Source organism: Frankia sp. CgMI4 (assembly GCF_001756285.1).
GTDB classification, from domain to species: domain Bacteria; phylum Actinomycetota; class Actinomycetes; order Frankiales; family Frankiaceae; genus Frankia; species Frankia casuarinae.
The window spans coordinates 57672-109029 of record NZ_MAQZ01000070.1; the positions used below are offsets into that span (position 1 = coordinate 57672).

At 70.1% G+C, this 51358-nt stretch carries 45 protein-coding genes, 3 tRNA genes and 2 pseudogenes (1 of these 50 running past the window's edge); 26 read left to right on the top strand and 24 right to left on the bottom strand.

All coding sequences use genetic code 11. The features are described 5' to 3' along the window. Both Manayef4_RS11885 and Manayef4_RS11890 read right to left on the bottom strand, forming a co-directional pair. A protein-coding gene (locus Manayef4_RS11885) for a hypothetical protein (RefSeq protein WP_254665607.1) crosses the window boundary here: on the bottom strand, positions 1–293 show its 5' portion. The gene continues 106 nt to the left of window position 1, outside the view; the window shows 293 of its 399 coding nt (coding positions 1–293); it begins with the start codon at positions 291–293; its stop codon lies beyond the left edge, outside the window. Positions 294–489: 196 nt separating this feature from the next. Further along, positions 490–1560 (bottom strand): hypothetical protein, encoded by a 1071-nt coding sequence (locus Manayef4_RS11890; protein ID WP_254665608.1) that lies wholly within the window; start codon positions 1558–1560, stop codon positions 490–492. Positions 1561–1769: 209 nt separating this feature from the next. Here Manayef4_RS11890 and Manayef4_RS11895 point away from each other — a divergent pair, with 209 nt between their 5' ends. Beyond that, positions 1770–2420 carry a UdgX family uracil-DNA binding protein gene (locus Manayef4_RS11895; RefSeq protein ID WP_070131634.1) on the top strand — a complete coding sequence of 217 codons (651 nt, stop codon included), beginning with the start codon at positions 1770–1772 and terminating at the stop codon, positions 2418–2420. A gap of 73 nt (positions 2421–2493) precedes the next feature. Here Manayef4_RS11895 and Manayef4_RS11900 read toward each other — a convergent pair whose 3' ends face one another. From Manayef4_RS11900 to Manayef4_RS11915, 4 genes are all read right to left on the bottom strand, one after another. After that, on the bottom strand, positions 2494–3228 hold the full coding sequence (locus Manayef4_RS11900) for a L,D-transpeptidase (protein WP_175443370.1): 735 nt from the start codon (positions 3226–3228) through the stop codon (positions 2494–2496). 20 nt (positions 3229–3248) lie between these two features. Further along, a complete protein-coding gene (locus Manayef4_RS11905) occupies positions 3249–4049 on the bottom strand; it encodes a hypothetical protein (protein WP_070131636.1) in 801 nt (266 codons plus the stop codon). Between the two features lie 924 nt (positions 4050–4973). Continuing rightward, positions 4974–5777, bottom strand: a complete 804-nt coding sequence (gene pdxH / locus Manayef4_RS11910) for a pyridoxamine 5'-phosphate oxidase (protein WP_070131667.1) — start codon at positions 5775–5777, stop codon at positions 4974–4976. A 116-nt stretch (positions 5778–5893) separates the two neighbouring features. Continuing rightward, positions 5894–6289, bottom strand: a complete 396-nt coding sequence (locus Manayef4_RS11915; RefSeq protein ID WP_070131637.1) for a toll/interleukin-1 receptor domain-containing protein — start codon at positions 6287–6289, stop codon at positions 5894–5896. 426 nt (positions 6290–6715) lie between these two features. Between Manayef4_RS11915 and Manayef4_RS11920 the strand changes: the two genes are divergently transcribed. Continuing rightward, a complete protein-coding gene (locus Manayef4_RS11920) occupies positions 6716–7825 on the top strand; it encodes a citrate synthase 2 (RefSeq protein WP_070131638.1) in 1110 nt (369 codons plus the stop codon). Then, positions 7818–8942, top strand: a complete 1125-nt coding sequence (gene serC / locus Manayef4_RS11925; protein ID WP_070131639.1) for a phosphoserine transaminase — start codon at positions 7818–7820, stop codon at positions 8940–8942. Before Manayef4_RS11920 ends, serC begins: the two co-directional genes overlap by 8 nt. Positions 8943–9045: 103 nt before the next feature. Here serC and Manayef4_RS11930 read toward each other — a convergent pair whose 3' ends face one another. From Manayef4_RS11930 to Manayef4_RS11940, 3 genes are all read right to left on the bottom strand, one after another. Further along, positions 9046–10413: a citrate synthase gene (locus Manayef4_RS11930; protein ID WP_070131640.1), complete on the bottom strand. Its 1368-nt coding sequence runs from the start codon at positions 10411–10413 to the stop codon at positions 9046–9048. Positions 10414–10650: 237 nt separating this feature from the next. After that, positions 10651–11370: a response regulator transcription factor gene (locus Manayef4_RS11935; RefSeq protein ID WP_011434560.1), complete on the bottom strand. Its 720-nt coding sequence runs from the start codon at positions 11368–11370 to the stop codon at positions 10651–10653. Continuing rightward, a complete protein-coding gene (locus Manayef4_RS11940) occupies positions 11361–13124 on the bottom strand; it encodes a histidine kinase (protein ID WP_070131641.1) in 1764 nt (587 codons plus the stop codon). The genes Manayef4_RS11935 and Manayef4_RS11940 overlap by 10 nt, the downstream gene beginning before the upstream one ends. Positions 13125–13484: 360 nt before the next feature. Between Manayef4_RS11940 and Manayef4_RS11945 the strand changes: the two genes are divergently transcribed. After that, positions 13485–13916: a MarR family transcriptional regulator gene (locus Manayef4_RS11945; RefSeq protein WP_011434562.1), complete on the top strand. Its 432-nt coding sequence runs from the start codon at positions 13485–13487 to the stop codon at positions 13914–13916. Between the two features lie 36 nt (positions 13917–13952). Here Manayef4_RS11945 and Manayef4_RS11950 read toward each other — a convergent pair whose 3' ends face one another. Further along, complete coding sequence (locus tag Manayef4_RS11950) at positions 13953–14966, bottom strand: Gfo/Idh/MocA family oxidoreductase (protein ID WP_070131642.1); 1014 nt, start codon at positions 14964–14966, stop codon at positions 13953–13955. Positions 14967–15173: 207 nt separating this feature from the next. Here Manayef4_RS11950 and Manayef4_RS11955 point away from each other — a divergent pair, with 207 nt between their 5' ends. Continuing rightward, entirely contained in the window at positions 15174–15839 is a 666-nt protein-coding gene (locus tag Manayef4_RS11955; RefSeq protein ID WP_049760797.1) for a 2'-5' RNA ligase family protein, read from the top strand. Here the strand turns inward: Manayef4_RS11955 and Manayef4_RS11960 are convergent. Then, the gene (locus Manayef4_RS11960) at positions 15806–16321 is read right to left on the bottom strand and encodes a winged helix-turn-helix domain-containing protein (RefSeq protein ID WP_070131643.1); all 516 of its coding nucleotides are present in this window, start codon (positions 16319–16321) and stop codon (positions 15806–15808) included. The genes Manayef4_RS11955 and Manayef4_RS11960 overlap by 34 nt on opposite strands. 357 nt (positions 16322–16678) lie before the next feature. Then, positions 16679–16759, bottom strand: coding sequence for a putative leader peptide (locus Manayef4_RS26675; RefSeq protein WP_349257442.1), 81 nt, complete (start codon positions 16757–16759; stop codon positions 16679–16681). A 206-nt stretch (positions 16760–16965) separates the two neighbouring features. Between Manayef4_RS26675 and Manayef4_RS11965 the strand changes: the two genes are divergently transcribed. Both Manayef4_RS11965 and Manayef4_RS11970 read left to right on the top strand, forming a co-directional pair. Then, a complete protein-coding gene (locus Manayef4_RS11965) occupies positions 16966–17880 on the top strand; it encodes a sulfotransferase (protein ID WP_070131644.1) in 915 nt (304 codons plus the stop codon). Positions 17881–17937: 57 nt separating this feature from the next. Beyond that, positions 17938–18276, top strand: coding sequence for a DUF2530 domain-containing protein (locus Manayef4_RS11970; RefSeq protein ID WP_011434567.1), 339 nt, complete (start codon positions 17938–17940; stop codon positions 18274–18276). 28 nt (positions 18277–18304) lie between these two features. Here the strand turns inward: Manayef4_RS11970 and Manayef4_RS11975 are convergent, their stop codons facing one another. Continuing rightward, positions 18305–21844 carry a molecular chaperone Hsp90 gene (locus Manayef4_RS11975; protein ID WP_070131668.1) on the bottom strand — a complete coding sequence of 1180 codons (3540 nt, stop codon included), beginning with the start codon at positions 21842–21844 and terminating at the stop codon, positions 18305–18307. 187 nt (positions 21845–22031) lie between these two features. On the opposite strand from Manayef4_RS11975, the gene Manayef4_RS11980 reads away from it, so the two are divergent. The 3 genes from Manayef4_RS11980 (at position 22032) to purM (ending at position 25842) form a co-directional block, all read left to right on the top strand. Next, complete coding sequence (locus tag Manayef4_RS11980; protein WP_070131645.1) at positions 22032–22844, top strand: sterol carrier family protein; 813 nt, start codon at positions 22032–22034, stop codon at positions 22842–22844. Between the two features lie 257 nt (positions 22845–23101). Beyond that, positions 23102–24736 carry an amidophosphoribosyltransferase gene (gene purF, locus Manayef4_RS11985; RefSeq protein WP_070131646.1) on the top strand — a complete coding sequence of 545 codons (1635 nt, stop codon included), beginning with the start codon at positions 23102–23104 and terminating at the stop codon, positions 24734–24736. Beyond that, complete coding sequence (purM, locus tag Manayef4_RS11990) at positions 24733–25842, top strand: phosphoribosylformylglycinamidine cyclo-ligase (RefSeq protein ID WP_070131647.1); 1110 nt, start codon at positions 24733–24735, stop codon at positions 25840–25842. The genes purF and purM overlap by 4 nt, the downstream gene beginning before the upstream one ends. A 305-nt stretch (positions 25843–26147) precedes the next feature. Here purM and Manayef4_RS11995 read toward each other — a convergent pair whose 3' ends face one another. Together Manayef4_RS11995 and Manayef4_RS12000 are read right to left on the bottom strand one after the other, a co-directional pair. Continuing rightward, complete coding sequence (locus tag Manayef4_RS11995) at positions 26148–26354, bottom strand: DUF3073 domain-containing protein (RefSeq protein ID WP_011434572.1); 207 nt, start codon at positions 26352–26354, stop codon at positions 26148–26150. Positions 26355–26718: 364 nt separating this feature from the next. Next, positions 26719–27789, bottom strand: coding sequence for a Glu/Leu/Phe/Val dehydrogenase dimerization domain-containing protein (locus Manayef4_RS12000; protein WP_070131648.1), 1071 nt, complete (start codon positions 27787–27789; stop codon positions 26719–26721). A gap of 260 nt (positions 27790–28049) precedes the next feature. Between Manayef4_RS12000 and Manayef4_RS12005 the strand changes: the two genes are divergently transcribed. The 4 genes from Manayef4_RS12005 to Manayef4_RS12020 all read left to right on the top strand — a co-directional run bounded on the left by Manayef4_RS12005 (position 28050) and on the right by Manayef4_RS12020 (position 30831). Continuing rightward, positions 28050–28880 carry a hypothetical protein gene (locus Manayef4_RS12005; RefSeq protein ID WP_070131649.1) on the top strand — a complete coding sequence of 277 codons (831 nt, stop codon included), beginning with the start codon at positions 28050–28052 and terminating at the stop codon, positions 28878–28880. A gap of 152 nt (positions 28881–29032) precedes the next feature. Next, positions 29033–29239, top strand: a complete 207-nt coding sequence (gene bldC, locus Manayef4_RS12010) for a developmental transcriptional regulator BldC (RefSeq protein ID WP_006540950.1) — start codon at positions 29033–29035, stop codon at positions 29237–29239. A 544-nt stretch (positions 29240–29783) separates the two neighbouring features. Beyond that, the gene (locus Manayef4_RS12015) at positions 29784–30536 is read left to right on the top strand and encodes a hypothetical protein (protein ID WP_070131669.1); all 753 of its coding nucleotides are present in this window, start codon (positions 29784–29786) and stop codon (positions 30534–30536) included. A 219-nt stretch (positions 30537–30755) separates the two neighbouring features. Further along, positions 30756–30831 (top strand) — tRNA-Glu (locus Manayef4_RS12020). Between the two features lie 53 nt (positions 30832–30884). Here the strand turns inward: Manayef4_RS12020 and Manayef4_RS12025 are convergent. Then, positions 30885–32249, bottom strand: a complete 1365-nt coding sequence (locus tag Manayef4_RS12025; RefSeq protein ID WP_070131650.1) for an IS5/IS1182 family transposase — start codon at positions 32247–32249, stop codon at positions 30885–30887. A 265-nt stretch (positions 32250–32514) separates the two neighbouring features. Here Manayef4_RS12025 and Manayef4_RS12030 point away from each other — a divergent pair, with 265 nt between their 5' ends. Both Manayef4_RS12030 and Manayef4_RS12035 read left to right on the top strand, forming a co-directional pair. Then, complete coding sequence (locus tag Manayef4_RS12030; protein ID WP_011434577.1) at positions 32515–32943, top strand: hypothetical protein; 429 nt, start codon at positions 32515–32517, stop codon at positions 32941–32943. Positions 32944–32983: 40 nt separating this feature from the next. Further along, positions 32984–33352, top strand: coding sequence for a nuclear transport factor 2 family protein (locus Manayef4_RS12035; protein WP_011434578.1), 369 nt, complete (start codon positions 32984–32986; stop codon positions 33350–33352). Positions 33353–33461: 109 nt separating this feature from the next. Here Manayef4_RS12035 and Manayef4_RS12040 read toward each other — a convergent pair whose 3' ends face one another. Then, positions 33462–34019 carry a hypothetical protein gene (locus Manayef4_RS12040; protein ID WP_023840621.1) on the bottom strand — a complete coding sequence of 186 codons (558 nt, stop codon included), beginning with the start codon at positions 34017–34019 and terminating at the stop codon, positions 33462–33464. 274 nt (positions 34020–34293) lie between these two features. On the opposite strand from Manayef4_RS12040, the gene Manayef4_RS12045 reads away from it, so the two are divergent. Beyond that, positions 34294–34974 (top strand): transposase, encoded by a 681-nt coding sequence (locus tag Manayef4_RS12045; RefSeq protein ID WP_254665610.1) that lies wholly within the window; start codon positions 34294–34296, stop codon positions 34972–34974. A 201-nt stretch (positions 34975–35175) separates the two neighbouring features. Beyond that, positions 35176–35949 (top strand): glycosyltransferase family 2 protein, encoded by a 774-nt coding sequence (locus tag Manayef4_RS12050; RefSeq protein WP_254665611.1) that lies wholly within the window; start codon positions 35176–35178, stop codon positions 35947–35949. 60 nt (positions 35950–36009) lie between these two features. Here Manayef4_RS12050 and Manayef4_RS12055 read toward each other — a convergent pair whose 3' ends face one another. The 3 genes from Manayef4_RS12055 to Manayef4_RS12065 all read right to left on the bottom strand — a co-directional run bounded on the left by Manayef4_RS12055 (position 36010) and on the right by Manayef4_RS12065 (position 39210). After that, positions 36010–37548: a hypothetical protein gene (locus Manayef4_RS12055; protein WP_070131652.1), complete on the bottom strand. Its 1539-nt coding sequence runs from the start codon at positions 37546–37548 to the stop codon at positions 36010–36012. A 241-nt stretch (positions 37549–37789) separates the two neighbouring features. Next, a complete protein-coding gene (locus Manayef4_RS12060; protein ID WP_070131653.1) occupies positions 37790–38773 on the bottom strand; it encodes an intradiol ring-cleavage dioxygenase in 984 nt (327 codons plus the stop codon). Between the two features lie 236 nt (positions 38774–39009). Further along, a complete protein-coding gene (locus tag Manayef4_RS12065) occupies positions 39010–39210 on the bottom strand; it encodes a hypothetical protein (protein WP_070131654.1) in 201 nt (66 codons plus the stop codon). A gap of 289 nt (positions 39211–39499) precedes the next feature. Here Manayef4_RS12065 and Manayef4_RS12070 point away from each other — a divergent pair, with 289 nt between their 5' ends. After that, on the top strand, positions 39500–40357 hold the full coding sequence (locus Manayef4_RS12070) for a hypothetical protein (protein ID WP_035911001.1): 858 nt from the start codon (positions 39500–39502) through the stop codon (positions 40355–40357). Then, a pseudogene (locus Manayef4_RS12075) lies at positions 40288–42114 on the top strand (UvrD-helicase domain-containing protein); the annotation flags it as partial. The gene Manayef4_RS12070 and the pseudogene Manayef4_RS12075, both read left to right, overlap by 70 nt. A gap of 34 nt (positions 42115–42148) precedes the next feature. Here the strand turns inward: Manayef4_RS12075 and Manayef4_RS25970 are convergent. The 3 genes from Manayef4_RS25970 to Manayef4_RS22940 form a co-directional block, all read right to left on the bottom strand. After that, positions 42149–42922, bottom strand: coding sequence for an RNA-guided endonuclease TnpB family protein (locus tag Manayef4_RS25970; RefSeq protein WP_011434586.1), 774 nt, complete (start codon positions 42920–42922; stop codon positions 42149–42151). A 52-nt stretch (positions 42923–42974) separates the two neighbouring features. Then, positions 42975–46754, bottom strand: coding sequence for a methionine synthase (gene metH, locus Manayef4_RS12085; protein WP_070131656.1), 3780 nt, complete (start codon positions 46752–46754; stop codon positions 42975–42977). Positions 46755–46963: 209 nt separating this feature from the next. After that, positions 46964–47311: an enoyl-CoA hydratase-related protein gene (locus Manayef4_RS22940; RefSeq protein ID WP_083282414.1), complete on the bottom strand. Its 348-nt coding sequence runs from the start codon at positions 47309–47311 to the stop codon at positions 46964–46966. 423 nt (positions 47312–47734) lie between these two features. On the opposite strand from Manayef4_RS22940, the gene Manayef4_RS12100 reads away from it, so the two are divergent. Together Manayef4_RS12100 and Manayef4_RS12105 are read left to right on the top strand one after the other, a co-directional pair. Next, positions 47735–47809: transfer RNA gene (locus Manayef4_RS12100), tRNA-Asp, on the top strand. A gap of 52 nt (positions 47810–47861) precedes the next feature. Beyond that, a tRNA-Phe gene (locus Manayef4_RS12105) sits at positions 47862–47938 on the top strand. A gap of 119 nt (positions 47939–48057) precedes the next feature. Here the strand turns inward: Manayef4_RS12105 and Manayef4_RS12110 are convergent. After that, positions 48058–49218 carry a site-specific integrase gene (locus Manayef4_RS12110; protein WP_070131658.1) on the bottom strand — a complete coding sequence of 387 codons (1161 nt, stop codon included), beginning with the start codon at positions 49216–49218 and terminating at the stop codon, positions 48058–48060. A gap of 207 nt (positions 49219–49425) precedes the next feature. Here Manayef4_RS12110 and Manayef4_RS12115 point away from each other — a divergent pair, with 207 nt between their 5' ends. The 4 genes and pseudogenes from Manayef4_RS12115 to Manayef4_RS12120 all read left to right on the top strand — a co-directional run bounded on the left by Manayef4_RS12115 (position 49426) and on the right by Manayef4_RS12120 (position 51118). Then, complete coding sequence (locus Manayef4_RS12115) at positions 49426–50373, top strand: ISAs1 family transposase (protein ID WP_254665612.1); 948 nt, start codon at positions 49426–49428, stop codon at positions 50371–50373. Beyond that, positions 50324–50509, top strand: a pseudogene (locus Manayef4_RS25975) (ISAs1 family transposase); the annotation flags it as partial. The gene Manayef4_RS12115 and the pseudogene Manayef4_RS25975, both read left to right, overlap by 50 nt. A gap of 30 nt (positions 50510–50539) precedes the next feature. Continuing rightward, positions 50540–50680 carry a hypothetical protein gene (locus Manayef4_RS25980; RefSeq protein WP_023840633.1) on the top strand — a complete coding sequence of 47 codons (141 nt, stop codon included), beginning with the start codon at positions 50540–50542 and terminating at the stop codon, positions 50678–50680. Between the two features lie 33 nt (positions 50681–50713). Continuing rightward, positions 50714–51118: a tyrosine-type recombinase/integrase gene (locus Manayef4_RS12120; RefSeq protein WP_256388619.1), complete on the top strand. Its 405-nt coding sequence runs from the start codon at positions 50714–50716 to the stop codon at positions 51116–51118. Positions 51119–51358 lie beyond the last annotated feature (240 nt).

The window sequence follows — 51358 nt, forward strand, 5'->3', positions numbered from 1 at the left end:
CAGCGGCCCGATGACCGTGCCTCCGTGTTCTCCGCGGCCGTGCGGTAACGGTCGAACGCCTCCTGGGCGCGGCTTTCCAGATCGTCCACGAGAGCGAGTGACTCGCGTACCCGCCGCTCCCCGGCGGGACCGGCGGCGAGCAGGTCCGACAGACAGTTGTCCACGGCACGCCGCGCCGCCAGCCAGCCGAGGAGCAGTCGGGAGCGCTSCATATCCGAGAGCTCGTCCACCGAGATGTCCCTCCGCTCGCCACTCGTGACGTTGATGAGGTTTCCGCCGTGAGGATCGGCCACATGCGGACCGATCCGGCGGGGTCCCCTGGCTGGGTCAGGTGTCCGGGTCAGGGCGATATGCGTGGTCGAGGTCAGTGACCGACTTTTACCGTCCGTCCTCTTCCAGAGTGCCCCACCTGGGGCCCGAACGCGCCGCAGTTCGCCGAACGCACATCCACCGGTCGACGCGACCGGGACGTGGGGGACGGACCACACGTTACGTGGGTCCCCCCGGAAGCGGTCGGTCGGCGGTCGGCGGGGGCTCGTCCACCGCGGACGGTGGAGGTCGTTCGGAGGAGCCGGTTTTGGACAGTGGTCCCTCACCCGGTGGCGGGATCGGGGGTCGGGGCGAGGCGACGGCCGGCGGTGGCAGCGGCTGTTTCGGCGCGTGTGCCGAGGAGTCTGTGTGTCCCGGGGAGTCTGTGTGCCTCGGGGAGTCTGTGTGCCTCGGGGAGTCTGTGTGTCCCGGGGAGTCTGCGTGTCCCCGGGAGGTGTGTGGGCTCGGGGGACCGGTGGGACCGGCGGGACCCGGGAAGCCGTGGGGTGTGGACGGGCGGTGAGAGACCGACGATACCTGGGGCACCGTGGTGGGGCGGCGAWCGTGCCACTTCGCCCGAGCCTCGGCGGCGGTGTCCTCGACATGATCGAGGATCTCCTCCCATCGGATCTGCATGGGTCGAATGAGGCCGCCTCCCACGCCGACGACGATCACACCGGTGAGGGAGGCCAGGATCGCCCAGAGGAGCGGTGTGGTGACCGACGTCGCGAGTYCCACCTCGTCCAACGCCGCCTTGCCGAAGGCGACTACGAGCACGGTGGCCACGATGTTGCCGGCCGCCCGTCCGTACGCGAGGTCGCGTAGTGCCTCCGTGACGAAGGTCCGGACGACCCGGCCGAGGCCGACCCCGATCATGATGACCAGCGTCGCGAGCAGGGTGTGGAGCAGCAGAGCGAGTAGATCGGTCACGGTGTCCTCGGCCGCGTTCGGTCCGAAGACCCCCAGCGCGATCCGCAGCACGCCGAGCAGGCCGATGCCCATGAGCACCCRCAGCCCGCCCGCACGCACGCTCGGGGCCGGCTGGTGCAGTAGCCGCGGCAGGCCGGCGCGATCGATGATCCGATCCAGGCCGGCGCGTTCGGTCAACCGGGTGACGAGGCGCGTACCCGCCCGAACCAACAGCCAACCGAGCAGACAGATCGCGAGGAAAAGGCCAATTTTCGGGGCTGTCGCGGCGATTTGCGACCAGGCGTCGGAGAAGCCCCGATCCCACTCCACGGCAAGCGTCACCCGTACAGCACAACAGCAAACGCTGTGTAGTTGAATGATGACACGCCGCTATTTTGTGGGGGTGGTCCCGTGGTTTGCCCCGACCGCCGGGGGCCAGATATCCGGCCCCGGCACCCCCGGCACCCCCGGCACCGGGTTCCCGGCACACCGGGTCTCCCAGGGCTCGTGCGGACGGGCGAGGGCCCGTCCGGTTGAATCGGTGGATGAGCATGCAGCCCGTACACATACCACCACGGGCGGACCTGCCGACCCTGGCGGCGGCCGCCGCCGACTGCCAGGGATGCGACCTCGCACAACTGCCCGGCACCCGCACGGTCTTCGGGGTCGGCCCCGCGCATAGCTGGCTCGCCCTCGTCGGCGAGCAGCCGGGCGACATCGAGGACCGGCGGGGTGTGCCGTTCGTGGGCCCCGCCGGCAAGCTGCTCGACCGGGCCCTCGGCGAGGTGGGACTCGACCGTGCCGAGGTGTACACGACGAACGCCGTCAAGCACTTCCGGTATCGCACCGGCAACGGTCCGCGGCGGATCYATCAGACCCCGGACCTGCGGCATGTCACCGCGTGTCGTCCCTGGCTATCCGCGGAGCTCAACCTCGTTCGGCCGGCGATCGTCGTGATCCTGGGGGCTACGGCCGGCATGTCGCTGCTCGGACCGTCGTTCCGGGTGACGAAGATGCGTGGCCGGCTGCTCCCCGGGCCGGCAGGCTCCGGGGCTCAGCTGCTCGCCACGCTGCATCCCAGTGCGGTGCTACGGGCGGATCCTGCCCGCCGTGACGAGGTCTACGCCGGCTTCGTCAACGATCTGCGGATCGCCGTGGCGGCCCGTCCCACCATGGACCCGTCCGCCTCGGTGGACGCATAGTCCGTCCGGGCCCCGGCGATCCTCCACCGGGAAGGGCCTCGTTACCGATCTTCGTCTAGGTGACGATCTTCGTCTAGGCGACGATGTCGATCGGCGTGCCGAGGGGAAYGGTCTGGGCGAGTCTGGTGATCGCGTCGTTGCTCAGGCGGATGCATCCGTGGCTGACGTCCTTGCCGATGAGCTTTGGTTCGTTCGTCCCGTGCACGCCGATGACCGGCTTGTGGCCGCCGAACGAGCTGAGTGATGTCGAGAAGCCGTTGAGCCCGAAGGCATACGGCCCGTACGGACCGTTCGGATCACGCGGCTTGAGCAGCTCCATGAGATAGAAACGCCCGCCCGGCGTCGGGGTGTCGGCGGTGCCGATCCCCACCGGCTCCTCGGCGATCTGCGTCCCGTTGCTGAACACCTGGAGTCGGTGCCTGCTGCGGGAGACAACCAGCCGGTACGGCGTCTCGGACGCGGTGACCTGGTCCGCCTTCAACCATCCGGTGCTGCCGTTCGGCTGCACCGGCAGCAGTACCTGCCACCATCCCGACAGCTTGGCCTGGACGAGGAAGACCCGCTTGACGCCGTTCTCATTCGGACTGGCCAGAGTGGAGGAGGGTTGGGTGTCGGTCGGGGCGCTGTAGACGTCGACGCTGGCACCCACGGCCGTGACCACGGTGCTCTTTCCCTGGCCGAGTCCGGCGGCGGCGGCGAGCTGGTTGCGCACCTGCGGGGAGAGATCGGTGGATGCGTTCCTGGCGCCGTCGCCGCAGCCGGTCAGCACGACGCCACCCAGGATGGCCGCGAGGGCGCCCGCGGCCATCCTGGGACCAGGTCCGGAGCTCATCGCGTGTAGTGCGGATCGGCCGGGACGGCGCTTGTGGCGGCGGGCACCGCGACGGGTAGCGGAGCGGGCGGTGCGAGCGGCGGCGGGGCCGATCCGCCCGTGCAGTTGGAGACACCGACCGTCGGCACGGTCACGAGCAGAACCTTGGTCTTGGCGTCCCAGGGGGAGCCGATTACCGCGAGTGCCTTCGAGGGGAGGTCAACGGTCTGCTTCGGCCCGATGTCCAGAATCCCGCCGTGCAGGCTGGTGTCGAACCAGCCGAATCCAAAGGCCTTGTCCGCGGTGTTCTTCAGTTTCCAGGAGGGGACGGAGCCGTCGCAGGTGAAGGTGAGGAACAACGGGTTGACGTCCATGTCGTCGATGCTGTTGATCTGCTTGTCCAGCGGGACCTTGAAGGGCAGCAGGTCGAGGAAACCATCGAGTGTCGGCTTGCCGGTGCCGTTGGTCGGGGTCGCGGAGGACGCCGCGCTCGCCGTCGCGTCCAGAATCAGAGCCGCGGCGTCGGTGGGCGTGGCGCTCGGCGTGGCGCTCGGATCGAGGCTCGCAGTGGCGGTCGGGCCGGCCGACCCGGTCGGCTTGCCCGCCGAGTCCAGGCCGRCCAACGGCCCTGTCTTCGGGGTCGCCGTCGGGGTGTCGGAGACGAGGGGGGACGGACTCGACTGGGTGACGGCGGCCGTGGCCGTCGCGATGGCGGTGGGCGACGGTTCCGGAGTTTCGGCGAGCGCCGGGGAGGCCAGTGCGATGGTCGCCATGCCGAGAACGCCGGCCACCGCGGCACGCATTCTGGTGATACGCATAAATCCGTCTCCTCGACGTGTGCCGAGCACGTTGATTGCGGGCAGGAGCGATTGCAGCCAAGAAGGTAGCAACGCGCCGTTCGTCCCCGGCGGGCCGGGTCCGGCGTAGCGGAACTGTTGGGTCGAAGAGGGACGGAGGACGGGCGCGACCCCTTTGTCGATCATGGAGTTCTCGACACTTCATGTTCGACAGGGAAGGGGAATGGGCCCGGGACGCCCGCACCGGGCGGCGTTGGAAAGAGCTGCCGAAGCCTGGATCCAGGCTCACTGGCGGCCCTCGACGCCGCCCCACACCGCCCGACATGGCGGGCGGGCCGGGTACGGCGCGTGCTCACGGTAGATGGAACGACGATGCGCCCCCAGCACGGCAGYCGCCACGTGCACCTGCCCGAAGGCCTCGCCCACGCCTGCGGCGTGCTCCTGACACAGGTCGACGTCGACGAGAAGACCAACGAAAATCCCTTTGTTCTCCGCGGTTTAGGCCAGATTCCTGACCTGACCGGCGTCCTGATCACTGCTTTCCCGGCCCCGCCCTCACACGCCCAGGCGGCAGGATCAAACGGCCACCAGCTCAACACACTGGAGCCCGGGGAACCGTGCCCGCAGAGCCTGGCAGATCTGCTCCGGCCTCCACCGTATGGCGAGGTGGTCCTGGATGAGGTCCCGCAGCTACGAGTTACGGATGATCTTGCTGGTGTCCGAGAAACGGGCCGCACCTCAGTTCACTCGCGTCAGCATTTCGTTGTCCGGTGCCGTGGACCAGTAGCACGGGAACGAGAACAGTAGTCACAGCTACAACGGAGAGCGCCCAGAAGGCAGGGTCTTCTCGATGCGAGGACGGGGCCCAGCCAGAGCCACCGGAGCCGGCACCTGTGGATTTGTGTACGCGCCCTCAGCCAAAGTTCTCCCAAGATCGGCGAGACTTCAAGGGGCGAGGCGTTCGACGACCCAGAGATCTTCGGCCGCGGTCGGGACGCCGCCGCCCGCATCGCCGCCGCCCGCATCGCCGACCCGGACACCGGTGGCGTCCGGGTCGGCGACGGCGAGGGAGTCCGTGCCGCCGCCGTCGGCCGGTACCGACACCCGCCGGTACCGCAGCCGGTCGTGCAGCCGGTCCGCGCGGCCCTGCCAGAACTCCACGGTGTCCGGCACGATGCGTAGCCCACCCCAGAACTCCGGTGTCGGCACCCGGGTGCCCTCGGGCCAACGGGCCGCGAGCTCGGCGGCGCGGTCGTCGAGCACCGTACGGGACTCGATGATCGTCGACTGGTGGCTGGCCCAGGCGCCGAGCTGCGAACCATGCGGACGCGACTGGAAGTAGCGTTCCGTCTCGGCCCGGCTCACGCGCTCGATCGATCCGATGACGACGACTTGGCGCTCGAGGGCGTACCAGGGGAAGACCAGCGAGCCGAAGGGGTTCTCGGTGGCCTCACGGCCCTTGCGCGAGGCGTAGTTCGTGTAGATCACGAAGCCCCGCTGGTCGAACCCCTTGAGCAGCACGGTCCTGGCACTGGGCCGCCCAGYGGCGGATGCCGTCGCGAACACGGCCGCGTTGGCCTCCGGAACGCCTACCCCGGGGGTGGCCGCGTCGATGAACCAGGCGGCGAACTGTTCGACCCAGGTCGGCGCGAGATGCTCCGGCTCCAGACGACCGGCGCGGTAGCCCTGGCGGAGCAGGGCGGGATCGGGGACGTCCAGATCGGGGACGTCCGGGTCCGGACCGCCCACCGGCGGCTCGTCGGCAGCGGAGGCTGGGGCCACGCCCCGATCCTGCCAGGCAGGCCGCGCACCCCAGCGGGACGGTCCCGAGAGTGATCCCGCCGGGCCAGGGTCCGTCGTCCCGGTCAGGAGAGCTCGGCCAGGATCTCGCGGACGCCGAGGTCCCAGCGAACCGTGAGGTCGGTGCACCGTCGGCCGGCCAGCCGATATGGCGCGTCGCCGCCCGACGACCCCGACAACAATGCTGGTAGCAGGGTGATACCGCGAGCGGCGAGATCATCGGCCAGCGCGGGCAGCCATTCCTGGACGATCCACGGCGTGTGGATTCCCAACGTTGAGTATCCGAGCACGAGAAAGTCGGCGACGGCGAGCGTCTCATTCATGAACATGGACACGGTGTCGCCGATGCGTATCTCCCAACGGTCCAGGTGCACCGCGTGCCCCGCCGCGCCGATCGCCCGGCCCAACCGTTCGGCGGGTGCGATGTCCGYTGCGCGATGACTGATGAAGACGAACGCCATGATCCTCCCGTCGTGTTCGCGCTGCGTGACTGCCGCCGGTCAGGCGTTCCAGGCACGAGGCCCGACCGTAGCGCGGAATGATCTCAGTTGACCAAACTTTCCATTCACGACTTTCGGCATATTCGTATAAATAGTAATATGATAGATAAAACTGCTGTGACTTACGTCATATTTTATGGGTTTCGCGTTGCCCGGTGCGTCGGTCTGTGCGCGGTCGGCCCCAGATAAGGGTTGGATGGAGCATCGCGGGGCACCTGCGCCCTGGCGCGCTGGGAGGCCTCACGGCAGGATCGGACGGAGCAGCACCGACGAAGCAGGCAGCACCGACGAAGCAGCACCGACGAAGCAGGACGCGGACGGGCCGCCGGCGGGACCATAGAGACAGAACCGGTGGGACCAAGAGACAGAAGCGGAGATCCGGACTCGATGGCCGAGAAAACAAGCGATTTCAAGCCCGGTCTGGAAGGTGTGATCGCCTTCGAGACGGAGATCGCCGAGCCGGACAGGGAAGGTAGCGCGCTGCGTTACCGCGGCGTCGACATCGAAGACCTTGTTGGCAAGGTCGACTACGGCCACGTCTGGGGGCTGCTGGTCGACGGGGCGTTCGAGCCCGGACTGCCGCCGGCCGAGCCCTTTCCGGTCCCGGTGCACTCCGGTGACATCCGGGTGGACGTGCAGAGCGCGCTCGCGATGCTCGCGCCCTACTGGGGCCTGGGCCAGCTGATCGACATCACCCCGGAGCAGGCACGGGACGATCTTGCCCGGGCATCGGTCGTGGCGTTGTCGTTCGTCGCCCAGTCCGCGCGGGGCCTTGGTCAGCCGGCGGTGCCGCAGAAGGAGGTTGACCGGGCCCGGACGATAACCGAGCGGTTCATGATCCGTTGGCGTGGTGAACCGGATCCCAGGCACGTCCAGGCCGTGGACGCCTACTGGGTCTCGGCCGCCGAGCACGGCATGAACGCCTCGACGTTCACCGCCCGGGTGGTCGCCTCGACCGGCGCGGACGCCTCGGCGGCGCTGTCGGCTGCCGTCGGTGCGCTGTCCGGTCCGCTGCACGGCGGTGCTCCGTCCCGGGTGCTCGCGATGCTCGACGAGGTCGAGCGCACCGGCGACCCCCTCGGCTACGTCCGCCGCGCCCTGGACCGCAAGGAGCGCCTGATGGGCTTCGGGCACCGGGTGTACCGCGCCGAGGACCCGCGGGCCCGGGTGCTGCGCCGGACCGCTCGTGACCTGGGCTCGACCCGCTACGAGGTGGCGGAGGCGCTGGAGGCCGCCGCGATCGAGGAGCTGACCAATCGGTTCCCGGATCGCCCGCTGCGGACCAACGTCGAGTTCTGGTCGGCGGTGGTGCTGGACTTCGCCGAGGTGCCGGCCCATATGTTCACGTCCATGTTCACCTGTGCCCGCACCGCCGGCTGGAGTGCCCACATCCTGGAACAACAACGCACCGGGCGGCTGATCYGCCCGTCCGCGCGGTACGTGGGCCCCGCTCCGCGCCCGCTCGGTGACGTTCTGCCGGGGGTCAGCCGTGGCTGACGCTCCCGCGATCGTGCTGCCCGACCGGCTGCGTCCCCGGGACGGCCGGTTCGGCTGTGGYCCGTCGAAGATCCGTCCCGAGGCGGTCGAGGCCCTCGCCACGAGCGGGGCGACCTACCTCGGCACCTCACACCGGCAGAAGCCGGTCAAGAGCCTGGTCGGCCGGGTGCGGGCAGGCCTGTCCGAGCTGTTCTCCCTGCCCGAGGGCTACGAGGTCGTGCTCGGGATCGGCGGCGCCACCGCCTTCTGGGACGCGGCAGCCTTCAACCTCGTCCGGACCCGCTCCCAGCACCTCGTCTTCGGCGAGTTCGGGGGCAAGTTCGCCGACACGACGAAGGGCGCGCCGTTCCTGGCCGCGCCGTCGGTGATCTCCTCGCCGCCCGGTACGCATCCGGACTGGGCGCCGRAGGCGGGCATCGACGTCTACGCCACTCCGCACAACGAGACCTCGACCGGTGTCGCCCGTCCGGTCCGCCGGCCGGTGGGTGCGGACGACGGCGCCCTGCACCTGGTCGACGCCACCTCGGGGGCCGGCGGGCTGYCGGTCGACGTGCGCGAGGTGGACGTCTACTACTTCGCGCCGCAGAAGAGCTTTGCCTCCGACGGCGGCCTGTGGGCGGCGCTCGTGTCCCCGGCGGCGATCGACCGGCTCGCCGAGATCGCCGCGACGGACCGGTGGATCCCGCCGTTCCTCGATCTCACCACGGCCCGGGACAACAGCTCCAAGGACCAGACCTACAACACCCCGGCAGTCGCGACGCTGTTCCTGTTCGCCGACCAGATCGAGTGGATGCTCGCCCAGGGCGGGCTGGACTGGTGCGTGCGGAGGACCGCGGAATCGTCGTCCATCCTCTACACCTGGGCCGAGAAGACCTCCTACGCGACACCGTTCGTCGCCGACCCGGCCGCGCGTTCACAGGTCGTCGTGACGGTCGACTTCGAGGGGGTGGACGCCGCCGCCGTGGCCAAGGTGCTGCGCGCCAACGGTGTCGTCGACGTCGAGCCCTACCGCAAGCTCGGCCGCAACCAGCTGCGGGTGGCCTGCTTCCCGGCGGTCGAGCCGGCCGACGTCGAGGCGCTCACCACGAGCATCGACTACGTGGTCGAGCACCTGTAGGTGGTCGAGCACCTGTAGGCGCCGGGAACCGGCGGGAGCCGCCGGCCAACCACAAGGGCCGGGGCCGCGGGAGACGCCGCGGCCCCGGTGGGGCCGCATCCGGTCAGCGCAGCGGGCGCTCCGGTGCCRCCTGGGCCGCCTGGGCCGCGATCGGGTCGATCCCGCTGTCCCCGACCCCGCTACGGTCGTCTATCGGGACATACGACCGCTGGTCGTAGCCGATGTACAGCTGGCGCGGTCGGGCGATCTTCTGCTCGGGGTCGAGTAGACCCTCCTCCCACTGCGCCAGCCATCCCGGCATCCGGCCGATGGCGAACARCACCGGGAACATCTCTACCGGGAAGCCCATCGCCTGGTAGATGATGCCGGTGTAGAAGTCGACGTTTGGGTAGAGCTTGCGCGCGACGAAGTACTCGTCCTCCAGCGCGATCCGCTCCAGCTCCATGGCCAGGTCGAGGAACGGGTTCGTGCCGGTGACCTTGAAGACCTCGTCGGCGACCTGACGGATCACCCGGGCCCGCGGGTCGTAGTTCTTGTAGACCCGGTGGCCGAAGCCCATCAGCTTCTTCTTGCCGTCCTTCACCTGGGCGATGAAGGCGGGGATGTTCTCGACCGACCCGATCTCCGAGAGCATCCGCAGCACCTGCTCGTTGGCGCCACCGTGCAGCGGACCGTAGAGCGCGGAGATCGCGGCGGCGGCCGCCGAGAACGGGTCCGCCTGCGAGCTGCCGACCGCGCGCATCGCGTTGGCCGAGCAGTTCTGCTCGTGGTCGGCGTGCAGGATGAACAGCACGTCGAGGGCGTGCTCCAGGTTGGGGTCCGGCTCGTACTTGAGCTCGGTGGCCTTCCACATCATGTTGAGGAAGTTGCCGGCGTAGGACAGGTCGTTGTCCGGGTAGACGTACGGGAAACCGACCGAGTGCCGGYAGGAGAACGCCGCCAATGTCGTGATCTTGGCGATCAGGCGGACGATCTGCAGCCGGCGCAGCCCCGGGTCGTCGATCGTCTTGGCGTCCGGGTAGAAGGTCGACAGCGCACCTACCGTGGAGACCAGCATRCCCATCGGGTGCGCGTCGTGGTGGAAGCCGTCGATGAACTTCTTGATCGACTCATGGACCAGGGTGTGATGGGTGATCTCGTCTTCCCAGGTCGACAGCTCCTCGGCGGAGGGAAGCTCGCCGGCGAGGAGCAGGTAGGCGACCTCGAGGAAGCTGCTCTTCTCCGCCAGCTCCTGGATCGGATAGCCGCGGTAGCGCAGGATGCCGGCGTCACCGTCGATGTAGGTGATCGCACTCCTACAGCTCGCCGTGTTCGTGAAGGCGGGGTCGTACGTCATCAGCCCGAAGTCGTCGTCGCTCGTTTTGATCGAGCGAAACGCACTCGCACGTACCGCGCCGTCCGTAACCGGTATCTCATACGTTTTTCCGGTGCGGTTGTCGGTGACGGTCAGTGTGCTGACCTGCTCGGACACGCCGGGCTCCTCTMGCTGTGGCGGTGCCGCAATGACGGCACTAGCCCAAGTCGGGGCGCGCGTCCGGGTACGGAGCGCTCACGCCGGTTCGCTGGCTCACATGGTTGTTCCCAAGTTTGGCCGTTCGTGCCTGCACATGCCCGTGATCGGTGAGCTCCGTCCCACGTGTGCTACACCACCCCCGGTGGGACAGAGTCTCCCGTGGCTGCGCTCGGGGTTGGAATCACGCTTCGATGGTCACCGCGGCTCGCCCAACCGGGTGGACCGCTCCTCGCAGAGCGAGGAGCGGTCCTCGCCGCCGGCCTCGCCGCCGGTGGCTCGGAGCCAGGCGAGCACGGCCAGCACCCGACGGTTGTCGTCCGCGGAGGCCGGCATCCGCAGCTTTGTGAAGACGTTGGCTACGTGGTTCTCGACGGTCTTCGGCGCCAGATGGAGTTTGGCGCCGATGCCCTGGTTCGATCGTCCCTCGGCCATGTGCCGGAGCACGGCCCGCTCCCTGGCGGTGAGGCGTTCCAGTTCGTCGGCCCGCCGGCGATGGGCCAACAGGCCGGCGATGACTTCCTCGTCGACGACGAGCCGGCCGCTGACCACCCTGCGTAACGCGTCGTGCAGCGCGGTGATGTCGTCCACCCGGTCCTTGAGCAGATATCCGATGCCGCCGCCCCCGTCGCCCAGCAGCCGCAGCGCGTACGGCGTCTCGGCGTACGTGGACAGCACCAGGATGCCCATCGCGGGATGGGCCGCACGTATCGTCTCGGCCGCTATCAGCCCCTCGTCGGTGAACGTCGGAGGCATCCGGATGTCCAGGATGACGGCGTCGGGCCGGTTGCCGGCGAGCTGGTCGATGATCTCGTCCGCAGTCCCGGCCTGCGCGACGACCTCGACTCCCGCGGCGGCCAGCAGCATGGCCAGCCCCTCGCGGAACAGGGCCGAGTCGTCCGCGACGGCTACCCGCACGGGATGCTCGCAGTCAGCCGGGTGCCGCCGCCGGACGGGCTGACGATGCTCAGGTCGCCGCCGAGCGCACGTACCCGATCCGTGAGACCCGCGAGCCCGCCACCCTCGACCACGACGGCACCGCCCTTACCGTCATCGGTGACTTCGATCAGGATGYCGCCGTCCACGCACCGGACCGTCACCCGGACCTGGGCCGCCCCGGCGTGTTTGACCGTGTTCGTCAGCGCCTCGCAGATCGTGTAGTAGGCGCCGGCCTCCAGGATCGGCTCGAACCGGACGGTCGGGATGTCGAACTCGACCTTGACGGGGAGGGGCTCGATCACCACCTCCAGGGCTGGGCGCAGCCCACCCTGACTCAGCATGGCCGGGTGGATTCCCCGGGCCAGACTGCGCAGGTCCTGGAGAGCATGATGCAGATCCTCGCGAGCGGCTTCGATGGCAGAGATCGTATCGGGGTCGGAGGTCTTTGTCCGGGCGAGTCCCAGTCTGGTGGCGAGGGCCAGCAGCCGTTGCTGGACGCCGTCGTGCAGATCGCGCTCGAGGCGGCGCCGTTCGATCAGGCCGGCCTCCACGATGCGGGCCCGGGAGGCGCGTACGGCGTCCAACTGCGCGGCCACGGCGGCGTGCAGCCGGGCGTTCTCCAGCGCCATGGCGCTGGCCTGCAGGGCGACCGTGACCAGGTCGCGGTTGCGCTCCTGGGCGGCGGTGGCGGAGATCAGCGCCAGTGGCGCGCCCGACGAGGTCGTCACCGGCACGAGCAGCCGGCCGGCTCCGGGGCGGGGCGGGGTGGCCGTGGCGCCGTCGGCGTCGACGTGCCGCCGCTCCTGCGGCATCCATAGGAAGAGCTCGGCGGAGTCGTCGTGCAGAGCCGTACGCAGGATGTCCCGTACGGCCGGGACCGTCGGTGGCATCGGCAGCGTCGCCAGGATCTGGGCGATGCGGGCGCGGGCGAGCTGGCGGCGTACGCCTGCCGCGGCGAAGGCCAGGGGGATGGTCAGCAGCGCGAGCGCGATGAGGATGAAGGCCGGYGGGACGTAGGCTCCGCTGGGGTTGCAGACGARGATGTTGACCGTGGCGGCGAGGGTGAACGCGACCAGCAGCGCGATGGCGACCGGTCCGAAGATCCGGCGGTCGAGCGCGGAGTAGCGGCGCAGCCGCACGCGGACGACCCAAAAAAAGGCCGCGGCCAGCACGAGGGTCAGGCTGTCGAGGACCCAGATGATCTCCTCGAAGGCATCCCGGTCGATCGGCGAGCCATACCACCAGACATTTCGGGAATATCCGAACCAGGTCGGGTCGGAGATGCCGACCAGTCCCAGGTTTGCCACCGGGATGAGGAGGACGGCGCTCGCCAGCAGGGCGCGCTCGCGGTTGCTCTGCAGTCGCCCGACCGGATATCGCAGCGCGCCCCAGCCGAGACAGACCCAGAAATGCGTGTAGGCGAACGTGGAGATGAAAGCCGACGGACCCTCGTCCCACGCCACGGTCCAGGTCAGTGCCCACAGCAGACCACTGAAGATCATGGCTCCGGTGGCGCTGCCCAACGCGTCCTCACCGTTCAGCAGCACTCCGGTGAGGACGAAGGTGAGCGCCACCGAGACGTTGATGCCCGCCGTCACCGGGTTGTCGGAGRATGCCGGCCACTGGCAGGCGACCGTTCCGGCCGTGGTGGCCACACCCCCGATGCCGAAGCACCATGAGCGGTGGCGGGCGGCGCAGGCGGCCAGCCGGCGGGGTACACGCGGATGAGGCACCTCAATCCACCGTATGTAGCCGGAATCTCACCGAACAAGCGTCGCACATGGCGACCGGGGGTTTCGAGGGTTCCCCCCTAATCTCCCGGCGGCAACCCCCCGAAGAACTCTGGAGCTGCCCCCGAAGCCAGCGGTGGCATCGAAGGTGGAGGCTGGGAGAAACGGGTCGGTGTCCCTCGGGGACCGGGCCTTCGGGGCCGGGTCTTCGGGGTCGAGCCTTCGGGGCCGGAGCTCGCGAGAGGCCGCCTGTGGTGGTGGGTCGGCTGCCGCTGGGGGGTGGCCGGCCCACCTCCTGCTGTTTTCGGCGGTTCACCAGAATGTCATTCGTTTCTGAGTGTCGCTAACGAGTACCGTCGTGAGATGGAGACCGAGACGGCACGTGAGGCCGAACTCGCGTCCGCGCTGCGCCTGTCGGTGATGCGGCTTTCCCGGCGCATGCGCCAGGAGCGGTCGAGCCGGCTCACCCCCACGCAGACCTCCGCGCTTGCCACGCTGGAGCGGCACGGCCCCATGACGCTCGGGGAGATCGCCGCCCACGAGCGCGTCCAGCCGCCGTCGATGACCCGGGTGATCGCGCATCTGGCCGTCACCGGGCTCGTCGAGCGCCGGCCRCATCCCACCGACGGCCGTCAGGTGATCGCCGAGGTGACCGAGGCGGGTCGAGCCCTGCTCGAGGACGACCGTCGGCGCCGGGACGAATGGCTGACCGATCGGCTGGCCGAGCTCTCACTCGAGGAGATCGCCGCGCTGAACCGCGCCGCACCGATCCTGGACGCGCTTGCCGGCTCGTAGGCTGCCCGCCGATCCGAGCATCGTTCCGACCGCCGTTCAGAGCTCCACCCAACCGCCCTGCTGATGGGAGGTCTGCGCGGCGGCCATCAGGTGGTTCGCGGTGAGCAGGTCGTGGAAGGTGGCGCCGCGGACCAGCCGGGCGTCGTCGAGTTCGGTGGCACGCACCACGTCGTAGGTGGCCTCCATCAGCCCCGGCCGGGAGGTCGGCACGGTCGGCATCATCAGATCCCGGATGCCGCTGCCGTCCTGGCGGCGGACCAGACGGCCCCGGACGACGATGCGTCCGGAGTCGCCGCATACCGTGAGGGTGGCTGTGCCGAGGTTCCCGCCCATCTGCTCGTTGATCAGGACCGTCGCGCCGCTCGCCGCCAGCAGGGCCAGCGTCACCGGTGCGTCCGGGGTGAGCGCCGGGGCGGGYATCGCGGCCGGATCGGCGCAGACCGCGAGGATCTCGCCGCACCAGCGCATCGCCAGATCGATGATCTCGACTCGCYCGGCGGGCCCGTTCGGCGCGCCCACCACGGTCATCTGGGTGAGCCGGCCCAGGGAGGGAACGGTCGCCGCGACGTGGGTGGCAGCCGGCCAGGCCCGCCCGTCGAGCGCGACCACGTGGGCGAGATCACCCTCCTCGGCGAGGTCGGCGACCGCGCGCAGGGCCTCGGCCTCGACGGTCGCCGGCCCGGCCAGGAGCACGTGCAGGCCGATCTCGGCCGCTTGCCGGGCGACGATGTCKGAGGCGGGCGGCGGCATCTCCACGCAGACCGCCTCGATGTCGTCCGAGAGCAAGGTGAGCAGATCGGCGTACGCCCGTCGGACACCCGCCTCGGCGGCCCAGGCCAGGGACTCCAGCGGCTCCGGGGCGAGGAGACCGACGACGTCGACCCCGGCATCGCGCAGCACCTCGGCGGTAGTGCTGTCCGAGCCGTCGGTGACCAGGGCCATCGCGAGGGGCAGGTCCGGYTGCCGCCGACGCACGACGCGCCGCAGCTCCCGCCAGGCCTGAGAAAGGGCGGGATCGCGCGGCGGCACCAGATCGGGGAGCGTCGTCACAGCATTGATAGTGCTCCCCGTCCGGTGGCGAGGGTCGCCGGTCAACCCGATTGTCGCCGAGAACCGATCGGAGGCCGAGCGCTCGCCATCCGAGCCCGGAGCAGGTCCGTGCCGCACTGTTCGTCTCGTCCCAGGGAGACTGTCGTCTCGTCCCAGGGAGAGGGAGCCTGTCGTTCCAGGGAGGTTGAGCTGGCAACCAGACTGTTCGTGGCGGCCGTCCCACCCCCCGAGGTCGCCGAGGCGCTGCTCGCGGCCGTGCGCAGGACGCGCGCCGCGGCGGCGGATCTGCGCTGGACCACGCCGGACCAGTGGCACGTCACGTTCGCCTTCCTCGGGCCGGTGCCGGACGACCGGCGCGCCGAGCTCGGCGTGAGACTGGCGCGGGTGGCACGCCGGCACGGCCCGTTCGCCGTCGAGACGGTCGGCGGCGGACGGTTCGGCGATCGGGTGCTGTGGACCGCGGTGCGGCAGCCACCGCCGGTGACCGCGGACGCATCCGTCGACGGCATTGCCGCGGCCGCCGCCGCGGCCGCCGGTGACGTGGCAGGCTCGCGAGCCAGCCCACGCCTGACGGCGCTGGCGGTCGGGGTCCGGCGGGCCGCCGAGCGTGCCGGGGCGGCCCGCCGGAACACCCGTCCGTTGCGCGCACATCTGACACTCGCCCGGGTGCCGAACGGACGCGGGCGAGCACTGGAACCGCTCGTCGAGCTGTTGCGTGCCGATGTCCCACCGCTGCCCTGGAGCGTCGAGCGGCTCATCCTGATGAGCAGCTCGGGCGGCGGCGAGTCCGGATCATCCCCCACCTACCGGGCGGAGACGGTCTGGGACCTCGTCGGCGGTCAACCGTCGGTCGAGGGATCCGCCGGRCGGTAGCGGTAGCCCACGCGGCGGATGGTCTCGATGCGGTCCCGGTGCTCCGGGCCGAGCTTGCGCCGCAGCCGCGTCACCAGGACATCCACCGTGCGGATGTCGGGAGCCGACTCGTCGTCGACCTGATGGCCCCAGACCGAGCAGAGCAGTGCCTCCCGGCTGTACGCCTGCCCGGGATGGCGGACGAAGAAGTCCAGTACCTCGAACTCCAGGTAGGTCAGCTGCAGGGTCCGGCCGTCAACGGTGGCGAGCCAGGCGGTGYGGTCGACCCACACCCCGCGCTGGGGCGGCGGCGCGATCTCCCACTGGCCGGTCCGGAGGCCGGCGTCGGGCGTGTGCGTGGGCGCCGTCGCGGGCAGGGACGGTCTCGGCAGGGACGGTCTCGGCCGGGACGGTCGTGGAAGGGACGCCGCCGGAACGGACGCCGCACGGGAGGGCGCGGTGTGGGGCGTCCGGTACGGGAGGACGGTCGTCTGCGGGGGCATTGCTGGCCTTTCGGTCAGGTTTCTCTCGGTCACCGAAGATCGGGTGGGCGGCGAGATGCCGTCGACGTGTCAGCGTTCTGGCCGGTGGGTCCGCCGGGTACGCGGCGCGGTGGCGCGAAGATGGTGGCGGTGTCTCTCACCGGCGGCGGCGGGGGAGGGCGGGGCCGATGTTGTTCGGGGGAGGTCGGCATGTGCAGCTACCAGCGATGACGCTGCCCGGTGGGGCTTTCCTGGCGATGCTTGCCGGTTCGCGCGAGACGAGGCAACGTCGGTTGACAGACGGTGGCGTGCCCTGGTGCGGCGTCCGGACCGACTGACGCTTCGTGAAGCGCCGTGCGGGAGGTAGGCGGCTGCCCGTCAGGCCGCCGGACAGGCGGCCGAGGCAACGCGGAGCAGATCAATGTGGCMCCGGGTGACCAGGATCAGCCGCTTCAACACAAGAGCAACGGAAGCACACTGCTCCGGTGGTCGCCAAGCATTGAAAAGTATGACTTATCTCACCTCTTGGTCTTTCGGTGGAATCCGTGGTGCATGACGCCGGCCGTGGAGGTCCCGGGATATCCATCTTCCCGATGGAGAAGCGTGAATATACTCACGGACTGTTCCAGGAACCGCGGCCGGGGACGTCAGGAACAGGAGATGCCGTGGCTCTGCCTGATTTCTTCGTGATCGGTGCTCCCGACGCGGGTACGGAGGTCCTGCACGAGGAACTCGGCCGCCATCGATCCGTCTTCATGTCCGAGATCCCGCAACCGGGGTACTTCCTGGCCGGGCGCATCCTGGAAAGCGGGCTCGACGTCACCACGGCAGGCCGGGCCGGCGTCGTCTGTTCCGTTTGGGACAAAGCCGGCGGGAGTGCCGGTCGTCCGGGCTGTGTGGCTCGCGCCGGGCCGGGCGAGCGATCACCTGTCCGTCGGCGATCCGACTACGAGGCGCTGTTCGACGCGGCTCCGGCGGGTGCGGTGCGCGGCGAGAGCACCCCGTACTATCTCGCCGACTTCACGGCGCTGCGGCATATTCACGAACTGCTTCCCTACGCGAAGCTCATCGTCGTTCTTCGTGATCCGGTGGAGCGGGCCTATGCGAACTGGGTCCGGATGCGGCTGGCCGGTCTTGAGGACCTCGACGATTTCGAACGTGCCGTGGCCGCCGAGGCCRCCCGGACGGCCGCGTGCTGGCCATGGCCGTGGCGCTACCTGGCCCTGGGCAGGTACGGCACGCAGCTGCAGCGGCTGTTCACGCTGTTCCCCCGCGAGCAGGTACTCCTGACGGCGCACCGCGATCTGATCGGGGATCCCGCCGCCGTCATTCGACGGGCCCACGGTTTCCTGGGGGTCAAGCTGGGGGTCAAGCTGGGGGTCGAGCGCCGAGGCCGTCCCGGGCCACCCGGGACGTCCGTGCCGACGCCCCCGTCCGTGCCGGCCTTCCCGGCCCCCCGGCTGGATCCGGCGATCGGGGCCCGGCTGCGGGACGGGTTCCGTTCCGATATCGCCCTGCTGAGCGACGTGACGAGACGCCGGTTCGACGAGTGGCTCGTCGAACCGGCGGACGACTCCTGACTATCATCCCGGCCGCGAGCAGCCCGGCCGCGAGCCGAGAGGGTAGCGTCGAGCGGGATGAGCGTCTCAGCAAGCAGCGATTCCACGGGTGGTGCGCACGCCCCCGAGGTACCGCCCGTCCCGGAGGGCGGCGAGCCCGCCGCGACAACCCGCCCGTCCGCGCCCGAACCGTTGCCCTACGACGGGGTCGCCTCCGTCGCGGTGGGAACCGTGCTGTGGGCCATCGCCGCGCTGGTCATGGCGTTCTTCCTCGACGAGCTGCGGGGCGACGGCCGGCTCTGGTGGTTCGCGACGGCGATCTGCGGCTTCGTCCTCGGGCTCGCCGGCCTGTGGATCGTGATCCGCCGCCGCAACCGGCTGCGGGCGCGGGGAAACCCTGACCACGCGGATCGATAGTCCGGCGACCGGAACCCAGCGGCGCGGCTCAGGTCTCGTCGAGGTCGTCCTCCGCGGCTCGGAAGGCGGCACCGTCGGGGTCGCGCAGCRCCGCGGCCAGCGCATGCCGCCGGTCCCACTGCCCGCCGCGCCAGGCCAGGGCCCGCGCGAGCGCGTCCGAGCCGGCCTCGGCATCCACGTGGATCTCGCCGCCGATCCCGCCGAGTACCCGCCAGGGCACCCGGGTTGGCCTGCCGGCGAGATCCTCGACCAGCAGCGGGTCGTGAACCCGGTACGGTGTGCCGTCCGGTGCCTGCCGGGCCTCGCCGGGGCCCGCCGAGGCGATCTCGCAGGTGCCCGCCTCGGCGGTGAGGCGCACGCCGAGGACGTGGGCCACCTCGGCCGCCCGGTCCAGCGGGAGACGCAGCCCGAAGCGGTCCGCGCCGAGCAGCCCCAGCATGTCCGGTGCGTCCACCACGACGACGTCGGCGCAGGCCCGGACGCCGTCCGGGGTGCGGACGGTCAGCGGCGGGTCGAACCGCCCGTCGTGGGCGGAACCGTCCGGCGCCGTCAGGACCCGGGCCACCGCGTCGACCGCGGCGATGTACAGCGTGCGAGCCGCGGGCCACGGCACGTCCCGGTCAACGTCGCCCAGCCGGTCGAGCAGGTCCATCACCGCGCCCAGGTCGCCGAGGACGTCCTCCAGCGTCAGCCGGCAGCCGAGGTGGCGCAGGAACTCGTCGTCGACCCCCGGGAGCGGTGCCGCCGGCGCGAACAGCCCGGTGAGCAGGGGGTCCGCGTCGGGTAGGACGAGCTCGCCCGGAGGCAGAACCCTGCTGTCCCGGTGCGCCGGGTGTTCCGCGGAGCGCTCCGCCGGGTGTTCCGCGGAGCGGGGCACCCGGCCGTCGCCACCGACGGGCAGCACCGCGTGCCGCGCCAGCCACCAGCGCGTATAGGACGGCTCGGGGGCGAACACGATGTCCCGCAACGGTGGTCGGGCGAGCTCGGCGAGCGCCTCGGGCCAGGCGGTCCGGTCGACGAGTTCGAGGTCGCGTACCGCCGCGAACACCCCGATCATGGCGGGTGCCGGTGGCCCGCCGGGAGGCGGCCGACGCAGGTTCGCCGAGCCGCCCGGCGCGCCGTGGTCGTCCGCCGCGACGTCGTCAACCCAGATGTCGCYGTCGTCGAGGTCAAGCAGGATCTGCTCGTCGGGATCCAACGGCAGGTCGTGGGCGTGCAACACCCCGAAGGTGCGCAGCACACCGACCTTCGCCAGTACCTCGGCGGGCCAGGCCCGCGCGACCTCGGCGCTCAGGGTGCCGAAGGGCGCGTCCTCGGCGAGCACCCGATCCAGGGGGCCTCCCTGGATCAGCAGCTCGCCGGCCGGGGTGAAGTCACCGTCGCCGTCCGGCAGCAGCAGCTCGTCGAGCCAGCTCAGGTCGGCCGCGGACTCCTCGCCCGCGTCCCGGACCAGCGCCAGCACCGCGTTCGCCAGGGCGGTGAGATCATCGGGATCGTCCTCCGGATCGGCGTCCAGGACCGCCTCGCGTACCGCCGCATCCCTTAGGACACCCGCTGGAGTGCCCTCAAGCGCGCCGAGGGTGCGCAGGGCATCCCGCGCCGCGTCCTGGGCGCAGGCGTCGGGATGCACGACCCGCAGCGGCAGCCCCGATCGGGCCAGCGCGACGATGTCGAGGTCGGYGGTGGGCAGCAGGGTCCCACGCGGACCGGTGACCATCCGCGTCCGCAAGGCGCTGGACCCGGCTGCCCCGCGCGGCTCGGTGTCCTCCCAGGGCGCGGGAACCTCCGTGACCGGTACCGGAAGCGCGCCGAGCGCATCCCGGTCCGGCGCCCCGACCAGGAGCGGATAGAGACGTCCCCACCAGTGTGGCGGGCGGGGCACCCCGGAGAGCAGCTCGACTAGGGCGGCGCTGTCCACCCGTCGAACGCCCAGGGCGGAGAGTGCGGTACGCCACCGGCGGGCCGCATAGGCCGCCGGGAGCAGGCCGGGAACCTGCCCATCGACCTTCGCCGCGACGGTGTCGTCGCTATCCGGACCCGCCCCGTCCGTGCCGGCGATCTCGGCCGGGTCGGCCTCGGTCCAGGCCTCGGCCGGGTCGGCTCCGCAGGAGCGCAGCAGCTCGGTGACCGCATCGGTCGCGGGGCCGAGATCGCAGACGGAACAGTCCCGGCCACGCAGACCGGCGGGCAGCATCGCCGCGTCCGGGAGAAGTCGGGTCAGCACGTCCCGTAGCCTGCCGTCGACTTCGCCCACCGGCAGCCCCGTCGGCACGAGGGCCAGCGCGGCCAGCGGGTCGCCGGGTGTCTCGTCTGGGTTCCTGCCGGCGTCTGGGTTCCTGCCGGCGTCTGGGTTCCTGCCGGCGCCCAGGTATTCGGCCAGCGCCACGGTGGCCGCGCTCAGCTGATCGGTGAGCCAGTCTCGTAACGGACCCGATACCGTGTGTCGACGCGAGGGATCCAGTGGCAGCTCGACGCTCGCCAGGATCGGCAGCGAGATCGGTTCGTCCGTCGGCTGAGGTGCCCGCACGACCCGGGCGACGCCCTCGGGCCATCCGCCGTCGCGGACCATGACCCGGGCGGTGAAGCGGTTCCGGCCGCGCTCCTCTACCGGGCGGTCGGCCAGCAGGTTGGCCGGGATCACGCCGCTACGGGCGATGCCGCGCCAGCGCTCGCCGTCGAGATCGGCGATCTCCACGCGGGTCGCCGTCACGCCCGGCGCGGGCTGGGATGAGCCGCCCCCGCGGATCCATCGACAGGTGATCGTCCGAACGGCTCCGTCGACGTCAACCACGATCTCGCTGGGACCGCCGAGGACGAGCGGCAGGGTCGGATCGAGCCCGGCCAGCAGATCCCGGGCCGCCGTGGCCGCCGCGACGTCCCGCAGCGGGAGGCGGATCACGGTGTCGTACCCGTCCGGCGGTGCGGGCGGCGCGGGAAGATCGAATGGCAGCCGGAGGATGGGTACCGCCCCGTCGCGCCGGGCCAGTTCTTCGGTCAGGCCCGGCGCCGGCGTCGTGGTGCCGGCGCAGCCCACCCCCGCGGCCGTCACGGCCTTGATCACCCTGCTCTTCGACCAGGTGACTCCGGACGCCCCCCCGCCCGGGCGGGACCGGGAGACGATCGAGGGATCGTCGCTCACCGCGAGCACTGCGGCGAACCCGGCGCCGAACCGCCCTACCGACGTGGTGTCCCGTTTCGCCGAGGCACGCAGGGTCGACAGCGCCTCCACCCCCGCCGGGCTCAGCGGTGCCCCCGTGTTGGCGATCTCCAGCAGGCCCCCGGGACCGGCGCCGGTCTTCGAAGCATCCGGAGCATCCGACTCCGAAGCGGAGGTGCGCAGCCGCAGGTACACCCGGGCCGGGACGCCGGCCTCACGCGCGGCGTCGACCGCGTTCTGCACAAGTTCGACGACGAGGCGGTCGCGATAGGCGCCGAGAGCCGCGTCCTCCTCGGCATTGGCGTCTTCCCGGAAGCGGGCCGGGGAGGCGGCCCAGGCGTCAAGAACCCGCTGCCGGATCGCGGCGGTTGCGTACTCGTCGGCGGGAGCGCGCGGGATCGTCACTGGCACCCGTCYATACTCGTCTTCCTGCCCGGCAGGGCGGGGGATCGGGTCCGGCACACCGGCGCGCGCGGACAGCCGGATATGACCGCGTACCGGTTTGTACCGGTTTGTACTAGATGTTATCGGGTGGTGCCTGGTGGTATCTGGCAGGTAGGCTATCCGGCCGGGACGCGGCGCCGGGCAGGATGGAGGGGTGCCACCCCGCGGACGCCGCCAGGATCCCAGGGCGACCGGTACCGAGCTGGCCGCGACGTTGGCGGACCAGTGGCAGCGGATCGTCGATGCGGTGAGTGTCCTGCCCAACGGGGCCCTCGGGGTGCCGAGTCCGCTGCCCGGCTGGACGGTCGGCGACCTCGTCCTGCACGTCTCCCGCTCCGCGTCCGCGCTCACCGAGGCCCTGGCCCCCGCGGTCCCGGCGTCCCGGCGCACGACGGATCTCGTCACGGCGAGGGATCTCGTCACCGCGAGCGGCTACCTGACGGGCGCCGGAACCCGGACGGAGGCCGTCGCGGACACCGCCCGCTCGCTGGCGGCGAACCGTGGGCCGGCCGAGATCAGAGGCCGGCTGGCCGGCGAGGTGTCGGCCGCGGTGGCCGCCATGGCCGCGGTGACTCAGGAAGCGGTGGTCCCGACGCCGGGCGGCCCAATGCGACTGGCGGAGTTCCTGCGCACCCGAGCGGTCGAGGCGGTGGTGCACGGCCTCGATCTAGGCGTCACGCCGGTCCGGGATGCGCTCAGGGCGGCGACGAAGGTGTTCGCGGAGATGTTCGCCGAGCGGGCACCCGGACGCTCGGTGGAACTGCGGGTGCCGCCGTTCACAGCCGTGCAGATCGTCGAGGGTCCACGCCATACCCGGGGCACACCGCCGAATGTCGTCGAGGCCGAACCCGTCGCCTTCGTCCTGCTGTGCGCGGGCCGCCTGCCGTGGGCCGAGGCGGTGGCCGACGGCCGGGTCGCGGCCAGCGGCGAGCGCGCCGACCTCAGTTCCTACCTGCCCCTCCTGTAGATGCGGGTTGGCTGGTCCGGATGATCTACCAGGGACGATCTGGTCCGTCCGGGCATGCGCGCACAACGGCCGATGCGCGTCCTCACTGCTAGCGTGGTGGAAGGTAGCTGCCGGGGTGAGGCGGTGGTCGGAGTGGTCGGCGCGTCTCGGCACGTCTCGGCACGTCAGCGGACGAGCCCGGCACCTCTGTGGTCCCGCATGGTCCCGCGCGAGATCGTCCGCATTCTTCGGTGTCCCTGACCTGTCGAGGAGTCCTGGTGCCAGACGTCGCACCCCGCTTCGGCGCCACCCCCGGATGGGAATCAGACCTCTCCGACGAGCCGGGGCCGCRTGACGCCTGCGGTGTGTTCGGGGTGTGGGCGCCCGGTGAGGACGTGGCGAACCTGGYCTACTACGGTCTGTACGCGCTGCAGCACCGCGGGCAGGAGGCTGCCGGCATCGCGGTCGGGGACGGTCGGACCGTGGTGGTCTTCAAGGAACTGGGGCTTGTCGCTCAGGTCTTCGACGAGGTCACCCTGTCCAGCCTGAGCGGCCATGTGGCGGTCGGTCACACCCGGTACTCGACGACGGGCTCCTCCACCTGGGAGAACGCCCAGCCGTCGTACCGCACCGCCCGCTTCGGCGGCCCCATCGCGCTCGGGCACAACGGCAACCTCACCAACATCGTCGAGCTCGCGCGGACGCTCGGCGCGGAGCGGGACCGCCTGCGGGCGACCACCGACTCGGACCTCATCACCGCCATGCTCGCCGACCATCCCGGCCCGACCCTCGTCGACGCGGCGATGGACGTGCTGCCCCGCCTGACCGGGGCCTTCTCGCTGGTCTTCTCGGACGCCTCGACGCTGTATGCCGCCCGGGACGCGCACGGGATCCACCCGCTCGTGCTCGGCCGGCTCGACGGCCATCCCGACGGCGCGTGGATCATCGCCAGCGAGACGGCCGCCCTCGACATCGTCGGCGCCACCCTCGTACGGGAGATCGTTCCYGGCGAGCTGGTCGTCATCGACGCCGAGGGGGTGCGYTCGCGCACGTTCGCCCGGCCCGATCCRCACGGCTGCCTGTTCGAGTACGTYTATCTCGCCCGCCCGGACACGTCGATCGCCGGACGTTCCGTGCACGCCACCCGGGTCGATGTTGGCCGGCAGCTGGCCCGCGAGGCGCCGGTGGAGGCCGACCTGGTCATCCCCGTGCCRCAGTCCGGGGTACCCGCCGCGGTCGGCTACGCGGAGGAGTCGGGTATCCCGTTCGGTGAGGGCCTGGTCAAGAACTCCTACGTCGGGCGCACCTTCATCCAGCCCTCGCAGACGATTCGGCAGCGCGGGATCCGGCTCAAGCTGAACCCCCTGCGGGATGTGATCGAGGGGCGTCGCCTCGTCGTGGTGGACGACTCGATCGTCCGCGGCAACACGCAGCGCGCGCTGGTGCGCATGCTGYGGGAGGCCGGCGCCGCCGAGGTCCACATCCGGATCTCCTCGCCGCCGGTACGGTGGCCCTGCTTCTACGGCATCGACTTCGCGACCCGCGCCGAGCTGATCGCCAGTGAGGCGGGCATCGAGGAGATCAGAGCCTCTCTCGGGGCCGACTCGCTGGCCTACGTCTCGTTGGAGGGCCTCGTCGAGGCCTCCCGCCAACCGGCCGGCACGCTCTGCCGGGCCTGCTTCGACGGCGTGTACCCGGTTCCGCTGAACGATTCCGACAAGCTCGGCAAGCATCGGCTGGAGGCGACGGGCGGCGCGGAGACCACCGAGGACATGATCGCCGAGGCGTTGCGGCGCGGCGTGACGCTGGGCATGAACGGTGCCGATCCCTCCCCGGACAACCACGACGCCGAGCCTGAGCCCGAGCCCGATCTTGAGTCCGAGCCCGAGCCGGCCGGGGTGAGGCCCGCATGAGCGGTGGATTGAACTCGTACCGGGCGGCCGGGGTCAACGTGGCCGCGGGCGAGCGTGCCGTCGAGCTGATGCGCGGTCACGTCGCGCGCGCGATCCGGCCCGAGGTCGTCGGTTCGCTCGGCGGATTCGCCGGCCTGTTCGCGCTGGATACGGCGCGGTACCGTCGGCCGCTGCTCGCCTCGTCGACCGACGGTGTGGGCACCAAGATTGCCGTTGCCCGGGCCCTGGACACGCACGACACCGTGGGCATTGATCTGGTCGCCATGGTTGTCGACGACCTCGTGGTGTGCGGCGCGGAGCCGCTGTTCCTGCTCGACTACATCGCGTGCGGCTCCCTGGTCCCCGCGCGCGTGGCCGAGATCGTCTCCGGCATCGCAACCGGCTGCGAGCAGGCGGGGGCGGCGCTGGTCGGCGGGGAGACCGCCGAGCACCCCGGGCTCATGGGTAGCGACGACTACGACCTGGCCGCGACGGGGGTCGGGGTCGTGGAGGCCGACGACGTGCTCGGGCCGGAGCGAGTCCGGCCCGGGGACGTGGTGGTCGCGATGGCATCATCCGGCATCCACTCCAACGGCTTCTCGCTCGTACGGCATATCTTGTTCGGTCCTGTCGATTCTGGCCAGCCCGGTGGGATTCCCGAGACCGCGCGGGAGGATCTGGAGGCATACGTCCCGTCCCTGGGGGGCACGCTGGGCACGTCCCTGCTGGTTCCGACCCGCATCTATGCTCGGGACTGCCTGGCGCTGGCCGCGGCTGTCGAGGTGCACACCTTCGCCCACATCACCGGCGGCGGTCTCGCGGCGAACCTCGCCCGGGTCATCCCGCCGGGCCTGCTGGCCACGGTGGACCGGGCGTCGTGGTCAGTGCCCCCGATCTTCGGTCTGCTCGCCGAGCGCGGCGAGGTGACCCAGGCGGACATGGAAGCCACCTTCAACCAGGGAGTCGGCATGGTGGYGGTCTTGCCGGCCACCGCGGTCGCCGACGCTCTCGCGCTGCTCGCCGCGCGGGACGTGCCGGCCTGGGTGGCAGGGGAGGTCGRCACGGCGGACGCTCCGGAGCCAGCCGGCGTGGCCAGGGCCCGGCTCGCCGGCCGGCATCCACGCTGAGGCGGCCCGTCCGGGACAGCACGTCCGGGACAGCACGTCCGGGACAGCACGTCCGGGACAGCACGTCCGGGACAGCACGTCCGGGACAGCACGTCCGGGCAGGGCAGCCCCTCCGGGCAGGTTGGGCAACCTGTCCGGGCAGCCTGGGCTGATCAGGAGTGAACTGGCGAAGAAGCATGCAGCGCGGCCAACATCACGGCAGCACGTTATGGCGGTGGGAGCCCGGGCCTGAGCCCGGACGACCACCGTCGGCGACGACCACCGCGGTGAGCCTGCCGCGGTGAGCGACTACCGAAGCGACGCTGTCAGCGGGAGGAACGTCGATCGTCCTCGTCGTCTGCGTAGGCGTCRTATCCGTAGTCGTCATCTACGTACGAGTCGTCGTTGTTGTTCTCGCGCGTCGAGCCCGCGCCCAGATCCGCCTTCAATCGGTCGAGATCCATAGTGGGCGAGTTGTACTTGAGCTCGCGGGCGACTTTCGTCTGCTTGGCCTTAGCTCGGCCGCGCCCCATGGCTCGACCCCCTCGAACATGACGACGGGGACCCGCCCCGGTGCTCTCACTGTCTCGTGCTTCCCGAGACTACAGGGACCGGAGGCTTCTCGGCACGCCAACCCGACAGTTGCCTGTCCCCGGACAAGGTGTCCGCGATCGGAAACGGTGTATGAACCCGCTTGTCCGGTGGGTTCGATCGKGGATATCCGCTCGTCCCCGCCGTCGGCGGCCCGTTTGACGGGGCCTGGATGTGATCACCGTCACCTGTTCCCATTGACGTTCAGGCCTCCGCCGGGCGGGTGATCGTGCCTCGCCTCACGGTGTGCCTCGCCTCACGGTGTGCCTCGCCTCACGGTGCGTCTCGCCCCATCCGCGGTCGGCGTCAGGGCAGCAGGATCCCCCGCAGGCGTCCCACGTCGGTCATGCGGCGTTCGGCGAGCCGCTCCGCGGCCTCGGTCGGGGTCACCTCCTCGGCCTCGGCGAGGCGGAACACCTCCGAGGTGGTGTCGAAGATCTGCGCGGCCCTGGCCCGGGCCCGCTCCGGCGAGTAGCCCTCGATCTCGTCCGCGACCTGGATCAGGCCGCCGGCGTTGACCACGAAGTCGGGGGCGTACAGGACTCCGGCGTCGGCGAGCTGCCGCCCGACCTCGGGCTGCGCGAGCTGGTTGTTGGCGCCGCCGCAGACGACGCCGGCTCGCAGCCGGCGGACGGTCTCCGCGCTCAGCGCTCCGCCCAGCGCGCAGGGGGCGTACACGTCGATGTCGAGGTCGAGCAGATCGTCCGGGTCCGGCACGGTCTCGGCCGCCGGGAACTCCACCCGCAGCCGGGCCAGGGCCACCGGGTCCACGTCGCCCGCGACCACCGAGGCGCCGCTGTCGAGGAGATGCCCGACGAGCCGCCGCCCGACCTTGCCGACTCCCGAGACCGCGACGCGGCGCCCCGCCAGGCTCGGCGTTCCCCACCGGTGCCGGGCGGCGGCGCGCATGCCCTCGAAGACCCCGTAGGCGGTCAGCACGCCGGAGTCGCCCGAACCGCCGTGCGCCGGTGACCGTCCGGTTACCCACCGGGTTTCCCGGGCGATGACGTCCATGTCCGCCACATAGGTACCGACGTCGCAAGCGGTGATGTATCGGCCGCCCAGTGATGCGACATGGCGGCCGAAGGCGCGCAGCAGTGGCTCCGACTTCGCGACGGCCGKATCACCGATGATGACGGCCTTGCCGCCGCCGAGGTCCAGCCCGGCGCAGGCGGCCTTGTAGGCCATCGCCCGGGACAGGGCGAGGGCGTCCGCCAACGCGACTTCCTCGTCGGCGTAGGGGTGGAAGCGGGTACCGCCCAGCRACGGCCCCAGCGCCGTCGAGTAGATGGCGATGATCGCGTGAAGACCCGAGGGACGGTCCGAGCACAACAGCACCTGCTCATGGTCACAAACGGCGCTGAACAGGGACGACATGGCGCACCTCTCTCCTCGGGGCCTTCTGGGGGCCTTCTGGGGGCCTCCGTGGGGCCCGTGGCCCCCACCGCCCTGATCCCGCGCGCGGGCCAACCACCCCGCGCCGCGCCCAGGGCCCGCAGATCGTGTCCTGGCGAACCCTACGGCGCCGGTAGGCCGGACGGCTTGTGTGTGGACGTGCCAGGATCGAGGCATGCCAGGATCCAGGGCATCCGCGTGGGTGTCGTCGGTCGGATCGCGCGCGGTAAGTGGGTCCTGAGGTGCCCGTCGTCTCCCCCGCGGCGTATCTGCGGGTGTACGAACCGCTCGCTGCCTTTCCCGCGGCCGAACGTGGCCGCTGGCAGCGTTACGCCGCCGCGGGGCCGCCTTCGCGCCGGGCCGGGACCCGCCGGGAGCGGGTCCTGGCGCTGGTCGCGACCGTCCATCCCACCCTTGACGTCGCCGACGAGTCGGCCTTCGTCCAGTGGATCGACGGTCTGATGTTCGTCTGTCCGTGGTCGACCCAGCTGCGGGTGTGGCAGGCGGCGCTCGAGTTCCGCGGCCTGATGCCCGACCGCGTCGCGGAGGCGTTCCTGCCACGGCGGATCATCGAGCCGGCCGAGGTCGAGCTGGACCGGTGGAAGGCCCGCCGCCCCGCGCTCAAGGTCCACGTGCAGACCTGTACCTGGATGGTGCCACCGCCGTGGTTCCTGCTCTTCGACCCGGCCGAACGGTCCCTGGTCACGGGGGACACTGCCGAGYGGTCCATGATCTACCGCACCACGATGAGCCTCGCCAGACGGCGGGCGGGCCGGGCGGTGGAGGMGGTGGAGGCGCTGCGGGCGAGCTCTCCGGACGCCCCAGGAGTCGAGGGCGTCGGCGAGCTGGCCCGTTGGCTGGGGTCCTTCCATCCGCAGAGCAGGGTCGAACTGGACTACGACGGGCTAGTTGACCTGCTGGACGATGACATGCTTCGGCGCGACAACTCTGTAGAGGACATCGTCGAGGCTGTCAGTGCGTTACGCCGTGGGCGAACAGACCTAGCGGTCGAAGCCTACGAACGAGTCCTGATGAGGTGGAGGYCCTTGCAGGCACGGGAATCCGCGAGCTGATCGGCGCATTCTGTTAACTGAGAGTTGCCGCCCGCGTCGGACGAGCTGTGACTAGTCAGTAGATGGTCCTGACGTGCCATGTCCGAAATGCCCCCGAAGGATGCACGATCTGTATGGGACGGAGCGACGCTCTGTGACGGGAGGCCAACGCAATGACGACACGAACGCCAGACGCTGAGCCGCTGCTGACGCCCGCCGAGGTTGCCACGATGTTTCGGGTAGACCCGAAGACCGTGACCCGGTGGGCGAAGGCCGGAAAGCTGACGTCGATTCGGACTCTGGGCGGTCACCGCCGGTACCGAGAGGCGGAGGTGCGTGCCCTGTTGAAGGGAGTTCCGAGCATCGGAAGTGACATCTAGGTTCGCGCCAACCTGGCGCGTTGCACGAGCCCCCTCCTCTCCTCGGGTGCGGGCCGCACGGCTGACAGTGCGAGGGTGTCGGTCGTGAGTCCCGCGGAATAGGGCCGAAGGTCTCGAGAGCGGTTGATCGTCCCGTATCGGACGACGGCCGGAGGCTGCGGTATCACCATCGGGCCGCTGATGGAGGGGTAGATAGATCCAGGCGTCGGGTCGTCCGGCATGTGGGTGAGCCCATGCGTCGGGATCCTGTCCCRCCGACGTCCCGCGTCAAGGACCACCTCCGCACCGGGAGGGCGCTGGGTGGACCTGCTGGGGAACCGGCGGACGGCCGTTACGGCTGTCCGCCGGTCTCGTCGCGCTGGGCCAAGGCACTGGACGGACGGCCGAGGCCCTGGACAGCCGAGAGGCTGGACAGAGATCGCTGGACAGAGATCCGAGCTGCCCGGAGGTTGATCATCGTTGGACCGCCGCCTGGCGCCGTAACCCGCCCGGCACCGTGACGTCGGGCGGCGCCGATAACCAGGGCTGGGGGCGGGAGTCGACTGTGCCCGGTTTCCGGCCCAGTACCAGCGCGTTCCGGTTCACGAACAGCTTCGCTCCGCAACCGTTGTTGGCCGTTTCGGCGCCATGGTCGACTCGGCGGCTGGGCCTCGGCGACGCCAGCCGGGGCCTGTGCGGCGGGATGATCTACGCTGTGMGTGATCTGTTCGAGGCCGGAATCGGGCCGCCGCCTGACGTCGTGGCGCCGGCAGTCGRTTCCCCGCTGTACGCGTACCTCGTCCGCCGCCTGCTGGAGAGCTTCGACATCCCGCGGGGGGTGGCCCGCTACTACCGGCTCATGCAGGGCGCCGATGCCGACGTCAACCGGGGGATCCGGGTCCGGCCGGGAGTCGCGCGGACGAGCCTGGCGGATGAGTGGCCACGGATCCGGCTCGATCTGGACGAGGGGTTGCTGTCCCCGATCGGGATCATCACGGTGCGCTCCCCCGATCCGCGGCTGCTCGGCCTGAACCATCAGGTGCTCGCCTACGCCTACGTCCAGGCCGGAACGTCGATCACGCTCCGTGTCTATGATCCGAACACTCCCGGGGACCGGGCCGACGAGGTCACGCTGAGTTTCRATCTCGCCGGGCCGGCGCGGATCGAGCACTCGATCGCGATCGGGGGGCGGCCGGTCCGAGCCTTCTTCCGTTCCCGCTACCGATGGGTCGACCCGCGCCGCGCCATCGCGCCCGCGGCAGGCCGCCCCGCGGGGCAGGAGGCGCCGGGCCGTTCACGCCTGGAGAAGGGCCGGTGACGCGGCAGCCGGGCARCCGGGTGGCCGGGTGGCCGGGCAGTCGTTGGGCAGCCGGGTGGTTGGCCGGCCAGGGGAGCGTTCCCACGGGGATGCCGAGCGGTCGGGATCGGCCCGGGAAGGGTTTGTCGTCCGACCGGGCCATCCCCTATGCTTGCGGTGTTTCAGACGATCGACGTCGCGGTTGGGCGGATGCGCAGCCTCGCTGAGGGTCGTCGCCGCGCCCCCATCGTCTAGCGGCCCAGGACGTCGCCCTTTCAAGGCGGTAGCACGGGTTCGAATCCCGTTGGGGGCACCAGAGGGTAGCCGATCGGCCACTAAATGCTAACATCTAGAGCGCCGGTCAGGTAGTCAGGCTGCTTGCTGATCGTTTCTTTGGCGGGCGATGACGTGGAGGTTGTGGACGACGGCGGTGCGGCGGAGGTAGAACAGGTTCTTGCGCTGCCCGTGGTAGCGGGCGCGGCGGCCCTGCCAGTGGCCGACGTGGGCGAGGGTGTGCTCGACCGCGGTGCGTTCCCGCAGGCGGGCGCGGCCGGCCGGGGTCGCCTGGCGTTCACGGAGTTCGGCGAGCAGAGTCTCGTCGGGATGGATGCTCACGCTGCGCCCGCGGGTGCTGGTGGTGCACTGTTCCCGCAGGGGACAGGCCGCGCAGGTCGCTGCTGGGAAACGGACGGTGCGGCCCGGGGTGAAGGGCATGACCACCCCGGCCGGGCAGGTGAGCTGGCCGTGGTCGAAGTTCAGGGTGAAAGCGGTCTCGTCATACCGGCCGGTGGTGTTGCGGACTCGCCACGCCTTACAGAACACCTGCAGGTTCTCGTCGCGGTCGCGGACCAGAGTGGAGGGCAGGTAGGCCCGGTCGATGTGCAGCTCGGTCAGGTTTTTCGCTACCCCGCGGCGCAGCCGGGCCACACCGGCCGGGGTGGTCTCGACGTCCTGGTCACGGACCTGGCGGGCCACCGCGACAGCCGCCCCGACCGGGGCGGGCTGGGCAGCGATGAAGGTCTCCACCGCCTCCAGGGCGGCCAGCACCACCGCCAGAGCGTGGTCCCGCTCGCCGGGGTCGTCCCAGTCGGCGTCCAACGCGGCTTTCAGGCTGGATCCGGCCAGCACCGGGGCCCCAGCCCGGCGGGCCAGGACGGCGGTTCCTTCGTCCAGCCCCCACCCCTGYCCGGCCGCGATCACACCCAGAGCCTTGCGCAGGGCGTGTCCCATGTTCGGGGTGTCCTCGACCCGGCCGGCGCCCCACAACGGACTGGAGTCCAACGCCGCCCGTAACGCCCGCGGCCCGAACCCCCCGCTCACCATGGCGATCTCGATGGTGCGTGCGATCAGCCGCCGATCCCACCCAGCGTTGATCAGCCGGGTACGGAATCCCACCAGGGTGCCCTTGGCAAACGGGGGACGGTCGGTGTCCAGGCAGTCCAGCACCAGCTGCCAGCGCCGGTCCATCACCGTCGCCTCGATCACCTCGTCGTCGGAGATACCCGTGTAGGCCTGCAGGATCAGCGCCAACGCCAGCTGCGCCGGCGGCACCGGCGGCTGGCCCTTCGGACTGTCGCGGTAGACCTCGGCCAGCTCGGTCTGGAACGCCTCGTCGAACAGCTCATGCCGATACCGGCGCAGGAACACGAACAGCTTCGCCCGCCRCACCAGCCTGATCACTGTTTGTTCCGCAGCCGAGGGCTCCACCGGTGGACGCCACACCCCAGGACGCATCAGGCAGCACCTTCCGATCAGAGGCTGGCACCCGGCACCCACCCACCGGTGCTGCCTACCACAGATCACACACGGCTACTTGACCGGCGCACTAGCCGCCCGTCCGTCCCGAGCCCACTGAAATCCGCCGCGGAGCGTGCGCGCCGACCGCGGCTCGATTACCTGGGCGGTAATCGACCATCCCGGCGACTGTGGCACACGCTGTACGTGGCACAGCACCCTGCGGCCTGTGCCACGCACGATCACGTTGAGGAGGCTGATGTCAATGACCACGAGCCAACCCTCGGTCCGTGCCGGGGCCGAGGTCAGGACGGACGGGGCCACCTGGCTACAGCGTTTCCTCGCCCTCGACGCCGTCGTCACCACGGTGAACGGAATCGCCTATCTGGTGGCGTCGGGGCCGTTGGGGCGGCTGTTCGACGTCAGCGGCGATCTGCTGCTCGCTCTGGGCGCTTTCCTGCTCCTCTACGGCCTGGCTGTCGGTTGGCTCGCCAGCAGGCCGCGGCCATCGGTACTGGCCGTCAACGCGGTGATCGAGGCCAATCTCGCCTGGGCGGTGCTCAGCATCGTCGCGTTGTTGTTCTGGTTCGACGATCCCAGCATMGCCGGGCAGGTCTGGATTCCGCTGCAGGCGGCGACGGTCGGCGGTCTCGCCGTGCTGCAGTTCGCCGCCCTGCGTCGCAGTCGGGTGTGACTCCGAACACCATCCAGCACGATTTTGAAAGGGTACTGAGTTGACTTCGTACAACGACGCTGTCCAGCGGTACTTCGCCGCCTGGAACGCCGCYACTCCCGAGGACTTGAAGGACGCGGTCGCCGCCGCGTTCACAGAAGAAGGCACCTACACCGACCCGCTGGCCGACGTCAGCGGGCACGACGGCATCGCCGCCGCGATCAGCGGAGCGCACGAGCAGTTCCCCGGTTTCGAGTTCAGGCTCGCCGGCTCCCCTGACGGGCACCACAACATCGCTCGTTTCTCCTGGGAACTGGTCTCGAAGGCCGATGGCTCGGCTCCGGCGGCCGGCTTTGATGTGATCACTCTCGCCGAGGACGGACGAATCAGCTCGGTGAGCGGCTTCCTGGACCGGCTTCCGGGAGCCTGACCCCGGAGGTCCGGGCACGGCCCGGTGGAGACGTGCCGACCGGACATCCGTGCCACGGATGCCCGGCCGGCACGCACTTTCGCCTGGGTCTTTCTCCGGGCCTGGGGGCTCATACCACGGGTGCGCCTTTCATGGCGACCTGAAGCGCCTGTGCCGTCTCCGGATCGGCTGGCAGGAAAGTCTCTACCGCCAGTTCGGAGACGGTCACGTCCATAGGCGTGTTGAACGTGGTGACCGTCGAGATGAGAGACAGGATCGTTTCGCCTGCCTGGATCTGCAGTGGCAGCGCGAGCGGGTAATGCTCCGCGCCGAGGGAGGCGTGCGCCTGGCCGTCTCCGTCCGAACCAGGCGCCGGGTACGCCGAGACCTCGTTGAACAATTCCTTGAGTTCACTCGATGGCCGTAGCGTGACCTGTCGGTCGATACGCTCCAGCAGGTGTGCGCGCCACTCGGAAAGGTTACGGATCCGGGGAGCTAGCCCTTCCGGGTGAAGGGTGATCCTTATGGCATTCATCGGCGGTTCGAGCAGGAATTTTGGAAGGTCCCCGAGCAGTGCCTGGACACCGCGGTTGGCGGTCAGGATGTCGTACCTGCCATCCATGATCAACGCGGGATTGGGCTCGTAGGCGGCCAGCAGCCGCTCCAGCCCCGTCCGGAGCACGTACATCTGCGGGTCCTGGAGGCTAGAGTTTCGCAGTTTTCTTGATCGTCTCGCGGTGGTTAGCGAGGCGAGTTGATTTAACCTATTGATGGGACGAGTTGTGTCCGGGTGTGGCACGGCTGCGGCGTGCCGGTAGAGGAAGCAGGCTTCCCGACGGGCTGATGGCGGGAGCATCGACGCTTCCTAAACCAGCTCGAATGAGTGGACGCCGATGCTCCCGGATGTCACTGTACCGTTTTCCCTGGCCGTTCTCCTGGCYGATTTCCGACCGTGCTTCACCGTGCCGACCTTCCGGGTTTTCCGCGCCCTGGTGGCCGGGATGCTCGCGGCCACGGGCCGGCGCACGGTGTGCGGGATGCTCGTCGGCGCCGGGCTGTCGCGGGTGTGGCCGCACGACCGGGTGCACCGGTTCTTCTCCGCCGCGGTCTGGTCCGCCGACGAGCTCGGGGTGACCCTGGCCCGGCTGGCGGTGCGCCTTCTGATCCCCGCCGGGGCACCGGTGACCGTGGCGGTCGACGACACGMTGTTCCACCGCAGAGGCACCAAGGTCTGGGCCGCGAGCTGGTTCCACGACGGCTCGGCCGTCGACACCCGCCAGATCGGCTACGGCAACAACTGGGTCCTCGCCGGAATCATCGTCACCCTACCCTGCCTCGACCGGCAGATCTGCCTGCCGGTGATGGCCCGACTGGTCCGCAAGGACACCACATCGGCCTCCCGGCTGTGGCTGGCCGCCCGCATGGTCGAGAAACTGGCCACCGCACTGCCCGGACATACGATCCACGCCGTCGCCGACGCCGCCTACGCCGGCGACGAGCTACGCACCCTACCCGCCCCGGTGACCTGGACCACCCGACTACGCAAGAACGCCGCCCTCGACGGTGGACTCGCGCAGGAACCTGCGGCGCCAGTACCGGTYGGCGCAGATCAGCCAGGGGTCGGTGACGAAGTCCGCCGATGAGACCCGGAAGGGAGGTTCGATGTTCGCGTCGATCAGTTCGGCGGCGACGTCCTCGCAGACCCGGTCCAACTCGCGGGAGTCGGCTGAGGCTGCCTGACCGAGCCGCGCATTGATCGATGCGACGTCCATGTGCCCCCTCCGTCAGATCTTCTCCGGATATGTACCACACGGCTGCGGGGCGGATCGGTACATACTGCGAACATGCGGGTCGATGTGGTCACCGCGGTACACGCCGAGTACGCGGGTTACCTGCCCGCGGCGTGGGACTCGCTGCACCGGCAGAGCCATCCCCACTGGACATGGCGGGTTCACCTCGACGGGTCGCCCGACGAGGTCCTCGACGTGCTGACCGCCTGCGGAGCGGCGGACGACGGCCGGGTCCGGATCGCCGCGCACGGCACCCAGGAAGGCCTCGGGGTCGCCCGCAACATCGCCCTCGGCGCGTRCACCGCGCCGCTGGTCCAGAACCTCGACGCCGACGATGAGCTCGAACCCGGCGCGCTCGCCGACCTCAGCGGCGCGCTCGCCGCCCATCCCGCGGCAGGCTACGCGGTCGGCCATGCCCGCGACCTGCACGCTGACGRCACCCTGCGCACCGCGCCGCTGGCAGTGCCCGCCGGGCCGCTGGCCCGCGGTGCGCTGGCCGTCGCGTGGGCGTCCGCCTTACCCGACCGCACCCTGCCACCCGTGCATCMGGCCGGGGTGATGTGGCGCCGAAACCTGCTCCTCGTCGTCGGGGGATGGGCGGCGCTGCGCGGTGTCGAGGACACCGCGACCCTCATTGCCGGCTCCGCCCTCGCCACCGGAATACTGCTCGACGTCCCCACATTGCGCTACCGACGCCACGACGCACAGCGTTCCCGCCAGAACGGCAATTTTTCGGAGGGCAATATTTGCTCATCTGGCGGTGTGCCGCCCTACTCGCCGGCGGACCCCCCTGGGAAGAGCGGTAACCAGCAGGGCCGTGTGGGATGATCGGCTGAATAGCATTCGTGGTCCACGAGCAAAGAGGCTGAGTTCACCAGAGTTCGGTTTTTACCAGAGTTCGGTGAGCGCGGCGAACAGCTGGAGCCGGTGCTGTAGCCAGCCGAGGGTGCGGAAGTCGCCGCCGAGGCTGGCGGGCGGGTTGCTGACCAGGGTGTCCCGACGCAGGAGATCAGCAAAGTCGATGGTGGCGCCCACGGCTCCGGGTACGTTCGCGCGGGCCAGGATCGCGAGCATTTCGCTGGCCATGATGCCGTAGCCGATGCTGGTGGGATGGACGCCGTCGAGCGCGATAAGACCTCCCTGGGTACGACCCCGGGCGTCGGAGAGGAAGAATCGGGTGTCGGGCCGGGGGTGCAGCTCGCGGAGTGCCTGGGGTAGCGGATAGGGGCCGTACCGGTTCCACCAGCTCGGTCGGGTGGTCGGGTCGTCGAGATAGCGGCGGTAGGCGAGCCGGTCCAGCAGGGCGCACAGGTCGAAGACCCGCCAGTCGTCACCGGCCTGCCGGTGCGCCCTGACGTGTTCGATGATGACCTGGTTGTACATGTCGATGGCGCTGTCGATCTGCCGGCACTGCGTCCCGGTGAGGCAGGGGTCGGCGGTGTCGAACTGGTCGTCGCTGATCCAGGCGTAGGTGTAGCGGGCGAAGTATCGCGAGCCTTCCGGCTTGTCGCCGACCCCGCGGGCGAGCGGTGCGACGGTGACGTGGGGGACGGTGACCAGCACGACATGCCGGGCTCCCACCTTTTCGATTTCGGTGACGAGCTGGTCGTACTCCTRCTGGAAGTGGGCGGGGCGCCATACCGTGTAGGCCTTCTTCCCGTTCAKGTCGGCGAAGTTGTCTCCGCTCCAGACCAGCCGCAGCCGCAGAACGCTGGACAGCGCGTTGTTGGCCCCGAGAGCGACCACGAGCGTGCCGACGCCCTCGGCACCGAGCTGCCGCGCCGCCGTCAGCTGGGTGGTACCMGGGTCGCCGGGGCCGGCCAGGGCACGCAGGGCAGCGATCGGCCCGTCGTTCTGGACCAGGAGCCTGCGCGGATTCCAGGACCGGCGGGCGGGGCGCTCGGCCAGCTGTTCCTGGCACCAGCCGACGTTCTTCGAGAGTGCGTCGCGGACATCCCAACCGTAGATTGCGAGATTGTGGTTGAATTCCGCCTGCTCGACGGKGAGCCGGCCCGGGCCGAAGCCCCAGTAGCGTTGCACCCCCCGCGCCTGGGTGTACAGCGCGACTATCAGGCGTAGCGCGTGCGCCGGTAGCGGCCGGCCCTTGGTAATGGTGTCCGCGTGGCGCAGCAACTCCTCCATGTTGAGGGGGAGGCCGGCGCAGCCATCCGGCCCGGGATAGACCGGATAGCGAAACGGCGTCACCCCCATCGCCTCGGCCAGCAGARCCGGCCACGACCGGTCGGTGTTGCGGACCGCCAGATTCTGGAAGCCATGGGTGAGCGAATCACCGATCGTCACGAGCGGATGGGCGACATCCACGTCGGACTCGATGGTGAACTCTAGGCCGAGGTCGTCCCGAACGGGCTCCGGAGCCTCCACGCTAATCACCAGCTCGTCCGGCGCTGGCACCTCCGGCACGGACATCGCGGCTCTCCTTCCCCCAACCCACGATTTCCCCGACCTATGATTTCCCCCAACCCGCGATGCATGAGTCGCCCCGAGGTCGAGAGCGCCATTGTGCACCCACGCACCTGTCCAGCCCCCCGAGTCCCCAGCCCCCCGAGTCCCCGGAGACCTCTCGACCACCAGGATCGTCGAGTTCGACTCCGTGAACCGGAGGGGGTTGGCCGTGACGACGGGGTGTCCTCCCGATGCGTCGTGTGGGTCAGCTCGGCGCACCCGGCGGCCGCCCGCCGGGCCCGCCGGACGGTGGCTGGCCGCCGGGCGCACCGGCGGGCTGGCCGCTGGACGGGGTGGTCGTGGTGTCGACGCCGACGGCGAGGGAGACCGTGTAGCCGCTGGTGACGTTGCCGGTCACGGTGGCGAGCTGGCGGGCGCCACCGTCGTCCCCGAAGACGTTGTCGCTGTCGAGACTGGCCTGAGACAGGTTCGCGATCGACGCCTTGTAGCCCTGCTGCGCGTAGACCTGGTCGCAGACGTTCTTCGGCAGGGCGACCTGGGACGTGGCGATCGCTTTGGTGGCGTCGGTGATGCTGGCCTGGTCGGGGTAGACCTCGAAGTGGATGTGTGGCCAGCGTCCGCTGTAGCAGGCCGGGAAGATGCTGGTGAAGCGTACCTTCCCGGCCTTGTCGGCGATCTGGACGCCGCGCAGGTAGTTCTGGTCGGTGATGCCGTTGGTGTACATCGAGTAGCGGCCTTCGCGGTCACAGTGCCACACGTAGACGGCCACTCCCGCGAAGGGGACGCCGCCGGCGAGATCGGTGATGGTCAGCTCCAGCGTCATGGGAACGCCCTCGGCGGTGCCGGTCGCTCCRCCGAAGCTGGACCGGATGTCGCTGCGGACCACGCCGCTCTGCTCGAGCACGTCCGGCCCGTTGGAACCGTCGCCCGGGTAGGGGCCAGCCGTCTCCTGGGGGATCTCCCCGGACGCCCCGCTGGTCGAGGCGGATGACGACGTGCTGGGCGACGCGGTGGAGCCGGACGATCCCGAGGCTTCGGCCCCGCCTGTTCCGCAGGCAGTCAGGCCCGCCGTCGCGGCACCGAGGCCGAGAAAGGTCAGCATCCGCCGCCGGCTCAGCAGCGTGCCGAGGTCGAAGCCCAGTCCCTGGTCGACGGCCTCCTCCTCGGGCCGGGGCAGGGGACGCCCCTCGTACGTCGGCCTCCGGCCGTCCCGCTGGTAATCCGCCATGCGCTCTCCCTGAAATCGACTGATCTTGTGCCTTCACCATGGCGGGACAGTTTTTGCCCGCGCTGTGCGTCCGCTGTGCCTCGGCTGTGCGCGCCAGGTCCCCATCACGGCGGCGGCGGGAAGACCGGCAGGCACGAGCCGGCAGGCACGAGCCGGCCGGATCGGGCCGGCCGGCACGGATCGGGCCGGCCGGCACGGATCGGGCCGCATGACGGTACCGGTGGGGCTGAGGCTGACTACGGGATGGTCCACTCGCGCACGGTGACGATGTCCAGCCGTCGTTCCACGACGGCGCCTGCCGGCCAGCCGTTGACGAGCCGGGTCAGCTCGTCGGCCAGCGATTCGGAGCCGACGGCGTGYCACCTCTGCGCGGCTAGGCCTGCCCGTAGCGCCTCGGCGTAGGAGCTCCGGCTCATCTCGGCGATGTCGCGAACCATCGCCGTCGTCGTCGCGTTGGCCCTGGGTGGCCGCGGTCGCGGTCAGGATCTTCATGTCGGCTCCTCGGAGCAGGGAGGTGTCGGGTGCACGGGCAAGCGAGCGGTCACAACCGCGGGCCGTTGAGTCGTGACCGCGGGCTGTTGAACGGACGGGCCCCGAACGCAGTCGGGCCCCGAACGCAGTCGGACCCGCGCATCGAAGCACCCGGGAGCTCAATCGACGAGGAGTAAATCCGGCTGTGGGCGCCCTCGACGGACGTCACCGCAGGTCAGGTGCCCTATATCGAGCGTGCGCCGCCGAACGCCGAGAAGCCGAACGCCGAGAAAACGCGCTCATCTGCAGTTCCTTGACTCCGGGGGCGGCGACGGCGTCCAGCTCGCGCGGAGCGCCCTCGGCGAGTTCGACCCGTCGTTGCTCCGGGTCGCGGCGGGATCGGGTGCGCTGTCGGTGCGTCGGTCGGTCCAGCTCGATGCCGAGACCTCGGTCTGGATCGGGACGTCGTCCGGTGCGCATCCCGGGGCGGCTGTCGAGGTAACCGGCCCGGCGCAGCAGCAGCAGCCGGCGGCGGTCGGGCCCGCGTGGCAGGCGGTGCTCAGGATGATCACCGCGACGGAGCCGGGGCTGGTCGAGCTGGTGCGGGAGCTGGCGGCGCGGGATGTGCCGGTACCGGAGGTCGGGTACGAACTCGGGGACGCGGCCTGGCAGGCGGAGCTGGCCTGGCCGGCCGCCAGGATCGGGGTCGTCACCGCGGCCGGGCCGGGCGACCCCGAAGGCTCGGGACGCGACGCCGCCTACGCGGCGGCAGGCTGGCTGGTGCGGACCGTGTCCGAATGGCAGGCATCCGATCTCGCCTCGAACCTCACATTGAATCTCGTAGCGAACCTCGCAACGAACCTCGCAACGAACCCCGCATCAAGGATCGATGGTCCACTCGGCTCACGGAGGGACAGCCAGTCGTGCGGAACGGCAGCTGACCCACACCCGGGTCAGGCCCGCCCAGGTCAGGCCAGAGCCGGCGCCGGGAGTCGGCGACACCGCAGGGGGGGGAGCCGGGCGGCCAGAAGGACGTCGAACGGCCGTTGTTCGAGGCCTTCACCGACCAGGACCTGGTCGACCTCGGTGTGGTTCCGGCCCTGCTTCCGCTGATCAGACGGATCGTTGACGAGGACGAGCTGCTCGGGCTCGCCGAGGTCGCCCCGCAGCTCACGTCCGACGTGCTCCTGGCGCTGCACGACGGCAAGAGCGTCGAAGAAGTACTCGAACACGTCACCGTGCCGGTGAAGGCCGACAGCCYGGTCGACCCGGAGGACTTCGCTGCGGCGGTTGCCCGGCCGGCGACCCAGGTGACCAGCGACGATGCCGCGCTGCAGGCGGTGCTGGGCGAGTCGTTCGCGCGGTGGCAGGTCTTCCTGCATCCGACCCAGCGCCAGCTCGTGGACCGGGTCTACGGCGGACCGGCGCGGGTCAGCGGCGGGCCGGGAACCGGGAAGACGATCGTCGCGCTGCACCGGGCCGGGCACCTCGCCGCCCGGCTGCCGCCGGGCGATGACAAGCCGATCCTGCTCACCACGTTCAACCGCAACCTTGCCGCCGACCTGCGGGCCCGGTTCCTCGACCTGGTCGGCCCCGACCTCGTCGATCGGGTCGATATCGTCAACATCGACAAGCTCGCGAGCCGGGTTGTCGGTGAGGCCGGGGCGAGCCGTCGCCGGCGGACGATCGACGATGACGCCGCCGTGCGGGAGTGGGCCGCGATGCTTGACGAGGTCGGTGAACGACGGTGGGACGCCGAGTTTCTCGCGGCCGAGTGGGCCGAGGTCGTTCTGGGCCAGGTGCTCCGTTCCCGCACCGACTACTTCAAGGCCCGGCGACCAGGTCGAGGGCGGCCACTGTCCCGAGCCGACCGCGACGCGGTGTGGCAACTCGTCGAACGTTTCACCAAGCGCCTGGACGACGCCGGTGTGTGGACGTGGCGCCAGGTAGCCGAATACGCCGCCCGCACCGAACAGGACCGCGCGGCCGCGGTGGTGAGCGCGGCCGGTCAGCCCACCGCTTCCGGCTCCCTGCCCAGGTACCGCTATCGGCATGTCGTCGTGGATGAGGCCCAGGACCTCAACCCGGCGCACTGGAAGATGCTGCGGGCCATGGTCGCGCCAGGTCGGGACGACATCTTCCTCGTCGGCGACACCCACCAGCGAATCTACGATAATTACGTCACGCTTGGTAGTCTCGGCGTGAATATCCGTGGTCGCAGTGCCAAGTTGACGCTGAGCTACCRCACCACCCGTCAGATCCTGTGGACAGCGCTTCGGCTGCTTGCCGGTGAGACGTACGACGACCTCGACGGCGGCGACGACAACCTCGCGGGGTACCGGTCGCTKCTCAGTGGCGGAGAACCCGTGCTCGGTGAGGCCGTCACCTGGGCGGATGAACTGAAGCTCATCAGCGGGCAGATCAGGGTCTGGGAGAGCGCCGGCGACGGTTCGACCAGTGCCGGCGACGGTTCGACCGCCGTGTGCGTGCCGACTCGACGGATGGTGGAGGACGTCGTCACACACCTCGAGGCGAGCGGGATTTCTGCCATCGAGATCGGGCCGGACGGGCCGAAGCGAGCCGGCGGCGTCCACGTGGGCACCATGCACCGTTTCAAGGGCCTGGAGTATCGGCGGATCATCATCGGAGGTGCCAGCGCCGGGCTTGTGCCCCGTGGCGTGGTCGAGCGGTACCAGGACGTCGACCCAAAGCGGTACCAGCAGGAACGGGCACGAGACCGGTCACTGCTGTTCGTCGCGGCGACCCGCGCCCGCGACGACCTGGCGATCTTCTGGCACGGCCGGCCAAGCCCGTTCCTGGCCRCCGCCTGGACGCGGCGTCGCGCCGTTGGGTCGAGCTTGCGCAATTGAYGAAGCGCATGCGGGGTTATGCCGACCGGGTACCTCATACCAGGCCGAGGTCGGCCTTTACCTTGTCCCATGGAACTACCTTGTCCCATGGAACGGGCGTCTGCCCGGTAGCCGCCATCTCCTCGACGTAGACCACTTGGTTATCGCGGACCAGTCGAGCGGCAAGCTTGTGATGATGATCCCGGCGGGTTTCGCGCACTTTCCGGTGCAACACCGCTACCCGCCGCACCGCCTTCCGACGGTCCGCGGAACCTTTCCGTGCGCGGGCCAGCGACCGCTGGGCGCGGGCGAGATGCCGCCGCTTCGACCGCGGCGGGCGAGGGTTCGCCACGATCTCACCCGTGGACATGGTCACCAACCGATCGAGCCCAAGATCGACCCCCACCTCGGCGGGCACGACCGGGTACGGCTCGTCGGTCACATCGACCACGAACGACACGTAGTACCGGCCGTCCGCTTCCCGGATCACCGTGGCCGACGACGGAACCGACGGCAACCCCCGAGACCAGGCGAGTTCGACATCTCCGACCTTCCTGATCCGAGTTCTTAACGCGACTGGGCGACACTCGCCACCTGGTCCGTCAGCATGCTTGAGCGGGAGGTGTTCACCGAAGCGGGGTCGCGGCCCGGCTTCTCGGCCTGCCGCAGAACACCTTCCACTACTGCTTGGCGGGTGGCACGGTCGGTGACCGGGCCTACAAGCCGGTGATCCGTGTCGCACCCCGGGCGGCCGGCCTCGACTACAAGAAGACTGCCAACCGTACGTCTGGCCGGCCCCTCGTGCTTCTTGCGGGAACGGCCGCCGCATGTCGGATCACGAGGAGTAAGCGTCGTGAACCCGGACCTGCTGTCCGGGGCGTCTACTCGGGATCGTAGGCGAGGTTGGGGCGTAGCCAGCGCTCGACGTCGGAGATCTTCAGGCCCCGCCGCTGGGCGTAGTCCTCGACCTGGTCCCGGCCGATGCGCCCGACGGTGAAGTACCGCGACGACGGATGGGCGAAGATGAGCCCGCTGACGGCGGCGGCGGGGGTCATCGCGAAGGACTCGGTCAGGCCCATCCCCACCCGCCCGGCGTCCAGCAGGTCGAACAGCGCCTGCTTCTCGCTGTGGTCGGGGCTCGCCGGGTAGCCGAAGGCGGGACGAATGCCGCGGAAGCGCTCGGCGTGCAGATCCTCCAGCGACGGCTTGGCGTCCGGCTCGAACCAGGCGCGTCGCGCCTCAAGGTGGACATACTCGGCGAACGCCTCGGCGAGCCGGTCGGCCAGGGCCTTCACCATGATCGCCCGGTAGTCGTCCTGCCGGGCCTCGAAGCCGGCCGCGAGCGTGTCGGCGCCGTGGACGGCCACGGCGAACCCGCCGATGTGGTCCCCGGCCGGGGCCAGGTAGTCGGCGAGGCTGCGGTTCGGCCGCCCCGCGGGCTTGGCCGTCTGCTGGCGCAGCATCGGCAGGCGCAGCCGCCCCGTGCCACCCGGACCCGGCGTGCCACCTTGACCCGGCGAGCTGGCGCTGTTCACCGCGCCGACGTCGATCTGATCGATCAGGATGTCGTCGTCCTCCGCGACGGCGGGCCAGAAGCCGTAGACCCCGCGGGCCTGAAGGCTGCCGTCCGCGATGATCTGATCGAGCAGGACGTTCGCCTCGTCGTACAGCTCACGGGCCACCGGCTGGTCCAGGATCGCCGGGAACTTGCCCTTCAGCTCCCAGGCAAGGAAGAAGAACTGCCAGTCGATCATCGAGCGCAGCGCGCCGAGGTCCGGGGTGACGACGCGGACGCCGGTGAAGGCGGGGACGGGCAGGTCGTCGAACGTGACCTGCTCGCGGTTCGCCCGGGCCTGCGCGAGGGGGAGCAGCGGGCGCTGCTGGCGGTTCTCGTGCTGCTCACGCAGGAGCTTCTGCTCCGCCCGGTTACGCACGGCGAGCTCCCCGGCCCGGTCGGCGTCGAGCAGGTCCGAGACCACGCCGACGACGCGGGAGGCGTCCAGCACGTGGACGGTGGTGGCGTCGTAGGCGGGGGCGATGCGGACCGCGGTGTGCTGGCGCGAGGTGGTGGCACCGCCGATCAGCAGGGGCAGTTTCAGCCCGCGGCGCTGCATCTCGGTGGCGACCGTGACCATCTCGYCCAGGGACGGGGTGATCAGGCCGGACAGGCCGATCGCGTCGGCGCCCTCCGCCACCGCCGTGTCGAGGATGACCGTGGCGGGGACCATGACCCCCAGGTCGATGACCTCGTAGTTGTTGCAGCCGAGGACCACACCCACGATGTTCTTGCCGATGTCGTGCACGTCGCCCTTGACGGTCGCGAGCACCACCGTGCCGTTGCCACGGTTGRCACGGCCGGTGCCGGTGCCGGCCAGCAGCGCCTGCTGCTTCTCGGCCTCCATGAACGGTTCCAGGTAGGCGACCGAGCGCTTCATCACCCGGGCGCTCTTGACCACCTGCGGCAGGAACATCTTCCCCGACCCGAAGAGGTCGCCGACGATCTTCATGCCGTCCATGAGTGGTCCCTCGATCACGTCGAGGGGGCGGGCCGCCCGCGCCCGGGCCTCCTCCGTGTCGGACTCGATGAAGTCGACGATGCCGTGCACGAGCGCGTKCGCCAAGCGCTCCTCGACCGGCGCCTCGCGCCAGGACAGGTCCACCGTGCGCTTCGTGCCGCTCCCGCTCACGGTCTCGGCGAACGCGACGAGCCGGTCGGTGGCGTCGTCGCGCCGGTCGAAGAGCACGTCCTCGACGAGTTCGAGCAGGTCGGCGGGGATGTCCTGGTAGACGGCGAGCTGGCCGGCGTTGACGATGCCCATGTCGAGCCCGGCGCGCACGGCGTGGAAGAGGAACGCCGAGTGCATCGCCTCGCGGACGATGTCGTTGCCGCGGAAGGAGAACGACAGGTTCGAGATGCCGCCGCTGGTCCGCGCTCCCGGGCAGTGCTGCTTGATCAGCGGCAACGCGTCGAGGAACGCCTTCGCGTAGCCGTTGTGCTCGGCGATGCCGGTGGCGACGGCGAGCACGTTCGGGTCGAACACGATGTCCTCGGCCGGGAAGCCGACCCGCTGGGTGAGCAGGTCGTAGGCGCGGGCGCAGATCGCCACCTTGCGTTCGGCGGTGTCGGCCTGGCCCCGCTCGTCGAAGGCCATCACGACCACGCCGGCGCCGTAGTCGCGGATGCGCCGGGCCTGCTCCAGGAAGGGCTCCTCGCCCTCCTTGAGGCTGATCGAGTTGACGACGCCCTTGCCCTGCACGCAGCGCAGCCCGGCCTCCAGCACACTCCACCGCGAGCTGTCGACCATGATGGGCAGGCGGGCCGCCTCCGGCTCGGTGGCGAGCAGGTTCAGGAACGTGGTCATCGCCCGCTCGCTGTCGAGCAGGTCGGCGTCCATGTTGACGTCGAGCAGGTTGGCCCCGCCGCGCACCTGCTCCAGGGCGACGTCCACGGCGGCCTGGTAGTCGTCGGCCTCGATCAGCCGCCGGAACCGCGCCGAACCGGTGACGTTGGTGCGCTCCCCGATCATGACGAAGCCGGTGTCCTCGCCGATCTCGAACGGCTCCAGCCCGCTGAAGCGGGTGCGCGCCGGCGGGGTCGGAACCGGGCGCGGCGGCGCACCGCCGACGGCGGCGGCGATCCGCGCGATGTGCGCCGGCGTCGTCCCGCAGCAGCCGCCGACGATGTTGACCAGGCCCGCGGCGGCGAATTCGCCGATCAACTGGCCGGCTTCGTCCGGGGTCTGGTCGTAGCCGCCGAAGGCGTTCGGCAGGCCGGCGTTGGGATGGCAGGCCGTGAACGTGCCGGCGAGCCGGGCGAGCTCGGCGACGTGCGGGCGCATCTCCTCGGCGCCGAGCGAGCAGTTCACCCCGACGACCAGCGGATGCGCGTGGGCGATGGAGCTCCAGAACGCCTCGACGGTCTGCCCCGACAGCGTCCGCCCGGACAGGTCGACGATCGTTACCGAGATCCACAGCGGCAGCCGCGGGGCGACCTCGCGGGCGGCGGCGATCGCGGCCTTCGCGTTGAGCGTGTCGAAGATCGTCTCGATGAGCAGCAGGTCGACCCCGCCGTCCGCCAACGCCTGGATCTGCTCGGCGTAGGCGGYCCGGACCTCGTCGAAGGTCACCGCCCGGTACGCCGGGTCCTCCACTCGCGGGGACAGCGAGAGCGTGACGTTCAATGGGCCGATCGAACCGGCGACGAACCGCCGCCCCCCGGTCTGCCGGGCGGCCTCGTCCGCGGCCTGGCGGGCCAGCCGCGCGCCCCGCAGATTCATCTCCCGCACCAGCGACTGCAGCCCGTAGTCCGCCTGGCCGATGCTCGTCGCGGTGAACGTGTTCGTCGTGGTGATGTCCGCGCCGGCCGCGAGATACTGCCGGTGCACGTCGAGGATCACGTCCGGACGGGTCAGGTTCAGCAGGTCCRGGTCGCCGGCGAGGTCCTTCGGGTGGTCGCGGAACCGCTCCGTGCGGTAGTCGGCCGGGGTGAGCCCGGCGTTCTGCAGCATCGTGCCCCAAKCCCCGTCGAGCACGACGACCCGCTGGGCCAGCAGCTCCCGGAGCTCCCGCTCGCCGGCCTCGACCGCGTCTGCCCCGACCGTGCTGGCCTCGACCACACCGTCATGGACGGCCACCTCGTCGACCGACCTGGACCCTGCCATCAGACCACCTCCCGGTTATGGGAGGCGCCCTTACTGAACGGTGCGGGCCGAGCGTGGCGGACCTGGGCCCGTCGCAGCGCCTCTCGACCTGTGAGTGACGATACCGTGCCATCGTGATCACTTCACGCCGGCTCGAGCGTTTCGCTGTCGCTGTCGCTTGAGAGTCGTATGCTACCCGGGCGGGACACYGGTCCGCGCCGCGCATGAGCTCATCCGGACCTGGCAGAGGTGTCGGCATACAGCGCACGGATCTGGGCGTCGCTCGGATGGTGGCCCGTGCCCGGGAAACCGACCATCCAACCGGCGACAAGCACCGCGTGGTCCAGTACGTCGTCATCCGTGATCATCTGGTTGACCAGCCCGAGCTCGGCCGCCTCGGTGGCGCTGACGGCGTGGCCGGACAGCAGGAAGTCCGAGACCCGGGCGGTGCCCATGATCTGGGGAAGATGCCAGGACAGACCGTATTCGACGGCCAGGCTGAGGCGGGAGAAGCCGGAGCCGACGAAGGCGGAGGCCGCGATGAACCGGACCTCMGGGTCGGCGTCCGCGGCACACAGGGCCTGCGCCTAGGCGGTGGCCATCGGCAGGGTGAACGCGCTCATGACCTCGGGCCGGTTCAGGGTGGCGACGGCGACCCCGTCATCGGACCCGGGTCAGAACGGGATCGGCAACGGCGGTCTGGATCGACTCCGTGCTGCTGCGCACCTTTCGCTCGGTTCCCGCGAGGTCGGCGGCGTGCCTGRCATTCCCGGGTGCGCCCCGGCGTGCCGTCGCGCCCGCCGCGTGGACTCCGCGGATCTCATGCCGATGTCGCGTCTCCATAGCGGATCGCGAGTGATCGGGTGCGTGGACTGTTGGGCAAGAATCCTGGGCTCCCGGCCCTTCGAGTGGTCCCGGTGTCGTGTAGCATGACCTCCAGATCCGGACAGGGCCCGTGGCTGGCACCTGGAGGGCGACAACTGAAGATCGATCTAGAGCATGGTCCCGTGGTGAAGCCTGGAGTTCACGCCGCCCTGTCAAGGCGGAGGTCGCGGGTTCGAATCCCGTCGGGACCGCGTTCGTAGGGCTAACAGTGCGCTGTGGCTCATGCGAGAGTCGCACTGCCCGGGGCAGGTAGCTCAGTCGGTACGAGCGTCCGCCTGAAAAGCGGAAGGTCGRCGGTTCGACCCCGCCCCTGCCCACCACCTCTGACCTGCGGTTTTGCTCGTTCACGGGTCTCCTTGCAGGACGTTGGAGATCATTTTGTAGCAACGGGTGTAGCAACGGCCCCGCACGCCAGCGCACGTGGGCGGCCAGTGGCGTCCTACGCCAGCTCGTCGACGAGCTTCTGGAGCGCCGCCCGCTTGTCGTCCAGCGAGGCATGGGCATAGATCTCCATCGTAACGTCGATCGCGGAGTGCCCCGCGATCTCGCGGACGACGTGCGGGGGCACGCCCGCGTTCAGCAGCAGCGTGACGCAGGTGTGGCGGATGTCGTGGAAGCRCACGCCCTCCAAGCCGAGTACGCCGCACAGCGGCAGCCAGCTACGTCGAAGGTTGTCCGGCTCGATCGGCGTACCAATCGCCGTGGTGAACACGAAGCCAGTCTCCCGCCAGTTCACATCGGYTGTCTCGCGTTCCGCGTCCTGCCGTGCCTGGTGCTCGCGCAGGACCTTCGCGATCAGCGGCAGCAGCGGCAGGGTTCGCTCCGAGGTCCGCGTCTTCGGCRCTACCACCCTCAGATGCCCACCGACCCGCTGCAACGAGTGCCGCACGGCAAGGGTCTCGTCCTCGAAGTCGATGTCCTCCCAGCGCAGGCCAAGGATCTCCCCTCGCCGCAGCCCCAGGTACAGGGCCAGGACGTAGAGCGCGTATAGCCGGTCGTGCGCGGCGGCCTTGAGCAAGTGGCTGGCCTGGTCGGCGCTGAGCCCCCGGTGCACCTTGTAGGTCGGGCCGGAGACCTTCGCGAGCTTCGCGACATTGCGGCCGACCAGTTCCTCGCGTACTGCGGCGCCGAGGACGTTACGCAGAACGCTGTGGACCTGCTGCACGAGCCGGGCGGACGGCGCCTGGTGGCAGCAGCGCCCAACGGCGCAGCAGCGACGCTGCTTCACAGGGCGGCGGCGGTCGGTGCCGTGCAGGCAGCACAGGCAGGTGCCGCGCACCCGCTTGAGCAGGTTCCGCACATCGACGCCGYTCAGCTTGTTCAGCCGCTTCTTGCCGATCGCCGGGATCAGGYAGTTCCGGACGATGACCTCGTAGCCCTGCACCGTGCGCGGTTTGCAAGCCGGCGTCACGATGTCGCTGAGYCAATAGGTGAGGAACCGCTCCATGGTCCACCCGGTTGCCTCGGCTGGGATGCCCTGGTCCGACTGGGCCTGCATCTTGGTGAGCTTCTCGCGGACGATGTCGGCAGTCTTCCCGTATACCGGCCGGCGTCGCTGCGTTCCGTCGGGCATGAGGACGTAGGCAGCCCCCACCCACATCCCGTCGCTCTCGCGCTGGTAGATCGAGCCCCAGGGCCATTYCGTAGTCGATAGGCCAAGTTGATCATTCTTGGCATCGGCCGATGCATGGTCTGACCTGGACGGATACCGGCGACACGCCGGAGGTAGACGCACGGCAGGCACGACCCCCCACCGATCATGGAGTTCTCGACGCTTCATGTTCGCCAGGGAAGGCCGTGCCCGCCGATGCCATCATCCCCCGTCGCCGCCGTGGTCGACGAGCTTGCCGCGCAGCTTCCGGACAGGATCAACCAGCCGCGTCTGATCACCGAAGGTGATCAGACGGCGTTGCTAGAAGCTCTCGCGCGGGTACCGGATCCTCGTCGACGGCGCGGGGTGCGTTACCGGTTCGCCGCGGTCCTGGCGATCGCGGTGTGCGCCATGCTCAGCGGAGCCCGGTCGTTCGCGGCGATCGGGGAATGGGCCGCCGACCTGCCCGCGGACGCCCGCGCCGGCCTGGGGTTGACCGGGCGGGTCCCGGGCCCGGTGACGATCTGGCGGGTGCTGGTACGTGTGGACCGGGCGGCGTTGGAAACCGCGATCGGAGCCTGGATCCAGGCCCGCCTCGACACCATCGACACCGCCGGGCACCAGCCGCCACAGCGCCGACGCCGGGTCCGGCGGGTRCTCGCGGTGGACGGCAAAGCGATGCGCGCCACCCGGCACGGCACCCACCYCGTGCATCTCCTCGGTGTTCTCGACCATGCCCGGGGCGTGGTCCTGGCACAGGTCGACGTCGACGAGAAGACCAACGAAATCCCTTTGTTCTCCACGGTYCTCGATCAGATTCCGGACCTGACCGACGTCCTGATCACCGTCGACGCGATGCACGCGCAGACCGCGCACGCCGACCACCTACACGCCCGGGGAGCGCACCTGCTGGTCACCGTGAAACGCAACCAGCCCACCGTCCATACCCGGTTGAAGACACTGCCCTGGAAAGACGTCCCGGTCGGGCACACCACCACCGGCCGTGGCCACGGCCGGATCGAGACACGCACCCTCAAGGCCGTCACCGTCCCGGCCGGGCTCGGGTTCCCCCACGCGGCCCAGGCCATCGGAGATCACCCGCACCTCCCGTCCGATCAGCACGAACAAGAAGAAGACCGASGGCAAGCGCCGCCAGCGACGTGAGACCGTCTACGCGATCTGCGCCCTGCCCRCCGAGGACGCCCTACCCGCCGAACTGGCCACCTGGATCCGAGGCCACTGGTCCATCGAGGTCCGCCTGCACTGGGTCCGCGACGTCACACTGGGTGAAGACCTCCACCAGGCTCGCACCGGCAGCGGACCCCAGGTCATGGCCGCTCTCCGCAACCTGGTGATCAGCCTGCTCCGGCTCGCCGGCTTCACCAACATCGCCCGAGCCCTACGCCACCACGCCCGCCATCCCGACCAGGCCATCACCCTCGTGACCAGCACAAACGCGACTTTGCAATGACCCTGGGAGCACCCCGAKCGCGGTGACATCGACCTGGAGCGCCGCGAGCTGCGCGTGACGGGCAAGGGCCGCAAGGAACGGATGATCAAGCTCGGCTACAACGCCGCGCGGGCCATCGACCGGTACCTTCGGCTGCGCGGCAAGCACAGCTACGCGCACAGCCCGAAGCTGTGGCTCGGGATCAACAACCGCCAGCCCATGACCGCGAACGGCATCTACCAGATGATCTCCCGGCGCGGAGACGAAGCCGGCGTCGTGGTCCACCCGCACAAGTTCCGGCACCACTTCTCCCACTCGTGGCTCGACAAGGGCGGCAACGAGGGCGACCTCATGGAGCTGAACGGCTGGACCTCCCCGCAGATGCTCCGCCGCTACGGCGCCAGTGCCCGCAACRTCCGCGCCCGCCGCACCTACGACCGGATCATGAACGGCGAGTAGGGCAGCATCAATTCTGCAGTGGTCACCGTCGACCGACCTCGCTTCGGCGAATAGGCTGTGTGGCTCCGGCCGGGAGTGCCGGCCGGAGCCTACCGGCGGGCATCCCAATGAGCATCGCGGGATATCCCCCGTACTCATCAGCAACGCGCTACAGAGCTTGAATGGTCAGGGTCTGGCTACGGCGGTTCCGGGTCGATGATCAGTTCGGTCTGGCCGAGGAAGCCGGCGATCAGGTCGGGC

Bases quoted from the DNA above. Each gene is read 5' to 3' on its own strand.
- Manayef4_RS11970 (WP_011434567.1), top strand. From the start codon at position 17,938: ATGAGCGTCTCAGCAAGCAGCGATTCCACGGGTGGTGCGCACGCCCCC.
- bldC (WP_006540950.1), top strand. From the start codon at position 29,033: ATGACGACACGAACGCCAGACGCTGAGCCGCTGCTGACGCCCGCCGAG.
- Manayef4_RS12040 (WP_023840621.1), bottom strand. From the start codon at position 34,019: ATGTACGTGCTCCGGACGGGGCTGGAGCGGCTGCTGGCCGCCTACGAG.
- Manayef4_RS25970 (WP_011434586.1), bottom strand. From the start codon at position 42,922: ATGCGGCGGCCGTTCCCGCAAGAAGCACGAGGGGCCGGCCAGACGTAC.
- Manayef4_RS25980 (WP_023840633.1), top strand. From the start codon at position 50,540: ATGGCCGCTCTCCGCAACCTGGTGATCAGCCTGCTCCGGCTCGCCGGC.